General features: G+C 61.6%; 45 protein-coding genes (2 of these 45 only partly in view). 18 read left to right on the forward strand and 27 right to left on the reverse strand.

Annotation, left to right across the window (positions count from 1 at the left end; translation table 11 throughout):
- The 5 genes in view from AC57B6_RS37300 to tssJ are tightly spaced (at most 60 nt apart) and all read left to right on the forward strand, a layout consistent with a single transcriptional unit that may run on beyond the window.
- Positions 1-2,987, forward strand: partial view of an ImcF-related family protein gene (locus AC57B6_RS37300; RefSeq protein WP_496423217.1) — the 3' portion only. It extends 649 nt beyond the left edge of the window; only the last 2,987 of its 3,636 coding nucleotides appear in the window; its start codon lies beyond the left edge, outside the window; it ends in the stop codon at positions 2,985-2,987.
- Between the two features lie 60 nt (positions 2,988-3,047).
- Positions 3,048-4,580 carry a type VI secretion system protein TssA gene (gene tssA / locus AC57B6_RS37305; RefSeq protein WP_496423314.1) on the forward strand — a complete coding sequence of 511 codons (1,533 nt, stop codon included), beginning with the start codon at positions 3,048-3,050 and terminating at the stop codon, positions 4,578-4,580.
- 12 nt (positions 4,581-4,592) lie between these two features.
- On the forward strand, positions 4,593-6,410 hold the full coding sequence (tssF, locus tag AC57B6_RS37310; protein WP_496423218.1) for a type VI secretion system baseplate subunit TssF: 1,818 nt from the start codon (positions 4,593-4,595) through the stop codon (positions 6,408-6,410).
- Positions 6,407-7,522, forward strand: coding sequence for a type VI secretion system baseplate subunit TssG (gene tssG / locus AC57B6_RS37315; RefSeq protein ID WP_496423219.1), 1,116 nt, complete (start codon positions 6,407-6,409; stop codon positions 7,520-7,522). The genes tssF and tssG overlap by 4 nt, the downstream gene beginning before the upstream one ends.
- Positions 7,523-7,535: 13 nt before the next feature.
- Positions 7,536-8,075, forward strand: coding sequence for a type VI secretion system lipoprotein TssJ (gene tssJ, locus AC57B6_RS37320; protein ID WP_046572363.1), 540 nt, complete (start codon positions 7,536-7,538; stop codon positions 8,073-8,075).
- A gap of 182 nt (positions 8,076-8,257) precedes the next feature.
- Here tssJ and AC57B6_RS37325 read toward each other — a convergent pair whose 3' ends face one another.
- Positions 8,258-9,739 carry a hypothetical protein gene (locus AC57B6_RS37325; protein WP_496423220.1) on the reverse strand — a complete coding sequence of 494 codons (1,482 nt, stop codon included), beginning with the start codon at positions 9,737-9,739 and terminating at the stop codon, positions 8,258-8,260.
- A gap of 822 nt (positions 9,740-10,561) precedes the next feature.
- On the opposite strand from AC57B6_RS37325, the gene AC57B6_RS37330 reads away from it, so the two are divergent.
- Positions 10,562-11,344 (forward strand): ABC transporter substrate-binding protein, encoded by a 783-nt coding sequence (locus AC57B6_RS37330; RefSeq protein WP_496423221.1) that lies wholly within the window; start codon positions 10,562-10,564, stop codon positions 11,342-11,344.
- 97 nt (positions 11,345-11,441) lie between these two features.
- On the opposite strand, the gene AC57B6_RS37335 is transcribed toward AC57B6_RS37330, so the two are convergent.
- Both AC57B6_RS37335 and AC57B6_RS37340 read right to left on the reverse strand, forming a co-directional pair.
- A complete protein-coding gene (locus AC57B6_RS37335; RefSeq protein WP_496423222.1) occupies positions 11,442-12,551 on the reverse strand; it encodes a polyamine ABC transporter substrate-binding protein in 1,110 nt (369 codons plus the stop codon).
- 52 nt (positions 12,552-12,603) lie between these two features.
- Positions 12,604-13,731, reverse strand: coding sequence for a DmpA family aminopeptidase (locus AC57B6_RS37340; protein WP_028195243.1), 1,128 nt, complete (start codon positions 13,729-13,731; stop codon positions 12,604-12,606).
- A gap of 156 nt (positions 13,732-13,887) precedes the next feature.
- Here AC57B6_RS37340 and AC57B6_RS37345 point away from each other — a divergent pair, with 156 nt between their 5' ends.
- From AC57B6_RS37345 to AC57B6_RS37360, 4 genes are all read left to right on the forward strand, one after another.
- Entirely contained in the window at positions 13,888-14,691 is an 804-nt protein-coding gene (locus AC57B6_RS37345) for a helix-turn-helix transcriptional regulator (RefSeq protein ID WP_028195242.1), read from the forward strand.
- Positions 14,692-14,841: 150 nt separating this feature from the next.
- A complete protein-coding gene (locus AC57B6_RS37350; RefSeq protein ID WP_496423223.1) occupies positions 14,842-16,767 on the forward strand; it encodes a potassium transporter Kup in 1,926 nt (641 codons plus the stop codon).
- Between the two features lie 57 nt (positions 16,768-16,824).
- Positions 16,825-18,369 carry a T6SS phospholipase effector Tle1-like catalytic domain-containing protein gene (locus AC57B6_RS37355; RefSeq protein ID WP_496423224.1) on the forward strand — a complete coding sequence of 515 codons (1,545 nt, stop codon included), beginning with the start codon at positions 16,825-16,827 and terminating at the stop codon, positions 18,367-18,369.
- 182 nt (positions 18,370-18,551) lie between these two features.
- Positions 18,552-20,921 (forward strand): DNA-binding protein, encoded by a 2,370-nt coding sequence (locus AC57B6_RS37360; RefSeq protein WP_496423225.1) that lies wholly within the window; start codon positions 18,552-18,554, stop codon positions 20,919-20,921.
- 18 nt (positions 20,922-20,939) lie between these two features.
- Here the strand turns inward: AC57B6_RS37360 and AC57B6_RS37365 are convergent, their stop codons facing one another.
- Both AC57B6_RS37365 and AC57B6_RS37370 read right to left on the reverse strand, forming a co-directional pair.
- Positions 20,940-22,208 (reverse strand): RNA polymerase sigma factor, encoded by a 1,269-nt coding sequence (locus tag AC57B6_RS37365; protein WP_496423226.1) that lies wholly within the window; start codon positions 22,206-22,208, stop codon positions 20,940-20,942.
- A complete protein-coding gene (locus tag AC57B6_RS37370) occupies positions 22,205-22,576 on the reverse strand; it encodes a YciI family protein (protein ID WP_028195237.1) in 372 nt (123 codons plus the stop codon). The genes AC57B6_RS37365 and AC57B6_RS37370 overlap by 4 nt, the downstream gene beginning before the upstream one ends.
- A gap of 479 nt (positions 22,577-23,055) precedes the next feature.
- Here AC57B6_RS37370 and AC57B6_RS37375 point away from each other — a divergent pair, with 479 nt between their 5' ends.
- A complete protein-coding gene (locus tag AC57B6_RS37375; RefSeq protein ID WP_046572370.1) occupies positions 23,056-23,760 on the forward strand; it encodes a winged helix-turn-helix domain-containing protein in 705 nt (234 codons plus the stop codon).
- Between the two features lie 513 nt (positions 23,761-24,273).
- On the opposite strand, the gene AC57B6_RS37380 is transcribed toward AC57B6_RS37375, so the two are convergent.
- The 6 genes from AC57B6_RS37380 to AC57B6_RS37405 form a co-directional block, all read right to left on the reverse strand.
- Positions 24,274-25,044, reverse strand: coding sequence for an ATP-binding cassette domain-containing protein (locus AC57B6_RS37380; RefSeq protein WP_030099639.1), 771 nt, complete (start codon positions 25,042-25,044; stop codon positions 24,274-24,276).
- Positions 25,044-26,009, reverse strand: coding sequence for an ABC transporter permease (locus tag AC57B6_RS37385; protein ID WP_051743255.1), 966 nt, complete (start codon positions 26,007-26,009; stop codon positions 25,044-25,046). Before AC57B6_RS37385 ends, AC57B6_RS37380 begins: the two co-directional genes overlap by 1 nt.
- A 32-nt stretch (positions 26,010-26,041) precedes the next feature.
- Positions 26,042-27,139 carry a sugar ABC transporter substrate-binding protein gene (locus tag AC57B6_RS37390; protein ID WP_496423227.1) on the reverse strand — a complete coding sequence of 366 codons (1,098 nt, stop codon included), beginning with the start codon at positions 27,137-27,139 and terminating at the stop codon, positions 26,042-26,044.
- A gap of 414 nt (positions 27,140-27,553) precedes the next feature.
- A complete protein-coding gene (locus tag AC57B6_RS37395; protein WP_028195232.1) occupies positions 27,554-28,288 on the reverse strand; it encodes a FadR/GntR family transcriptional regulator in 735 nt (244 codons plus the stop codon).
- A gap of 242 nt (positions 28,289-28,530) precedes the next feature.
- On the reverse strand, positions 28,531-30,459 hold the full coding sequence (locus AC57B6_RS37400) for a sensor histidine kinase (protein ID WP_496423228.1): 1,929 nt from the start codon (positions 30,457-30,459) through the stop codon (positions 28,531-28,533).
- The gene (locus AC57B6_RS37405; protein ID WP_030099643.1) at positions 30,369-31,064 is read right to left on the reverse strand and encodes a response regulator transcription factor; all 696 of its coding nucleotides are present in this window, start codon (positions 31,062-31,064) and stop codon (positions 30,369-30,371) included. The genes AC57B6_RS37400 and AC57B6_RS37405 overlap by 91 nt, the downstream gene beginning before the upstream one ends.
- A gap of 299 nt (positions 31,065-31,363) precedes the next feature.
- On the opposite strand from AC57B6_RS37405, the gene AC57B6_RS37410 reads away from it, so the two are divergent.
- Positions 31,364-31,804 (forward strand): hypothetical protein, encoded by a 441-nt coding sequence (locus tag AC57B6_RS37410; protein WP_030099644.1) that lies wholly within the window; start codon positions 31,364-31,366, stop codon positions 31,802-31,804.
- 238 nt (positions 31,805-32,042) lie between these two features.
- The gene (locus AC57B6_RS37415) at positions 32,043-32,270 is read left to right on the forward strand and encodes a hypothetical protein (protein WP_051743256.1); all 228 of its coding nucleotides are present in this window, start codon (positions 32,043-32,045) and stop codon (positions 32,268-32,270) included.
- Positions 32,271-32,359: 89 nt separating this feature from the next.
- Here AC57B6_RS37415 and AC57B6_RS37420 read toward each other — a convergent pair whose 3' ends face one another.
- The 3 genes from AC57B6_RS37420 to AC57B6_RS37430 are packed head-to-tail and all read right to left on the reverse strand — an operon-like array spanning position 32,360 to position 38,243.
- On the reverse strand, positions 32,360-33,811 hold the full coding sequence (locus AC57B6_RS37420) for a short-chain fatty acid transporter (RefSeq protein WP_496423315.1): 1,452 nt from the start codon (positions 33,809-33,811) through the stop codon (positions 32,360-32,362).
- Between the two features lie 24 nt (positions 33,812-33,835).
- Entirely contained in the window at positions 33,836-34,771 is a 936-nt protein-coding gene (lhpI, locus tag AC57B6_RS37425; protein ID WP_496423229.1) for a bifunctional Delta(1)-pyrroline-2-carboxylate/Delta(1)-piperideine-2-carboxylate reductase, read from the reverse strand.
- Between the two features lie 25 nt (positions 34,772-34,796).
- The gene (locus tag AC57B6_RS37430; protein ID WP_496423316.1) at positions 34,797-38,243 is read right to left on the reverse strand and encodes a molybdopterin-dependent oxidoreductase; all 3,447 of its coding nucleotides are present in this window, start codon (positions 38,241-38,243) and stop codon (positions 34,797-34,799) included.
- 165 nt (positions 38,244-38,408) lie between these two features.
- Between AC57B6_RS37430 and AC57B6_RS37435 the strand changes: the two genes are divergently transcribed.
- Positions 38,409-39,320, forward strand: a complete 912-nt coding sequence (locus AC57B6_RS37435; RefSeq protein ID WP_028195225.1) for a LysR family transcriptional regulator — start codon at positions 38,409-38,411, stop codon at positions 39,318-39,320.
- A gap of 312 nt (positions 39,321-39,632) precedes the next feature.
- On the opposite strand, the gene AC57B6_RS37440 is transcribed toward AC57B6_RS37435, so the two are convergent.
- From AC57B6_RS37440 to AC57B6_RS37450, 3 genes are all read right to left on the reverse strand, one after another.
- A complete protein-coding gene (locus tag AC57B6_RS37440; RefSeq protein ID WP_496423230.1) occupies positions 39,633-40,799 on the reverse strand; it encodes a porin in 1,167 nt (388 codons plus the stop codon).
- A gap of 704 nt (positions 40,800-41,503) precedes the next feature.
- The gene (locus AC57B6_RS37445) at positions 41,504-41,851 is read right to left on the reverse strand and encodes a nuclear transport factor 2 family protein (protein WP_496423231.1); all 348 of its coding nucleotides are present in this window, start codon (positions 41,849-41,851) and stop codon (positions 41,504-41,506) included.
- Between the two features lie 218 nt (positions 41,852-42,069).
- Positions 42,070-42,813, reverse strand: a complete 744-nt coding sequence (locus AC57B6_RS37450; protein ID WP_496423232.1) for an SDR family NAD(P)-dependent oxidoreductase — start codon at positions 42,811-42,813, stop codon at positions 42,070-42,072.
- 133 nt (positions 42,814-42,946) lie between these two features.
- On the opposite strand from AC57B6_RS37450, the gene AC57B6_RS37455 reads away from it, so the two are divergent.
- Positions 42,947-43,843: an AraC family transcriptional regulator gene (locus AC57B6_RS37455; RefSeq protein ID WP_028195220.1), complete on the forward strand. Its 897-nt coding sequence runs from the start codon at positions 42,947-42,949 to the stop codon at positions 43,841-43,843.
- Between the two features lie 864 nt (positions 43,844-44,707).
- On the opposite strand, the gene AC57B6_RS37460 is transcribed toward AC57B6_RS37455, so the two are convergent.
- From AC57B6_RS37460 to AC57B6_RS37480, 5 genes are all read right to left on the reverse strand, one after another.
- Positions 44,708-45,883: a TIGR03118 family protein gene (locus AC57B6_RS37460; RefSeq protein ID WP_028195218.1), complete on the reverse strand. Its 1,176-nt coding sequence runs from the start codon at positions 45,881-45,883 to the stop codon at positions 44,708-44,710.
- 726 nt (positions 45,884-46,609) lie between these two features.
- Complete coding sequence (locus tag AC57B6_RS37465) at positions 46,610-47,491, reverse strand: NmrA family NAD(P)-binding protein (RefSeq protein ID WP_406869291.1); 882 nt, start codon at positions 47,489-47,491, stop codon at positions 46,610-46,612.
- Positions 47,492-47,559: 68 nt separating this feature from the next.
- A complete protein-coding gene (locus tag AC57B6_RS37470) occupies positions 47,560-48,570 on the reverse strand; it encodes an alpha/beta hydrolase (RefSeq protein WP_496423233.1) in 1,011 nt (336 codons plus the stop codon).
- A complete protein-coding gene (locus AC57B6_RS37475) occupies positions 48,567-49,472 on the reverse strand; it encodes an aldo/keto reductase (RefSeq protein ID WP_496423234.1) in 906 nt (301 codons plus the stop codon). The genes AC57B6_RS37470 and AC57B6_RS37475 overlap by 4 nt, the downstream gene beginning before the upstream one ends.
- Positions 49,473-49,565: 93 nt before the next feature.
- On the reverse strand, positions 49,566-50,666 hold the full coding sequence (locus AC57B6_RS37480) for an alpha/beta fold hydrolase (RefSeq protein ID WP_183797490.1): 1,101 nt from the start codon (positions 50,664-50,666) through the stop codon (positions 49,566-49,568).
- Positions 50,667-50,933: 267 nt separating this feature from the next.
- On the opposite strand from AC57B6_RS37480, the gene AC57B6_RS37485 reads away from it, so the two are divergent.
- On the forward strand, positions 50,934-51,881 hold the full coding sequence (locus AC57B6_RS37485) for a GlxA family transcriptional regulator (protein ID WP_028195214.1): 948 nt from the start codon (positions 50,934-50,936) through the stop codon (positions 51,879-51,881).
- 490 nt (positions 51,882-52,371) lie between these two features.
- Here AC57B6_RS37485 and AC57B6_RS37490 read toward each other — a convergent pair whose 3' ends face one another.
- On the reverse strand, positions 52,372-53,367 hold the full coding sequence (locus tag AC57B6_RS37490) for an alpha/beta hydrolase (RefSeq protein ID WP_028195213.1): 996 nt from the start codon (positions 53,365-53,367) through the stop codon (positions 52,372-52,374).
- A gap of 58 nt (positions 53,368-53,425) precedes the next feature.
- On the reverse strand, positions 53,426-53,740 hold the full coding sequence (locus tag AC57B6_RS37495; protein ID WP_028195212.1) for an EthD family reductase: 315 nt from the start codon (positions 53,738-53,740) through the stop codon (positions 53,426-53,428).
- A gap of 176 nt (positions 53,741-53,916) precedes the next feature.
- On the opposite strand from AC57B6_RS37495, the gene AC57B6_RS37500 reads away from it, so the two are divergent.
- Positions 53,917-54,768, forward strand: a complete 852-nt coding sequence (locus AC57B6_RS37500; RefSeq protein WP_144195027.1) for a LysR family transcriptional regulator — start codon at positions 53,917-53,919, stop codon at positions 54,766-54,768.
- A gap of 368 nt (positions 54,769-55,136) precedes the next feature.
- Positions 55,137-56,048, forward strand: coding sequence for an alpha/beta hydrolase (locus tag AC57B6_RS37505; RefSeq protein ID WP_052660642.1), 912 nt, complete (start codon positions 55,137-55,139; stop codon positions 56,046-56,048).
- Positions 56,049-56,160: 112 nt separating this feature from the next.
- Here the strand turns inward: AC57B6_RS37505 and AC57B6_RS37510 are convergent, their stop codons facing one another.
- From AC57B6_RS37510 to AC57B6_RS37520, 3 genes are all read right to left on the reverse strand, one after another.
- Positions 56,161-56,601: a hypothetical protein gene (locus AC57B6_RS37510; protein ID WP_496423235.1), complete on the reverse strand. Its 441-nt coding sequence runs from the start codon at positions 56,599-56,601 to the stop codon at positions 56,161-56,163.
- Positions 56,586-57,332 (reverse strand): SDR family oxidoreductase, encoded by a 747-nt coding sequence (locus tag AC57B6_RS37515; protein ID WP_496423236.1) that lies wholly within the window; start codon positions 57,330-57,332, stop codon positions 56,586-56,588. Before AC57B6_RS37515 ends, AC57B6_RS37510 begins: the two co-directional genes overlap by 16 nt.
- 162 nt (positions 57,333-57,494) lie before the next feature.
- On the reverse strand, positions 57,495-57,671 hold the final stretch of the coding sequence (locus tag AC57B6_RS37520) for an SDR family NAD(P)-dependent oxidoreductase (RefSeq protein WP_496423237.1). It continues 798 nt past the right edge of the window; the window shows 177 of its 975 coding nt (coding positions 799-975); the start codon falls outside the window, past its right edge — the gene reads right to left on this strand; it ends in the stop codon at positions 57,495-57,497.

Consider the following 57,671-nt stretch of genomic DNA (forward strand, 5'->3'; position numbering starts at 1 on the left):
TGCGCTGGGCGGCTCCGGCGTACCTGCTGAATGTGACCGACGCTGGCGACGAGACGTCCGGCCCGCACGAAGCGATCGGTTGCACATGGTCGAATGCCAGCGTACGTCGGGAAGAAATCGATGCCTCGCTGCGCGAGCTGTCCGGCGAGTTGGCCAACGCCGGCGTCATGCGTCTTGCGAAGCACCCTTCAGACCGATATGCAGCCGAGCTGTCGCAGCATATTGCCCGTTATGGCAATCTTCTATCGGACTTGGTCGTGCGGATTGGCCAATTCCGCATCTGGCGCAGCGTGATTCACGGCGTGCTTTTCACGCCGATCTTCACGGAGCGCGTCAGTGAAGCGTCGGACGTTCCGACGGAGGATGCTGAAGGCGATCCCATCCGGCAACAGCTCGTCTGGCAGACCGTTGCCGACCATAGCCGCCGCATCCACGGCCGCCGCGTTGGTTTCTCTCTCCCGACGACCGCCGCGTGGATTGCGACCACACTGATCGGACTCTGGATCGCGGGCGCCATGCTGTCGGGCTTCACGAACCGGTCGGCAATCCAGATGGCGACCAGCACGGCGACAAGGCTCGCGGCCACTCAAGACCCCACGGAAGCCACCCTGACCCTCGACAGTCTGCAAAAGCAGCTCGACACCCTCGAAATCCGCCAGCACGACGGCGCGCCGTGGCATACCCGTTTCGGCCTGAACCGCGACGCTGCACTCCTTACCACCCTGTGGCCCGTCTATGAAGGCGGAGCCGCCCGCCTGGTGGTCGCGCCTATCCGCGTCAGGCTGGAGGAACGGCTACAACAACTGGCCTCGCTCTCAGACGCGGACATTGCTAGCGGCGGGGACGCACAGATCAAGTCGGCATACGACACACTGAAGACGTACCTGATGCTCGCGAAACCCGAGCGCACTGACCCGAAATTCCTCACGCAGCAATTGTTCGCAACCGGAGCGCCTGCTCGTCCCGTCAACTCGTCTTTGAGCGAGGGTGCATGGCAGGATCTGCGTGAGCATCTGGCCACTTTCTACGCAAGTCACCTCATACGAGACCCGGCGGCCAGCGGCACGTCGCTCGCGATCGTTCCCGACGCATTGCTAGTCGGTGCGGCACGCGAGACGGTGATCGGCGTAAGAGGCATCCAGAACTCGACCGACACCGTCTACCAGCAGATCGTGGATGACGCAAAACCCAAGTATCCGCCGGTGTCCTTGTCGACCCTGCTGGGCGACACGAGCAGCCGCGGACTGTTCAGCACGACGGCGACCGTGCCAGGGGTTTTCACACGGGCCGCGTGGGATGAACGGATTTCTAAGGCGATCGATGACGCAAACGAACAGGGCAGCGTTGACGGCGACTGGGTACTGTCCGACAGCCGGACCCGTGCCGCGCCGACGGCATCGCTCAAGGCCGAGTTACGGCAACGCTATTTCGACGACTACGCTCGCGCGTGGCAGGCATTTCTGAACGGCATCCGCTGGCAGCCGACGGCAACGCTCTCCGGCACAGTCGACCAACTGACCCTGCTCGGCGATCCGCAACGCTCGCCGCTCGTCGCATTGATGAATGTCGTCGTGTACCAGGCTGAAACCGGCGCGACGGCGCAATCGCTTTCGGACACGCTGCTCAACAAGGCGCAGCAACTGGTCGGTGCCAACGAGAAGGACCCCTCGAAGATTGCCCAGCCGCAAAACGCTGCCCCGCTGGCGGCCGCATTCGGTCCCTTGGTGCGGCTGACAGGCAACGATCTGGCCGCGGGAGGCGCCGGTAGCAGCAAGGCGTCCGCGCGGATGGCCGCAGCAGGCGATCTGAGTCTGGCGCGCTTCCTGGAACGCGTCACCGCGATGCGGCTGAAGCTCCAGCAGATCATGATGAGCACCGATCCGGACGCGATGTCCCGCTCGGCAGCCCAGGCCGTGCTGCAAGGCAAGACTTCGGACATTGCCGACAGTCGCGACTACGCGAGCCGCGTGGCCGCAAGCCTCGGGCAGCAGTGGGCGGGCTTCGGCGAGCTGTTCCAGCAGCCGCTCGAGCAGACGTGGCAGGTCGTCCTGCAGCCTGCGGCATCGAGCCTGAACGACACTTGGCGCAGCGGGATTCTCGCCGACTGGAACCGGAACTTCGGTGGTCGCTACCCGTTCGCCGACTCCGACAACGACGCGTCGCTGCCGGAAATGGCCCGCTTCATGCGACCGGACAGTGGTGTGATTACCCAGTTCGTCAGCACGCAGTTGGCCGGCGTTGTCGAGCGGCAGGGTGATCGCTGGGTTAGCGCACACGGATCGGGTTATAACTTTCTGACGGTCGACCCGGCCTTTCTCGCCGCGTTGAACACGCTGATGCGTGTGTCGACCTCGTTCTTTCCATCGGGCGATGCGCGCGTGCGTTTCGAGCTGCGTGCAGTGTCCACGCCAGGCATCACCGACATGAAGGTCGTGCTCTCAGGCCGCGAGCTGCACTACTTCAATCAGAAGGAAGAGTGGACGCCGTTCATCTGGCCGGGCGATGCGCTGGAGAACATCTCGCGCATCGAATGGCAGACGCAGGAAGGCGGCCTGCGCTCGGCGCTCGATGCGCCGGGCCGCTTCGGACTGATTCGCCTCCTTGAACGCGCGAGGGTCACGCCGCAGGACAACGCACGCTATCTGCTTGCGTGGATGCCGGATCCGACTCAGGACATCCCGCTAAAAGTGCAGCTACGTAGCGAAGTCGGGGCGGGACCGCTCGACATGCTCGCGCTCCGGCATTTCTCGCTGCCGCAGCGCATTTTTTTGACGGGGTCGTCGCGTGGTACCCAGGAGAGGGCTCTCGGCGAACTTCCTCCACTGCCGGCATCGATGACGGCGGCAGCGCCTACTTCTACGGCCACGTCGATGAAATCCAGCGACGACGGCAAACCATCGTCCGATTCGAATCCACCCGTGGCAGGCCGCGTGAAAGCGGGAGTAACCCGCGCGAATCGGCTGCTAGCCGATGCATTTGTTTATTGAGGTCGACGTGTGCTAACTCATTTCGTCAAGAATCTGCTGGGCGCGAACGCGGTTGCTTCGTTGCCGCGTCCATGCGCCGACGTCTGGGCGTCATGGCTCGTGCCATTTCCCGGCGAACATCCCTGTGGCCGCGATCCTGGCTACGAGGATGCGTTCTTCGAACTGAAGGACGAAGCCGCGAAGCTCACGGGTATCGATGACGCCCTGATCGTGCGTTCCTGTGAGCAACTGATCACGGGAACCGGCAAGGATCTGCGCGTGGCCGGCCACTACACGTTTGCGCGATTGCGCCAGCACGGTCCGGCGGGTTTTGCGGACGGCCTGGAGCTGATCGCGACGCTGGTTGAGCGTTTCGATTCAGCGCTACTGCCCGCGCGTGCCGAAACAAAGAAAGGGGCGCTTGAAATACTCGCGACCACGCGCATGGTCGATCTGCTCGAAAGCCGCGGTGAGTTCGCACCTGCGGATCTTGAACGCGCGATGGCGGCACTCAACCTGCTTGTCACGCGTACCGGTGAGTGGCCCGAAGCGGCGCGCCCCAACCTGCAACCGCTCGTCGCCTGCCTGGAACGCAACCGCGAGTCGACGCGCAGTGCGGATCAGGAGACAGACTCATCTCAGCAGGCACTGCAGGGCGCCACAGGCAAAGCAAGAGGCGCCGTGTCTTCCACGCGCGATCTGCTGGACCGGGCGCGCACGATGGCAACCTGGCTGCGCGCTCAGGAAAACGGCTACCTGCCATCGGTGCGGCTCGTGCGCAGCGTTCGCTGGGACACCCTGCACGAGGTGCCACCCGCCGACGCGCAGTTCCGCACGCGTCTCGTCCCGCCGCGCGCCGAACTGCGCCAGCAGATGACGCGCCTCGTATTGCAGAAGCACTGGCACGAACTGCTCGAACGCGTCGAAGGTGCATTCATGGAAGGCGTGAATCACCTATGGCTCGATCTACAGTACTTCCAGCATAGCGCGCTTGATCGCGTCGGCGCACCGTATAACGCGTGGCGCGAACTTCTGCGTGCGGACTTCGCACTCTTCCTCGAACGTCTGCCCGGAATCGAACGGCTCGCATTCAACGACGGCACGCCGTTCGCCGACGACACCACGCTCGAATGGATCGCCCGCCATGCCATTGTGCGCGATCTTGAAGCGGGCGAGAGGGTCGCGCCACTATCCGTTTCGGCCGAAAGCGAGGACGGTGTGGCTGGCGATTGGCCCGAGATCGAAGCGCAGGCGAGGGATCTCGCCGCAAGCCAAAGCCTAGAGGCCGCGTTCGCGTGGCTGGAATCGCTGCCCGGCGTCAGGACCGAGCGGCAGCGCTATCTGCAACGTTTCGTCATGGCACGCCTCGCCGATCACGCGGGCCATATCGATGTCGCCTTGCCCTTGCTCGTCGAACTGGATGCCGCGACGCAAACTGTGCCGCTCGTGCGCTGGGAGCCCTCGCTCGCCTTCGAGGTGAAGCAGCAACTGATCAAGGCGCTCAGATCGGTGAGCCTCCGCAAGGACGCCGACAAGCCCACGCTCGCCCACCGCATCGACCAACTCCAGGGAGAGCTGACCGTGCTCGACCCTACACGAGCCCTCACGCTATAACAACGAGTTTTCATGGACCAGGACGATTCGATCCTCCGCTACTACGAAGCCGAAATGCGTTACCTGCGCGAGGCAGGCAAGGAATTCGCGCGAGCGCATCCCGACCGCGCGCGCATGCTCAATCTCGATCGCGTGGGGGATCGCGATCCGTCCGTCGAACGGCTTTACGAAGGCTTCGCATTCCTGACGGCGCGCTTGCAGCAGAAACTCGACGACGAACTGCCGGAGCTGACGGAGGGACTGGTGAGCTTGCTGTGGCCGCACTATCTGCGCATGATTCCGTCGCTATCGATCGTGGAGTTCTTTCCGCTCGTCGAAAAGTTGCAGAAGACTGAAATAGTGTCCGCCGGCGTACCGGTGCGCTCGGCGCCGATCATAACCCCAGCGCCACCCGGCATGGAAGGCGCCGCGCCGAAAACCATGCAATGCGTCTATCGCACGACGCAGGCGGTGATGCTCCAGCCGATGCGCCTCACCCATGCGGGGCCGGATGTTCGTCACGATGGCCGATCGGTAATCCGGCTGCGCTTCGAGATCGATCGCTCGGCTCGGCGTGAGGCCACCGATCTGTCGAAACTGCGCCTGTACCTGAACGCGGATCTGCCCACTGCCTTCGCAATGCACCTCGCGCTGACCCGTCAGGTGGACTCTGTCTCGTTGCGGATTCCGGAGTCGCATCAAGGCAACCTGCAGTTGCTTGAGGGCGTGCGTATCGAGCCGGCTGGTTTTACGCTCGAAGAGCGCTTGTGGCCGAGGGCCGAGACGGAGTTTTCGGGCTTTCAACTGCTACTCGAGTATTTCGCGTTCCGGGAGAAGTTCCTGTTCGTCGACCTGTGCAATCTGGATATCGCGAAGTTGCCGGTGGATACCTGCAGCTTCGAACTGGAAATCCTGCTCAAGCACGCTTACCCGTCCGACCAGCGCTTCACGGTGGAAAACGTGCGGCTCTTCTGTACGCCGGTTATCAACCTGTTTCCGCTCGACGCCGAACCGATCGACGTCAATCACCACGAGACGGAATACCGGGTTGTCGCTGCCGGCCACCAGGGGGGGGCCAACATCGAAACGTACTCAGTCGACGCGGTCGAGTCGTTCGATCATGTCAATGCGCAGCGTTACGAGTATGTGCCGTTCGCGACGTTCCGGCACCGCGGCGGGATGTTGCGCCATGAGGCACCGGAGCGGTATTTCCACACCTGCGTACGGCGGGGCGTAAGCGGGTTGCATGACACGTGGGTCATCCTCGGCGGCCACGCGTGGGAGACGATGGAGGATCTGCCGGCAGAAAATCTGTCGCTACGGGTGACGGGCACGAACGGCATGCTGCCGGCAAAGGGGCTGCGCGAAGCGAACATCGACGAATTGGGCGAGAGCACGCCGAACGTGTCGGCGGTGCGCAATTGGGCAGCGCCAACGCTACCGCTCTATCCGCCCACCGGCGACCGTTTCCAGTGGCGAGTGCTATCTCACCTCGCGCCGAACTTCCTGTCGATGATGGACGCGGAAGTGTTGCGCGGTGCCTTGGCGCTTTACGACTGGACCAACGATGAGCTGAACCGCCGCCGTCTGGCGGGTATCCTGCACGTCTCGGAGGAACTGCTCGAGGAGGTGTCGGGCGGCTCGGTCGAACGGGGTGTGCTGATCGAGGTGACGCTCGACAGTCATGCGTTCGCAGGCGTCGGCGACGTGATGCTATTCGGCGAACTGCTGCACCGTTTCTTCGCGCTTTACGCCGAAATCAACCTGTTCACCAAGCTTGCGATTGTGAGCCTGCCGTCGCGGCAACGCAATGAATGGCCGCGCAGCAAAGCGCTACGCTCATCGCTATGAAGTTAAAACCGCAAGCGCCGCCCAGCAACCTGGAGCCTCTGGTTGCGTCGCTGCTCGCGCGTGCACCGACGATGAACTTCATGCAGTTGTGTCAACTGCTCGAAGTGTGTGTGCCGGAGCGTCCCGGCTTCGGGACGCGCGACACGCCGGAACATGAACCCGTGCGATTTCGCCCCCTCGCGCGCGTCGGTTTTCCGGCTGGCGAAATTGCCTCGGTCGAGTTTGACGAGGAGGGTTGTACCTACGGACCGAACACGCCGCCGACCGTGCGCACGACGTTCATGGGGCTGTACGGGGTGGACGCAGCCATACCCTCGCACATGATCGACGATATCGTGCTGCGAACGGAAGGGCACGAAGCGCTCGAAGCTTTTCTCGACCAGTTCAATCACCGGTTCGTCACGCTGCTGTATCGCGCCTGGAAAAAGTATCGTTACCCGATCGGCTTCCGTCCGGGCGGCACCGATGCGCATTCACGCAGACTATTGTCGCTGGCAGGTTTCGGCTGGGGTGACAAGCCCGCACGCGCCGGCCTACCCGACTCGCGAGTACTCGCGCTGCTGGGACTGCTGATCCAGCGCACGCGCACGCCTGAAGGTCTTGCCGGCGTCGTGGCACTTGCCGTACCCGGTGTCGATGTACGTGTCGACGAGTTCTTCCCGGTTCTCAGGAGCGCGGGCAAGCCTCAACCGCTCACGTCCGTGAGCGGAGCCGGCGGTGCAGGGAGCGAGGGCAAGCGTTGTGGCCTCGGTGGGGCTTACGTGCTGGGCACGCGTCTGGTGTATCGGAGCCGCGCCGCCCGCGTGACGTTACGGCCGGCGAGCGTGGAACAGGCCCACGACCTGTTGCCCGGTGCGTGGCTGCACCGCGAACTGTTGGCCTTTATCCGTCTGTATGCGGGGACAAAGGCCGACGTGTTCCTGCGCATGGAAGTATCGTCGCGCGTTGCGCCCGCGCCAAGAATCGGCGCGGCGTTTGAACGTCACACGCCCCGGCTTGCGTGGACCACGATTCTGCCTTCAGACGAAGAACGTTTGATAACCATTGCGCTTGGCGCTTACGAAGCATTTCCGGCACCGGGGCCGAATCCGTTCCTCGTGCCGTCTGCCTGAATCTGGAGTGCTTATGACTTTCCGCCGGATTACTTCGATCGCCGCCCTCCTTGCCGCAAGTCTGGTGCTCAGCGGATGTGGTGCATGGCAGACGGTGTCGGATTCGACCTCGAGTGCGTACCACGCTGTCTTCTACAAACAGGTCAAGGTGCTGAACGTCGACCTCACCGCGCGCGCGTCGATCAATCCCGACGAAGCCATGCGCTCGACGTCAGTCGCCGTGCGCGTGTATCAACTCAAGGATCGACAGCGTATCGACCAGGCCTCATATGACGATCTGCTGAAAAATGACAAGGCAGTCCTTGCCCAGGATCTGCGGGACAATATGGCGACGATAGTCAGCCCCGGTGCTTCTGTCAGCATTTCGCAGCCGATGCAGCCTGATACGCAATATGTAGGCGTGGTCGCGTTCTACCGGAACCCTGATTCGCGTGGAAGCTGGCGTCGTGTGATTGCCAGGAAGAGACTGTCGGCGGATGCGCCCCTGAAGCTTGAACTGATCGGGTGCGATCTCGTGATGCCTGATGACCGGGCGAAGGTGAGGCCGGAATAGCGACGCGCGCGCCATCTCCGAACGTGTTGCCGCGGTTCTTTGCGTTGAGTCATGTCGGCGCACCGGCATGTGCCGGGCCTGACGTCGCAAGATTGTGATGCCAGTCAGGTCCGGCGGGTTGCTTGCTATTGCACCCAGGAGGTCTCACGCGTGGTGCCCTTGGAGGCACCACGCGCGGCGGGTTAATGCCTGGGTGTGGTCGACGTCTGCGGGATGCTGCCGCCGAGTCCACCTGTGAGGCCACCGAGCAGGTTCGTCAACGGAGCGAGCGGAGACGACCCGCCACTTGTGCCACCGAGTACGCCGGTGATGGTGCCGACGAGGTTGGTCAGTGGTGCAACCGGGCTGGCCGAGGAGCCAGTCGACGAGCCGTGCGGGGTACCGCCTCCCAGGCCGCCGGTTAGTCCGCCGAGCAAGGTGGTCACCGGCGCGAGGGGACCGCTGCTGCCTTGCGAGCCGCCGCCGCCTAGGCCGCCGGTCAGTCCGCCGAGCAAGGTGGTCACCGGTGCGAGCGGGCCGCTGCTGCTTTGCGAGCCGCCGCTCACCGAACCTGCCGACAGTCCGCCGAGCAACGCGGTCACAGGCGCCAGCAGGCCGCCGTTGCTATGTCCGCTCGAGCCGCCTGTCATGCCCTTTGAACCATCGATTGCGCCGTTGCCTACACCATTGCCGTTTCCGCTGCCACTGTTGTTGCCTACGGTGATCGGCAAGATAGGCACGCTAACCGCGCCGACACTGACGACCAGATTCACGATCGGGTCCAGAAGGCCGCTGGTGGCCTGGTTGCCATTGCCGGAGCCGGCTCCTGTGGAACCGCCGGAGCCGCTGGAGCCACCGTGACCACCGGTTCCAGTGCCGCCACCGTTTCCACCGTTCCCACCGGAGCCGCCGTTCCCACCGGAGCCGCCGGAGCCACCCGACCCACCGTGGCCGCCGTCTCCGGAACCGCCGCCGTTCCCACCGCCCCAGCCGCCATGGCCTCCGTTTCCAGAGCCACCTGAGCCACCTGAGCCTCCTGAGCCACCCGAGCCACCCGAGCCACCCGAGCCACCCGAGCCACCCGAGCCACCCGAGCCACCCGAGCCACCCGAGCCACCCGAGCCACCCGAACCACCCGAACCACCCGAACCACCCGAACCACCCGAACCACCCGAACCACCCGAGCCACCCGAGCCACCCGAGCCACCCGAACCACCCGAACCAGCCGAACCACCCGAACCACCCGAACCACCCGAACCACCCGAACCACCGTGGCCGCCATCCCCAGAACCGCCACCGTTCCCACCACCCGAACCGCCGGATCCGCCGTCTCCAGAACCGCCACCGTACCCGCCGCCGTACCCGCCATAACCACCCATTCCGCCACCTGCAAAACCGCCGCCGTACCCCGAGCCGGAAACCGTCACGCCGCCCCAGGTCGTGCTGCCGTTAAAACCGGAGCCACTACTCACGCCCGAACCGCTGCCGGTCCATCCGCTGGGCGCGCCGCTGCCTCCTGTCCACGAGAATCCCGATCCCGGTTGCCCGGGGGTTGTCCATCCGCCGCCTTGCGTCATCGAGGGAGGAGTGGGGGCGGTCACATCTCCGGCGTGAACCGGGGTCGCTAGCGACCACCATAGGAGTGCGCTTGCCGACGCAACGAGAGTGCGTTTGAAGGGAGCCATGATTAGTCCTTTCGCGATGAAATCGCGTCCTGATTGGTCAAAGGTGTAATCAGTGCCCCCGGAAAACCGCTGATCGGTCTTGCCTGAACGCTTGCTTTGAGCCCGACACCGCGCGTGTGTGCGCGTCGCCTTCGTATCGTTTTTCTGGAGCCGGCTGCGGTAGCGCCATGCTCGGATATGGCTTGCTCGGGCATTTGGCCGCTGCAAGTTCCGAGCCAATGCATTGTTAGCGCAAAGCGGTACGCTCCGTGTATGGTCCGTGTCGGAATTGAGTGGTGCGTGGCGCAGCGGGGCCTTGCTGGACGAGCTGCACGAGATGGAGTGCGAAACACCGTGACGGCACAGCGCGGCGCGTGTTACGCCCTGGACGTTACGTGTTCCCACCACGTCGAACGTAACTTGCCGTTACGCTATCCGGCTGCGCGGATAGTTCAGACAAAAATTGCTGTCGTTATGATACGGACTCCGATCTATCAAGCCAGATGTTGGAAACACGCGTTTAGATTTACGCCGACTCCGTGATTCTCTAAAGCTGCAGCGGGACCGGCTGTACCCGGCTGCAGCCGCCGCACTTGAACTGTGTTCGCAGCCGGTTCTCATGGTGCATGGGTAGCGGGTATCGGCCGCTTCATCTTGTCACTGGCGGCCGTGTGATATGCGTTGCATGCATGAAGTGATTTGTTTAATGCATTTGTAAGGATGGGCGGATTAAGGTCGAATGTCGGGCGCTGCGCGCCGGATGCGTGGCGGCGTGCTCACCGCACGTTTGCGCTTGTTCACTCACGGCGCGCATTTCTTCAAAAGAATGACGAAAGGAAAAACATGAAATACCTGCTTGCAACCCTGACGATTGCGCTGCTCGCCGTATCGTCCGGCAGCGCCATCGCGAAGGATTGGTCGACCGTGCGGTTTGGTGTCGACGCGAGCTATCCGCCGTTCGAATCGAAATCCGCCGACGGCAAGCTGGTCGGCTTCGACATCGATCTCGGCAATGAGATTTGCCGCCGCCTGAACGCGCAATGCGTGTGGGTCGAGAATGCGTTCGACGGGATGATTCCCGCACTGAAGGGGCGCAAGTTCGACGGCGTGCTATCGACAATGTCGATGACGCCGGCGCGCCAGACACAGATCGCCTTCTCGTCGAAGGTATTCCGTATCCCGACACGCCTTGTCGCGAAGAAGGGCTCGACGCTCCTGCCGACGCCGCAAGCGCTGGTCGGCAAGCGAATCGGCGTCGAGCAGGGTTCGATCCAGGAAACGTACGCGAAAACCTACTGGGAGCCGGCGGGCGCGGTGATCGCGTCTTACCAGGATCAGGATCTCGTTTACTCGGACCTGATTGCCGGGCGCATCGACGGATCGCTGCAAAACGCCGTGCAGGCCGAGGTCGGATTCTTGCACACGCCGCGAGGCAAGGACTTCGCATTTGCCGGTAATCCGCTTTACGACGCGAAGACGCTGGGAAGCGGGACCGCGATCGGTTTGCGCAAAGAAGATACCGACCTGAAGGCGAAGATCGACAAGGCGATCGCCGACATTCGCGCGGACGGCACGTACGACAGAATCGCGAAAAAATATTTCGACTTCGACGTCTACGGTCAGTGACAACAGACAGCCCGACGCACGCGCGCGATCGAGCGGTGAGTCGGGTTGTCGTGATTCGCTCGCAGCGGCAGTTTGCGCGGCCCGAACAGCGGCGAAGTTATCGCCCGGACTTGAGTTGCGTCCACAGCCGGTTCTGAAGTCGCAGGATGTCGGCCGGCAACGGCAATGACAGTGTGAGCGATTTCATCTTGTCGCCGCGAGGATAGACCGCTTCGTTATCGAGAATATCCGGCTTCACGTAGGCACGGGCAGCCGCGTTGGCGTTGGGGTAGAAAACCTGATTGGTGATCGCCGCGCTAACCTTGGGCTGAAGGATGTAGTTGATCCATTGCATGGCGGCTTCGGGGTGAGGCGCATCTTTGGGAACCGCCATCAAATCGAACCACAGCACGCCATCGCCTTTGGGAATGACGTAGCGAATCTCGTAGGCGCGATGGGCCTCTTGCGCACGCCGCTTCGCGATCCCGACGTCGCCCGACCACGCCAGCGCAATGCAGACATCGTTATTGGCCAGATCGTTGATGTAGCCGGACGAATTGAATTGCGTGATGTACGGGCGAATCGTTTTGAGCAGCTTGTACACGGCCTGATAATCCGCGGGGTTGGTGCTGTTGGGATCCTTATGGAGGTAGATCAGGCCCACCGAAAACGCATCCTCCGCCGAGTCGAGCACGGAAACGCCGCAGGTCTTCAACTTCGATACGTATTGCGGATCGAACAGCAGGTCCCAGCTATCGTAAGGGGCGTCCTTGCCCAATATCTGCGTCACTTTCGTGACGTTGTAACCGATGCCGTCCGTTCCCCATGACCACGGCACGGTGTACTGATTGCCAGGGTCGGCTGACGCAAGCATCTTCATGAGCGTGGGATCGAGATTGGCCAGATTGGGAATCTTGCTCTTGTCGAGCTTGCGGTACACCCCCGCTTCAATCTGCTTGCCGGCATAGCTGGACGACGGCACCACGATGTCATAACCCGACGAACCGCTGAGCAACTTTGCCTGCAAGGTATCGTCGCCGTCATAGACGTCGTAGCGCGTGTGAATTCCGGTTTCCTTTTCGAACCCCGCTACGGTGTCGTCGGCGATATTGTCCGACCAGTTGTAGACATTCAGTTCTTCGGCTTTGGCATGATTGGCCGTCGCGGCCAGCAGCCCCGATGCTGCGAGGATTCCAGTGAGGACAGTGAGGAGCGGGCGGGATGTCATAGTGACCTTTCGGTTTTAATGAAGGAGTTCAGGCAACGGGAAGAAGCGTCAGTCAGTCAGCGAACGGGCGGATTGCATGATCGGCGTCGCGGCGCCAGCCAACCTGTTGCAGTGCTTTCAGTAGCCGGTCGACGCCGAGCGCGGGAACATGAACGCCTCGTCCGTGCATATCTTCAGCAGCAACAAGTGCGTTGAGGATGGCCTCTTCGACCGCTTCCGCAGCCGCGACGAATAGCGCAGAGATGAAATCGTGGCTGACGCTGCGCAGGTTGATGACAGGTTCGCCCGGCTTGCCGTAATCCGCCGGCGGTATGCCGTGGTTGCCGACCGAGAACGCGATGAAAATGTCGCCACTGGAGTATTCCGTGCCGCCGCCCACCCGGGCTAATCCAATGCTTGCCCGCCGGGCAAGCTGCGTGCACTGATGGGGAAGCAGCGGCGCGTCGGTCGCAAGCGTCACGACGATCGACCCCATGCCGGGCACGCCCGCCTGACGTTTGTCGAATGGCGACGGCAGATCCCGCAACACCTCCCCAACCGGATAGCCGGCCACACGCAATGCGTCGCGGCGTCCGTAGTTCGCCTGGACCAGCGCCCCGACCGTCCAGCCGCCATCTTCTTGAGCGAGCTTGCGCGAGGCGGTTCCGATACCGCCTTTGAACTCATGACAGATCATGCCGGTGCCGCCACCGACTGACCCCTCGGCCACGGGACCGCTGCGGGCCTTGGACTGCGCCTCGTGGACATGCGCCGCGGTGACGTGCTGGCCCCAGATGTCGTTCAGTACGCCGTCGAAGGTTTCCAGCACCACCGGCATGCACCAGTACTGGCTATCGCCAACCGACGCGCGTTCGGCGGCGACCAGTGCATCGCGAACCACGCCGACGCTGTGCGTATTGGTGTACGCAATGGGCGTGGTCAGCAGGCCGGATTCGCGTATCCACTCGAGACCGGTGGCATCGCCGTTTCCATTGAGCACATGACAGCCGGCAAAACATGGCTCGAACCGGGCGATGCCAGGGCGCGGTTCGATGATCGTCACGCCGGTTCGAATCGACGCTTCTGCGCGATTTTCGACCAGGGTACGATGGCCGACTCTTACGCCTTGCACGTCGGTGATGCCGTTAAACGGACCGGGCGTGCCGTGGCCAACTCGAACGCCAATGTCTCTGATACCCATACTTTTCTCCTGTGTTGCTCGTTGCGAGCAAGCTTGTCGACGCGCATGCGGCGGGGTATGGAGATGGTAGGGTGGCGGGCAACGAGTGAAAATCCGGCCGAAGGGCTAGAACGATAATGCGGCCTACCCTTTAAGGGGTAGTTGGCGGAGACCGGCATGCAGCTTGAAGTATCGGACGTTGCGTTTCATCAGCGGCTTGGACGTCTGGTCGAGAAACTCGACGACAAACAGTTCTGGCAAGCGCTGATCGACCTGTTGCGCAAGGTGGTCCACGTCGACAACTGGGTGGTGATGATTTTCTGGCCCAACGGAACGCCCCAGTTGATCGCGGAAATCCCGGCGCGCGCGCCCCACGACGAACTGTTCAAAGGGTATTTGAATAGCGTCTATTTGCTGGACCCTTTCTATCAATTCAGCCTCGGCGCGATCAGCCCGGGTGTGTATTGTCTCGACGAAGTGGCGCCCGATCATTTCCGCGAAACCGAATACTTTCGCCGTTATTTTTCGGTGAACGTGCTGGAAGACGAGGTGCAGCTTCTGGCGCCACTGCCGGCGGGCGGCACGCTGTCCGTATCGCTGGGTAGCGAACGCCGCTTCAACGCGACTGAAATCGGCACGCTCTGCCTGTACGGCGCATGGTTGCTGCCGTTGATGTGCCATGCGCTGTCGGCGCAGACAGCGCTACTCCCGCCGCCGGTCAGTTCATCCGCGCAAAGCGACCGGCGTCTTCACTTCGAACAGGCGTTGCACAAGCGCTCCAATGCTTCGTTGACCCAGCGTGAGATTGAAGTCGCGCTGATGATTCTGGCCGGTCATTCGACCAAAAATATGGCAAAACTGCTTGGCGTGTCGCCGGCCACCGCCAAGGTGCATCGGCGCAATCTTTACAGGAAGCTGAACATCTCGTCGCAGTCGACGCTATTTCTACTCATCATGGACGGGGAATCGGAGGCAAGCTGAAGCGGATGCTTTGAAACGCGCCCTTTTTTTTATACGCTGTTATCGACAGGCAGGCCGCAGCTCAGCCATGGCAGGAGACGGGCCGCCTGGCGCTCGGGACGGCGCATCGTTCGTTGGCGGGGGTCCTCACTCATAGAGAAGGAGCCATTCATGAAATCGTCTGCGGATCCGCAAACGGGCGTCCAGGCCGGCCACATCGGAGAACGTGGCCACGGGCCCATGGCCAGACTGGCGCTGGCCGCCATCGGCATTGTGTTCGGCGACATCGGCACCAGTCCGCTCTACACCATGAGCACGGTATTCGACTCGAGCCACGGGCTGGTGCTCAACCGCTTCAATGTGCTGGGCGTGGTGTCGCTCATCATCTGGTCGCTAATCATCGTGGTGACGCTCAAGTATGTGACGCTGATCATGCGCGCTCACAACCACGGCGAGGGCGGCATCATGGCGCTGCTGGCGCTGGCTTCCAGTTCGGTGATGGACCGCCCGCGGCTGCGTAACGGCCTGCTGCTTGCCGGTGTGTTCGGCGCGGCGCTGTTCTATGGCGACGGCGTCATCACGCCGGCGATCTCGGTGCTGAGCGCGGTGGAAGGTCTGCAAGTGGCGGAGCCGCAGCTCAAACCCTACGTGGTGTCGATCGCGCTGGTCGTGCTGGTCGCCCTGTTTCTGATGCAGCGGCATGGCACGGCCGGGATCGGCGCGGTGTTCGGGCCGGTGATGGTGCTGTGGTTCGGCGTGATCGCGGTGGTGGGACTGCTCAACATCGGTCGCGCGCCGGCCATCCTGGACGCGTTCAACCCGTTCATCGGCCTCGAATTTCTGCTGCGCAACGGCTGGCGGGCCTTTATCTCGCTTGGCGCGGTGGTGCTGGCGCTGACCGGCGCCGAGGCGCTATATGCCGACATGGGTCACTTCGGCGCGCCGCCGATCCGCCTGTCCTGGTTCGCTCTCGTGCTGCCCGCGCTGGCGCTCAACTACCTGGGTCAGGGCGCGCTGCTGTTGTCGGACCCCAAGACCGTGGATAACCCTTTCTTCCACCTGTTCCCGTCGGCGACGCTCTTTCCGATGGTGGTGCTGGCCACCGTGGCGACCGTGATCGCGTCGCAGGCGGTGATCAGCGGCGCGTTTTCCATGACGAGGCAGGCCATGCAACTGGGCTTCATGCCGCGGATGGGCATCATCTATACGTCGGAACGCGAAGTTGGCCAGATCTACGTGCCCGCCATCAACTGGCTGCTGCTGATCGCGGTGGTGGCCGCCGTGCTGGGCTTCGGCTCCTCGACGGCGCTGGGTTCGGCCTACGGCATCGCCGTAACGGGCACCATGATGATTACCACCTTCCTTACCTTCTACGTGGTGCGCTACGCATGGCACTACAACTGGATATTGTGCGTGTTGGCCACCGGCTTTTTCTTCGTCATCGACCTGGCGTTCTTCTCGTCCAATCTGCTGAAGTTCGTGGATGGCGGGTGGTTCCCGCTGCTGCTGGGCGCGATCATGTTCACCATCATGTCCACCTGGCACCGCGGCCGTGGACTGATGGTCGAAGAGGCCGGCGTCCATGCCGGCGCGCTGCCGCTGGCCAGATACCTCGACAGCCTGTTCGCAAAGGCGGCGACCCGCGTGCCCGGCACCGCGGTGTTCCTGACCATCGACCCCAACACCGTGCCGCACGCACTGGTCAATAACCTGGCGCACAACCACGTGGTGCACGAGCGTGTGCTGTTCGTGCATGTGATCAACCTGGACGTGCCCTATGTGCCGCGTGAGCAACGCGTGACGATCACGTCGCTTGGCCACGACTGCTACACGATTATCGTGGCCTACGGTTTCAAGGACGAGGTCGATCTTCCGCAAGCGCTGCGCGACTGCGAGCCGAAGGGTCTCGCGGTCGATCCGGCACAGGTGTCCTATTTCCTCAGTCATGCCACCGTGGTGGCAACCGGAGGCAAGGGGATGCCGGTGTGGCGCGAACGACTTTTCGGTGTGATGGCGCACAATATCGGCAACCCGGCGGCTTATTTCAAGCTGACCACGAACCGGGTGATCGAACTGGGCTCGCGAGTCGAAATATGAGGTGACGGTTGTTGCACTGCGTGATGAACGTCTCGCAGGACGAGAAGGACCACAAACATGAAAAGACTTTTCGTTTGCTGTGACGGCACCTGGAACTCGGACAGCGACGAGTTTCAGGGGGTGCCTGTTCCAACGAACGTTGTCCGCTTTTTCAACGCGCTGAGCGAGCGCGGCGGCGATGGCATCGAACAGCTTCGGTACTATCACGTCGGCATTGGTGCCAACGAAGGCAGGGTGCGCCGCGTCATCGACGGCGCGCTTGGACTAGGACTCTCCCGGGACATTCGAACCGCCTACAAGTGGCTGTCCGACCACTACGAAGAAGGTTCTGAAATCTTCGTGATCGGTTTCTCCCGTGGCGCGTTCACCGCGCGAAGCCTGGTGGGCATGCTGCATCACTGCGGGTTGCCGCACAGGGCAAGCTGGGCGCTGGTCAAAAAGGCATGGAACCTGTACCGGCTCGACCCAAGAATACCGGCAAACGTCAGCCGGCAGGAACGCTTCCGTGCCGCGCATGGCAAACCGCCGCCCATTCGCTTCCTGGGCGTATGGGAGACGGTGGGCGCGCTCGGCATCCCTGAAATTGCGCAGTTGTTCGGCCTCGGCAGGCAGCGTTTCGAATTTCATGACACGACGCTGTCGCCAGAAGTTGAACGCGCGGTACAAGCCCTCGCGATCGACGAGCAGCGCAACAACTTCTTGCCAACCTTGTGGACGGATGCGGATGGTTGCGACCCGGTGCGCGTGACCCAGTTGTGGTTCCCTGGGGTGCACGCTGACGTCGGCGGCGGCTACAAGGAAACCGGGCTTTCCGACGCCACGCTCAAATGGATGATGGCCGAGGCCGCGCGCTGCGGCGCGGTGTTCGCGCCCGCCATGCTGGAGCAGTTAGCCGATGCGGATCAGTCGTCGCCAGCCGCGGTGCATGGCGTACTGCATAACTCGCTGACGGGCTTCTACAGGAGAATCGGCTTTCGTCCGCGATCCTTCCCGTATCTGGCGAAGGATTCGCGGATATGCGCCGAATCGATCTCGGCGCTGGCCTTGGCGCGGCAGGCCGATCCGCCCATCTTTCAGGCTCCCTATCGACCCAACGTCAACCCCGCGGTCCCGGTTCAGGTACGGGTTTTCGCCAGCTCGTTGTGGAACTGGACAGGTATTTTCATGAAGCAAGGCGTGCGCTACCGGTTCAAGGTGCCTGACGGTCAAACATGGCTGGATGGGGACAGCGCGTCGGGCGCGGAGGGTACGCGGGGTACGTGGCTGCTACGCCTGCTGGCCTGGTCCAAACGGGTCAAGGGGGCGAACTGGTTCGAACTCTGCGGTGCGATTTCATACCCGGGGGAGGCGGGCGTGCCGCCGGAACCCTTCTACTTCAGAATCGGTCGAGAGGTGGAGGTCGAGGCACCCCACTCAGGTTATCTATATTGCTTTGCCAACGACGCCAGCTGGGCGTACTGGAATAATCAAGGCAGTCTGCGGGTTGAAATTGTCGAATCGAGCGGTGTGCAGGCCGGCAAGACGGCACATCCCGCTTCAGACGAAGATCTGACCGCGCCTGCAACCGCGCCCGGAGGTTATGGAGCAGGCCAGCCGTCGTGACGCGTCAGGCGTTTGTCGGGCGTCGGCGACTTTGCGGGTGTGATCGCCATCACTGAACCCGCGACGCTGCTTGCCCATGCGATATGGGCAAACCCACGTCCTTTCATCGGCAATACGCTCGAATGCGGTAACGTATTGGGTACTCTATTTTCTGGCAAGCCATATTGAGCTTTGAGGCACTTATGTTCACGGACGCAGACACCATCACGGACGAACGGGTCGCGGAAATCGCGGATCGCATGGTCGAGGAAGGCCGGAAAGTTTCCCCGGTGACCATTTGGCCGGAGCTTCCCGGCGGGTCGATTGTTGCCATTGCAGCGGCTTTGCAACGCTGGCGCGAAGTGCGGCAGCCCGTTACGCCGCCTATGCAGGTGCAGGCTGCATTGCCGGGGCATATTGCCGAAACCATGATGAACGCCGCGGATCGGCTCTGGATGGCGGCTCAAGGCGAAGCCGACAAAGCGGTCAGTCAGCACCTGAGCGCCGTGAACCAGCAACTCGACGCTCTCCGTGCGGAACGCGATGAGGTGCTAGTCGAGTACCAGAAGTCGGCCGAAGAAGTTGCAGCAGAGCGCGAGCGCCATATTGCGCTGACGAATGCATTAGGTGCTTCCGAGGCCATGTCCGCTCGCCTCACAGCGGAACTCGCGGCTGCGACGGGCCGGGCCGAAGCGGGCGAGGCTCGCGCGGCAGAACTGGCGCAGCGAGTGTCGACGGAACAGGCCGCGCTGGAGCACACCAGGGCGGAACTCGACGAGGAGCGCAAGGCGCGCGAAGAGCTGGCCACCGCCGTGTCGACCCAGAACGACGAAATCGCGCGGATGAAGCAGGAGCTCGACGAGGCGCGGCAGGAGATTTCCTCGCTGGGCTTCGATTGTCAGGCGAAGTCGGCCGAAGCGGATAAAGCGTTGCAGGAGGCAACTGCGGCGTCGGATCGCGCGGAAGCGGCCACGGCGCAGGCGAGCGAGAGTCTCGCGCGGGTCGCCGGACTGGAAGCCGAAAGGGATGAGGCGCGTCACGCACTTGAAGCAGAGCGCCAGACAAGCGCAGCGCGTCGTGAGGAAGCCGCGATTCAGTTCGACGAATTGCAGCGTGTGAGCCGGGAATTCGAAGCGGCGCGGGAGCAGGTTGGTGCGATGACCGAAGCGAAAGCGGCGGCGGATGCCGAGCTCGCCCGGATTTCGCACGAGGCGTCTGCTGCGAAGGAGCGCGCAGAATCGGCGGAACAGCATGCCGCGACGTTAGCGCAGCGACTTGCGGACGTAGAACAGGCGAAGACGGTTGAAGCGGAGCGCTGGGCTCAGGAATCGAGCGCGGCCTCATCGCGTGCGGACGCCGCCGCGGCGCAGGCGAGCGAGAGCCTGGCGCGGGTCGCCGCATTGGACGCCGAACTGACCGAGGCGCGCAACGCGCTTGCGGCAGAGCAGCAGACGAGCGCAGCGCGGCGCGAGGAAGCGTCGGTTCAGCTTGGCGAACTACAGCGCGTGACGAGCGAACTCGATGCGGTGCGGCAACAGCTTGACGCCATCACGGAGGCGAAATCCGCTGCGGATGCCGAACTGGCTCAGCTTGCACAGAATGCCTCGGCGACGAGCGCCGAACTGGCGAGGGTCTCACAAGACGCCTCGGCCGCCAAGGAACGGGCGGAGGCTGCCGAACAGCATGCCGCGGCGTTGCAGCAGCAGCTTGCCGACGTCGAGCAGGCGAAATCGGCCGATGCGCAACGATGGGCGCAGGAGGCCGGCGCGGCGTTGTCGCGCGTAGAAGCGGCCACGGCGCAGGCACATGAGAGCCTGGCGCGGATCGCTGCGCTTGAGGCTGAGTTGGGCGAAGCGCGCAGCGCGCTCGCGGCGGAGCGCGACGCAGGCGCAGCGCGGCACGATGAAGCGTCGCTTCAACTGGGCGAACTGCAGCGTGTGACGAGCGAACTCGAGGCGGCGCGGCAACAGATTAGCGCCATCACCGAGGCGAAAACGGTGGCGGAAGCTGAGTTGGCTCGGGTATCGCAGAACGCGTCGGCAACGAGCGAGGAACTGGCCCGGGTTGCACAAGACGGTACCAGCGCAAAGCAACGGGCCGAGGCCGCCGAGCAGCATGCGGCGACGTTGGCGCAACGTCTCGCGGAAGTCGAAAAAATTCGCGCGGAAGAAGCGCGACGCCATCTTCAGCTTGCCAATCAAGCGTCCGAATCAGCGTCGGCGGAAGAAGTCGCCGAGTTGCAACGCCAGATTTCGGCTCAGGCCAAAGCGCATGAGAAGGCTTTTAACGATCTTAGGGCAATCGCGGAACAGTGGGTCGCGCACGCGAAGGATCTCAAGGAACGACTCGCTGCGGCAAACGAGAAGCTTCTGTTTATCGACTCGCGCAGTACAGGAGAAGTGGCGCTCATTCGCAAGCTCTCGTCCGAACTTGAGCGCATCAAGCCGGATAGCGATCTGATATCCCGGGACACGCAGCAAAAGCTGATCGGCGCGACGATGGCCGAGCGGCTTTCGCAGAAGGGTTACCGGTATGACCCGACGACGGCGGTGATGTCGAAAGTCGAGCGTTGATTGGCGGACTGCACCGATCTAACTTCCCGCCGATAACACCTCAGTGCGTTTGCGCTGCAGAAACCGGCGCGCGGCCGGATCGCGTTCGAGTCCGATCGCGAGGTCGTACGCGCCAAGCGCTTCGGCCGTCGCACCGGCACGTGCGAGCAGATCGGCACGCGCGGCCCAGTACGGCTGGTAGTCGCTCAGCCGCGGATCGTCCGCGTACGGCTCGAGCGCGTCGAGCGCCGCCCGCGGGCCGTCCCGTTCCGCCTGCGCGAGCGCTCGGTTCACGGCGACCACCGGCGAAGCCGAGAGCGCGAGCAGCGCATCGTAGAGTTGCACGATCTCATCCCAGTTCGGGCGATGCGTCCAGCAGCGGTGGACGTGCGCGGACTGCAGCGCGGCCTCGAGCTGAAAGCGCCCGATGGCGTTGAACGCGCTTGCGCGTCTTAACAACGCGCTGGCGGCGTCGATCATCGGTGCGTTCCATGTCGCCGGATCCTGCGCCGACAGCGGCACGTACTCGCCGGCTGCGTCGCGTCGCGAATCGCGCCGCGCCTGCGCGTACAGCATCAGCGAGAGCAGACCAAGCGTCTCCGGTTCCTCGGGCAGCAGCTCGACGAGCAGTTGTGCAAGAAACAGCGCCTCGCCGGCGAGATCGCGCCGCTCGGTATCGCTGCCGACCGGATCGGTCCATCCTTCCGCATACGCCGCATAGACCGCTTCCAGTACCGCAGCGAGCCGCTCGGGCAGCTCCTCGCGCTCCGGTACGCTGAACGGAATGCCGGCTTCGCGGATCTTGTTCTTCGCTCGCACGAGACGCTTGGTCATCGCGGCGGGCGACATCAGGAACGCGGACGCAATCGTCTTCGCTTCGAGCCCCAGCACCACCTGCAGCATGAGCGGCGTGCGAATCGCGGCGTCGAGCGCCGGGTGCGTGCAAGCGAACAGCAGCGCAAGCCGCCGGTCGGGCAACAGGCCGGCTTCGCGTTCGTCGATCTCGTCGGCGAGGATCGCGAGCTGATTCACCACTTCATCGCCGACCCGGCGATGTCGCGCGCCGTCGAGCGCCCGGCGGCGCGCCACCGTCATCAGCCACGCTTCGGGATTCGCGGGGCAGCCGCGCTTCGGCCAGTCCGCGAGCGCGGCCGCAAACGCGTCGGCGAGCGCGTCCTCGGCCGCGGCGACGTCGCGGGTACGCATCGCCAGCAGCGCGACGAGCTTGCCGTAACTGCGGCGAGCGACCGCCTCCGCAATCGAATGTGTGGCACCGTCAGCGTCACGGTCGCCGCCGGACGGGTTCATGCAACAGACGGCGCGTCGTAGGGGGCAGTCCAGACCGGGCGCACTTCCATCAGGCCGTGCGCCGCGCCGGGACAACGCGACGCCCACGCGATTGCCGCGTCCAGATTGGGCACGTCGATCAGGTAGTAGCCGGCGAGCTGCTCCTTCGAATCGGAAAACGGTCCGTCAAGCACCTGCGGCTTGCCGTCGACAAGCCGTACCGTGGTGGCCGTGCTCGTGTGCTGCAAGCGGTTGGAGCCCAGCAGCACCTCCGCTTTTTTCAACGACTCGGTGTACGCCTGATAGGCGGCAACGCCTTGCTGCCGCTCGCTGGCGGTCATTTTGTTCCAGCCGTTCTCTTCCGAGTAGATCATCAATAGATATTGCATATGAGCCTCCGTCATGGGGTTAGGGCGGGCGAATTGCATTGAGCCGCCACTACAATGACGCGCGGGCCGCATGCTGACGGACAGGTGGCGTCGAAAAAATCGCGAACGGCAGTGGTGTGCCAGGGGAGTGCAGCAGTACCCGGCCAACTCAGGCTACTGGAGGTCGCCATGGGAATTATCGGCCCACAAGCTCAAGCGCGTCACGAACTCTTCCGACAAACAATGCGGCGGCCACGCATTGCGCCAGCCTTTCGTTGCGGCAGGTCTTCCCGCTACCGATCAGGCCGATGGATTGTGTGCGCTCATGTCGAATTGCTTGTGCATTTGTGGAGATTTGTATAGGGGTGCGCAAGATGTCCAACGCATAAGCTATGCTGCGCGTCGAGCAGGCTGGCGCGGCGTTGTTGCGTGTTGACCGTGCATCGCGCCATGCCTTTGCCTGCCGCTATTCAAACAACTCGTCGTGAACGATTCGTCCCATGTCATTCCGGATCCTGTTTGTCGAAGACGATGACCGCCTGTCAGCGTTGGTCAGCGACTATTTGCGCAAACGCGAATACGACGTCGAGGCGGTGCTGCACGGCAACAACGCCGTGCCGGCCATTCTCGAGCGTCGTCCGGACCTGGCGATTCTCGAAGCGAACCTGTCAGGCAAGGACGGTTTGCAGATTTACCGCGACGCGTGCGAACAGTTCGACGGGATGATCATCATGGTGCCCGAGCGCAACAAACAGTTCGCCGAAATACTGGGCCGCGAATTCGGCGCGGACGCCCCCATACATCAATCCGTCGAACCGCGCGTGCTGCTGGCGCGCATCAAGGCGCAATCGCGCCCCGTGACTACGCGTGCGGCGGAGGCTGCTCAACCCGAGCGCTATACCTTCGGCAAGTTCGAGATCTGCCGGGCAAGCCGTACGGTCAAGCTCCCGGATGGCAGCCAGCCCGATCTGACATCGGCCGAGTTCGACTTGTTGTGGGCGTTGGTGAGTTGCGCGGGCGAGGTGGTAAGCCGTGACGAGTTGATGAGGCAACTGCGCGGCATCGAATTCGATGGGCTCGACCGCACGATCGACGGCGGCATTTCCAAATTGCGTCGCAAGCTGCACGACCACGCCGGTACGTCGCAGCGCATCAAGACGGTCCGCGGCAAGGGCTATCAGTTCAGCAAGCTGGCCTGGGATTGAAACCGTGTGCCGCGAATGCGGTGTCGAACGCGGTGTTGTTTCAGCAGACAGTCTGCTGCGGACCTGTAGGCGCCACAGGTCCGCTCCTGAGATCGACAGACAGGGTGCGAGGATGCGCTTCAGTAGGCACAGTAATCGAGGTTCAACCGTGGAAGCAAGCAGATGGTTTGCCCCAGGCGATCACCCGCGAGTAGAACGCCAGGGGCAGTTGTGGGCCGTTGCCACACCGGAGGGTTGGCGCAAGGTGCACCCGGGCGACTGGATCTTGACGGATAGCACGGGAAACTCGTGGCCGATGGGGGATCGCGAGTTTCGCTATTGCTACGAGCCGGTTGAAGACCGATTGCCGAATCTTTGAACATGGCCGGTTGTACACCGGTTGTACACCAGTTGCACACGGTTCCGGCACTGGCCCTCGGAGTGGGCCGGAACCCATTTGGCCGGCCCTCATAGGGCCGGCTTTTTTTTAGGCATTTTGCGCAAGGCAGTACGCGTTGCGCGCAGCTTGTGGGATCAGTTCGCCGCTGTTCGCATTGCGCGATATTCGCGCCGCACGATATCCATCAATTCTTCAACCGACGTACTCGCGGCTTCGCGCTGGTACGTGACACGCCCGCGCTGCATCAGCATCACCCGGTCCGCGATATCGAGCGTCTGCGCGTAGTTGTGCATGATCATGATGATCGACAGGCCGCCTTTGTTCTTCAGCCGCAGGATCAGGTCGATGATCAGGCCAGCCTCGCGGGCGCCCATGGCGGCGAGCGGCTCGTCGAGCAGCAGAATTTTCGCATTCGAATTGACCGCGCGGGCCACCGCGATAGCCTGCCGCTGTCCGCCGGACAACTGCTCGACCGGCAGATCGACCGACGGCACATGCACGCCGATTTCTTCCAGACACTCGGCGGCGCGCTCACGCATGGCGCGATTGTTCAACAGCCGGAACGGCCCGCGCCGGATGATCTCGCGATTGAGAAACATGTTGTGATAGATACTCAGCGAATTGGCCAGCGCCAGATCCTGGTAGACGCATTCAATGCCGAGCGAACGGGCATGGTCGACCGAGCGAAGCAAGGTTTCCTCGCCGCCGACAAAAAGCTTGCCGCCGGTCTGCTGATGAAAGCCCGTCAGGATCTTGATCAAGGTCGATTTGCCGGCGCCGTTGTCGCCCAGCACGCCAAGGATCTCGCCCTGTCGGAGTGTTAGCGACACCCCATCGAGCGCGGTGACCGCACCGAAACGCTTGACGATATCTTCGCCGCGCAGCGCCTCCGGCACCTCGGACATCACAGCTCTCCCTTGCGTGCGAGACGAACCACGTGGATGTTGAAGATCATGGCCCCGAGGATCGCCGCGCCGAGAATCATGTTGAAGGTGAAGGCGTTGATACCGATCAGCGTGAAGCCGTCGTTGAGAATGCCGAGCACCGCCGCGCCGATCAGCCCGCCGATGATCGTGCCCGAGCCGCCGGCGAGCGGCGTGCCGCCAATCACGGCCGCGGCAACCGCAAGAAACATGATCTGGTTACCGCCCGCTTGCGGATCGATCGACGTGATACGAAAACCTTCGAGTATCCCGGTCAAGCCGGCGAGCACCGCGGCAAGAATGAAGTTGCCGAGTTTCAGGCGTCTGACCTGGATCCCCGCTTCGCTCGCACCCAGTTGATTCGCTCCCGACGCGATCGTATGCAAACCCCAGCGTGTATGACGCAGCAACACGTGCATGAAGGCGGCAATGGCAAGCGTCCAGATGATTTCGCTGTAACCCCATTCCCCCATGAACGCAGCCAACGCGGAGTTCTCCGGCGGCGAAACCGGCGTACCTCGCGAGATCGTCAGGGTGAGGCCGTTCACGAAGAACAACGTACCCAGCGTGGTCACGAAAGAGGGGATGCGCAGGTACACCGTCACCGCGCCGTTAATCAGGCCGACCAGGCCCGCTGCGATCACGCCGATAATGATCGCGAGCCACGCGGGCATGCCGGCCTCGATGGCGAAGTACATGATGAAAGGCGCGAACGCAAAGACCATCCCGGCGGAAAGATCGATTTCCCCGCCGATCATCAGCATGATTTCGCCAAAGGCGATGATCGCCACCGGGGCGATGAACTGCGAAAGATTCTGAAGACTCGCGCTGGTCAGCAGGAAGTCATGGTTGACGCTCTCGAAGTAGATGCTGAGGATCAGCGCGACCGCCAAGATGCGAATTTCGCTGGAGCGTCCGAGCGCGCCTGACCAGCGCCTCGGACGCATTGCGGATTTTTGAACGTCCGTCACGGGAGCGCTCACCCTTTGATCGCACCCGTGCGTGGCACGATCTGGGCTTTCGTGCTCTTGCCTTCATAGCGCGTCGATGTGTTCAGGTACGGATCGACCGTGCCCTTGGTGACGAACTTCAGGCCCGTGTTGACATTGGCGGGCCCTACCAGACCACCGGAGGCGAGAAAGATGAACGCCTCCACGACCGTATAGAAACCCTGCACGTAGGGCTGCTGATCGATCGTGAAATCGAGGAAGCCATCGTGAATCAGATCGACCGTGCGCGGCAACAGATCGAAGCCGCCGCCGTGGACACCTTTGGACGGCAGGTTGGATTCTTTCATCACCTCGGCCACGCCTTGGGTGCTGCCCGCATCCACGGCAAACATGCCTTTGAGATCCTGGTGGCCGAGATAGAAGGACTTGATCTTCGATAGCTCTTCGTTGACGGTCGCGCCGGTTGCGATGGTCTGCACGTCGATCTTCTTGCCCGATTTCTTGATTGCGGCGGCGGCGCCGTCAAGCCGCGGCTGAATATTGAGCTGCCCTGGCGTGGCGATAAAGAGTGCGACGAGGCCGCTGTCGATCAGGTTCGAGATTCGCTCGCCCATCTGGTAGCCGGAAAGATAGAGATCCTGACCGATATACGCAAGACGCGGATTCGTCGAGCCGGACGGCGCGTCGGCGTTATAGGCGAACACGGGAATGCCTGCGTCGAGCGCGGCCTGGATGGGTTTGTCGAATGCTTTCGGGTCGACGATCGGTACGGCAATCGCGTCGGCTTTCGCAGCGATCGCCGCGTTCACTGCGTTGACCATTTCGCCGATGTCGGCATTGGCCGAGCCGGTCCATTGGTAGTCCATCCCCAGCATGGCCGTCGCATCCTGAATGCCGTATTGCGTGGGAACGAAGAACGGATTTGTCGTGACGTGATTGACGAAGACGATTTTCCACCGCTTGTGGCCGGGGAACGAACCGCCTTCCGCCGCCTGGGCCTGCGTGATCAGGCCACCCATGCCGCCCATCCCACCCATTAACGCGAGTGCCGCGGAGAGTCCCGCGCCTTGTAACAAGCCCCGACGCGTGCCTTGCACTTCGTCTTCGTCTTCCTTCGCTTGCGCCATTTCTATCTCCCGTCTCTCAATTATTGAACACTTCACGGTCCATGACGGCGCAAGCAGGAAAAGCCCCGGCAAGAGCAACACCGGAGCCGGGCATCATTTCGTTCATGAAGCCCACGTGCACGCGCGTACGCATGACTACCCACCAGAAAATGCTATATCACGCTCTTTCGCCTACTAATCGATGTATACCCTTAACTAGTCGGACTAATTAAATTTTTGCGCTGCAGCGCGGCCTTCGATATTGGGTTGAAGCAGTGCGGCGCAACACGATGATGGAGTAGCCCCGCCTCGCTCAGTGCGGATCTCGCGGAGCCGAATTGCTGTGCGTTATAGGGTGCCTGAATAGTATGACTATCGGGTGGCTGCACGAAAGAAGCGCAACGCGCGGGACGTCAGGCGTTCGCTGCGTGCGGATCAGGGGTGCGTCTGAAACTGGCCGCCGGTTTCCAGCACGCTTACGGCGTCTGCACGCGCATTGTCGAGCTGAACGAGGCTTGCCTGCCGGGCACCCAGCGGATCGCGGCTCTGGATCGCGGTGAGAATCGCCTTGTGACGAGGCAGCGACAACGCATGCGTGTCCGGATGGCGACTCGTCAGCTTGATCGATTCGGACAGGGCAAGCGACAGCATGTTGCCGATATAGGCCAGCAGGTCGTTGTGAGTGGCCGCCATGATGGCGCGGTGAAACTCGAGGTCGGGGTCCAGTAGCGCGCTTGCGGTTTCCGCACGTTCCATCTGATCGTAAGCCGATGCGATGCGCGCGAGATCCTCGCTGGTCGCCGCCGTGGCGGCGAGTGCCGCCGCCGCGGGTTCGATCACGCGGCGCACGGTCAGCAGCGAACCGAAGAACTCGCCCTCCGGCACACTGTTGATCGTCCAGAACAGGACGTCGGGGTCCAGCATGTGCCAGTCCGCGCGAGGTTTCACCACACTGCCCACACGCGGTTTCGACACCACCAGACCTTTTGCCACCAGTACGCGAGTCGCCTCGCGCAGCACGGGGCGGCTCACGCCATAGCGCTCGCACAGCACAGTCTCGGCAGGCAGGCGCTGGCCCGGCTGTACTTTCCCGCCGACGATATCCATGCCGAGCTCCTGCACAATGCGGCCGTGCAAGCTCTTGCGCTGTTGCAGATGACGGTAGTCCATGGTCGGCGGTCGCGATCGTGTCCGGCTCAGTCTTGTGCCGACCCGTGCAGCGTTCTGGACGACGCTTACCGTGTTGTCGGCACGGATACGGGTTGGTTTCTTGCAAAAAGGTTACCGATCCAAGCATAGCACGCAGTATCTGGCGTGCCCCCTGGTGCCGATGCCGATGCCGGTCCCGCACACGACCGGCGATACAGTGGCGTCGCCTGGCTGTGGCGTGTGGGTGAGCGTCCGCTCACGGCCTAACGAAGCATGGGTTCAGGTTCGGCTCGCGCCACCTGCATATCCAGTGCCGTGAGGCCGGCAGCGGATCGAATCCGCAGCGTTCCGCCGAGCCGCTGCGCACGCGCCTGCATACTGCGCATGCCGGTTCCCGCATGCTGCTGGAGCGCGGCGGGATCGAAACCGATTCCGTTGTCGCGAACAGCGAGTGCGAGTTCGCGCTCGTCGCTGTGCAGCTCGATCTCCACCTGGCTGGCGCGGCTGTGCTTGAAGACGTTGGTGAGGGCTTCCTGAAGAATCCGCATGACGTCGATGCTTTTCGAGGGCGGCAGGTAGCACCGGTCAAGTCCGGCGATCGACCAGCGGCATTCGATGCCGTGGCTTTCCAGCAGGCTCGTGAGCCGGTGCCGTAGCGGACCGATCTGATCGGCCAGCGGAGATTCGCCGGGCCGCTGGGTCGAGGCCGTATCGATGATGATGCGCAGATCGTCGCGCAGCTCTTTCAGAATCGACAGGAAGCGTCCGGACGGGATACCGTGCGGTGCGTGCTCGAGCGTGGCAATGCTGCTGACAAGCGTGCCGCCCAGCCCGTCATGAAGGTCGTGGGCGAGATTGAGCCGTTCGTTGAGCCTGACGTTGGCGACTTCGAGTTCGTGCTCGCGGTGCAGTGTGTTCGCCAGTTCGACCCTGGCCGCGTCGACGGTGATGTTCAACTCCTCGTTGAAGCGCTCGATACGGCGCAGACTGGCGACGAAATTCCAGGCGAGCACCAGCGCCATGCCGATCATCTGCAATTGCGACGTGAGTGCGGAGTAGTAGCGATTGTCGTTGAGGATACCGAGGAACGTCAGCAGGTCATGCACGCCGGCGATCAGGAAAATGGCAATGCAGATCGACAGAATGCGATGATCGGTGCGACCGTGACGCAATGCGACGTAGAGAAAGGCAAAGCAGGTCGCGAAGAAACTGCAGGCCTGCGCCACGGTCAGGACGGCGCGCGTCATGCCCATATCGCTGTGCGGTGTCGCGAGCATGACGATCGTGCCGACGGCCACGAGTAGCCAGAGTACAGTTTCGATACGTGGCAAACGCCGTTCGCAAAAGCGTATGGAGAACATCGTGAACGCCGCGCTGTAGATAATCAACGCGATCGAGTTGGCACTTTCCCACCCGTCGGTACTGGCAAACGGCCATGGGCTCGTCGCCACCTGGTTGAGCGCCACCCACCACCAGGCGAGCGACATCAAACTGAACCAGCCATAGACGGCTTCCTGCCGACGCATGAGCCATAACGCGAAAAAGAAGCAGCCGAGCGTGGCCGTCACGGCAAGGCTGGAGAGTTGCAGATCGTGGCGCAGCCAGTATTCGGCTTCGTAGCTGCGCTGGAGCGTGTCGGGATCGCCGATCGATACGTTGCCAAGTCCGGGCTGGTATTGCGACAACCCCGACACGCGTATCAGCAGCGTATTGGTGCCCTCGCGCAGCAAGGGCGGACTCAGGACCTGATAGCGTGGCGCGTTCCAGGCGCGCGTCAACGGTTCAAGCAGATGCCGGTCGCGCATGAGCAAGCTGCCGTTGAGATAAATCGCACCGGCCATGTTCAGATAGTCGAGCATCAGCGCGGCAGGATGCGCTACGTCTGCCTGTTGCCATGAGAGCCGATACCAGACGACGCCGTCGAATTCCGGCCAGCGTGAAGACCAGTCGTCGGGTAGCGATACTGAAATCCAGCCTGCCGATGGCGGGCTGTCAGACTGCCAGTCCGCGCGGGCCGCTTCGATGTGGGGATGCGTGAGGGTGTCGGCGTGCGCCGGCACGGCGGCCGCGGTGCTGGCGTGCAGTGCGGCGAGGGCGCAGATCAGGGCAACAAGCCATGCGTGCGCGCTTCGAACACGGCCTGAGTGCGAGAGTTGACCGCCAGTTTCTTGTAGATGTTCTTGACGTGACATTCGACCGTTAGCCTGGACAGGGATAGCACATCGGAAATCTCGCGATTGGTGAGCCCTTTGTTGACCAGCACCAGGATTTCGATTTCTCTCGGACTGAGCGGCGAGCGCGTTGGCGGCTTCGCGCTGGTTGCGCTGGCGCGCCTCGCGAGGCCGGTCAGATCGAGAATGCGTCTGGCAACGAATGGGTCGATGGGCGCGCCGCCGCGCAGTGCGCTGCGGATCGACATCGCGATTTCAACGTCGTCCCGCTCCTTGAGCAGGTAGCCGGTTGCGCCCGCCTGGAGCGCGGTCACGATCACCTGCTCGGTGCTCCAGGCGGAGATTACCAGAAGCGGCAATGCCTCATCCTGCCCATGCAACGCACGTATGAGATCGATGCCGTTGCCGTCAGGCAGGCCGACGTCGATCAGCGCGAGCGCGAACGGCTGGTTGGCCAGCAGCGCGTTGGCTTCGGCAATGCTGCCAGCGAATGACAGGATGTCGTCCGTGTAGCCGAGGGTCGCGAGAATCGCGCGCAGCCGGGCCTGCATCGGTGGCTCGTCCTCGACGATCAGGAGCGGGCCGGGCAGCACGGATTCGAAAGTATCGGACGATGGTTGCGCCATAGGGCCGCGTAGAGGGGAAGAACCGGTGGGGGGATTGCCGGAACGGCCGGCAACGCTCGACCGGCGGCAGCGGCAATAGTGGCATGGATTCACGACGGTATTCCAGTCGCCGGGTGCTGGCTATACCTGGAATCAAGTATCCGCGGCCGCGCGCTAACGGGACGTTGCGCTCGCCATCGCGTGGATTGTGCGCGCTCATCATTTTGTTACACCTCTTACCGGGACCCTAACCGCCGGGTTACAAAAACCTTTCGCGGGGCGGTTATACTCGGCGCCGTCCCAAAAACCAAAGACCTTTTATGTCGAAGAAAATCCTCCAGATTGTTGCCATTGCGGCGCTTACCACTGCCGTGTCGTTACCGGCGGTAGCCGGCGATATGAACAATGCCCTTGGCGGCGCGCTCGGCGGCGTAGCCGGCGCTGCACTGGGCGGCGCAATAGGCGGCAGCACGGGTTCCGTCATTGGCGGAGCAGTGGGCGGCGGCGCCGGCGGCGCAGTCACGTCAAACCGCAGGGAACGCACGGGCGCCATCATCGGCGGCGCGCTCGGGGGCGGTGCCGGCACAGCGGCGGGCAATGCGATGGGCGGCCGCACCGGCGGCCTCGTCGGCGCGGCCGTGGGTGGCGGCGCGGGCTCGGCGCTCGGCGGGAACATGTCGCGGTCCAATTCGTACGCGGACGACTATTCCCGTGGCTACCGTTCGGGCAAGCGCCATCACAAACATCGCCGCTACGACTGAACGTTAAGCAAAAAACGGCGTGGTTCATTCAAGGGTTAAGCCCGAAACACGAAGCGCCGGCTACCTTTCGCAGCGCTGCTCGGGCGATTCTCATGTGAGCCAGAGCCGGCGCTCGATCGACCACGTCGCGCGAGGTTTATGCAAACTACCCCTGACGCCGCTGCAGCGCCTTGACGAGCCTGGTCCACAGGAACTCGGCAGCGGGTGACAGACGCCTGCCAACCCGGCGTATTCCCTGATGCCCGAGAATTTCCCGAAACATGTCCGCGCCGGTTATCTGGCGAGCGCCTATGCGGTTGCGGTGTCGGTCTTCGGCGGGACCTCGCAACTGGTCGTCGCATGGCTCATCAAGGCGACCGGCAACACGATGGCGCCGGCGTGGTACATGATCGGCTGCGTGATCGTTTCGTTGATTGCCGTGTCGATGCTTGAAGAAACCGGGGGACGTGATCTGGACGCGGGCTGAGCAAGCTGTGTCGGAAGCGGCAGGTTGGGGCGTGCGGTAGCTATCCGCCGGCTTTTAACCTGCTGCACCAGGCTGGCGTCACAGGCGGATCAAGGCATGACGGGGGGATGGAAGGTCAGCGTCCCCGCAAGAATCCACAGCAAGAAGATCACGAGCGGGAGATGCACGATGAACTGGGTGAACGTGAAGCCCACCACGTCACGAGCCCGCAATCCCAGCACGCCGAGCAACGGCAGCATCCAGAAAGGGTTGATCAGATTCGGCAATGCCTCCGCCGCGTTGTAGACGGTGACCGCCCAGCCCAGATGAACCTGGAGTTCCTTCGCGGCCGCGATCACGTACGGTGCTTCGATGATCCATTTCCCGCCGCCCGACGGCACGAAGAATCCAAGGACGGCAGAGTAGATGCCCATCAGCGCCGGAAACGACGCATGCGACGACACGGTGACGAAGAAATGAGAAATATGATCGGCCAACGGTAGTCCCGACGGCGCGGAGGCTTTCGTCAGCATGTACGCAATGCCCCCATAGAGAGGAAACTGGATCAACACGCCGGCCACAGACGGCACCGATTTCGCCACCGCGTTCAGGAAGCGGCGGGGGCGCCAGTTCAACAACATCCCGGCCAGCAGGAACACGAAGTTGTAGGTATTGAGGTTGGAGATGGCCAACACCGGATTTTTCGTGGTGAATTCGTGCCATGCCCAAACCGAGCCGAGTGCGACGATCAGGATTGTGATCAATGGGCTGTACTCGAGCCAGTCGCCGGGGCGTGAAGGCGCGGCGACTTCGAGTTCCGCCTCATCCAGCGAGATGCCCAGAGACTGCGCGGTTTTGGCGCGCTCCGCGCCGGGCGCGGAGAGATACGCGATCAAAAGCGATACCACGGTCAGAGCGGCGACGATCAGTAACGACTGGGGCAGAAAAATCGTCTCGGAGAACGGAATGACACCGGTGATCGCCAGCAGCGCCTTCGGCAAACTGTCCGGATTCGCCTGCAATTGCGATGCCGACGAGCTCAATCCCAGCGCCCAGGTCGCGCCCATGCCGAGATAGGCGGCGGCACCCGCTGCCCGGTAGTCCATACGGAGCCCGGTGCGACGAGCGAGCGCGCGAACCAGCAGGCCGCTGAAGATCAGGCTGATCGCCCAGTTGAAAAGCGACGCCGAAATGCTGACCAGCGCGACGAATGCCACCGCGGACTTGCCGTTCGACGGCAGGCGGGCAAGCCATGCGATCAATTTCGCGGCAGGCGGAGAGACCGCGACCACGTAGCCTGAGATGGCCACGATCGCCATCTGCATCGTAAAGGGAATCAGGCTCCAGAATCCGTCTCCGAAGGCAATGCCCACATGTTGTACAGGCGCGCCCGCCGCCAGGGCGCCGACGGCGACGACGACAACCGCGATCGCCGCGAATAGGTATGCGTCGGGAAACCACTTTTCCGACCAACGGGTCACGGCTGCGGCCATACGCTCGAGCCCGACGGCAGCGTCGGCTGTCGAGGCTGGCAGGTCTTGCTGACGGTTCAATTCCTTCATCATGGTCTCCGACGCTTCGAGTGATTAAACATACTTTTCATAAACCTGCGTTGCCGCAGCCAGGTCTTCGAGTGCGGTCCCCACCGCTTTAAATACCGTGCGCTCGCTGCCGTCTGATCGCCCGCCGACGTCGCCCCGGCACAAGGCGGCGAGCGTACCGTTCAGGTCCGCCGGCGAAATCACGTTGCGCGACAGCGGCCCAATGAGGTCGCCGGACTTCCGCAGTGCCTCGTCCGTATCCACAAACACGCGTGCGTTGCGGAAACTATCGTCGTCAGCCTCGCGCATCTGCGGCGTGAAGCTTCCGATAAGATCGAGATGCGTTCCCGGTTTCAGCCATGAGCCGCGTACGATCGGCTCGGTGGCGAGCGTCGCGCAGCTCACGACATCCGCGCGCGCCACGCTGTCCGGCAGACTGGAGACCACTGCCGCATTGAAACCTTCGTCTCGCAGTTGCTGTACGAGTCGCGCGGCTGACTCCGGATAGATATCCCAGACCTCGACATGCGTGATTGGCAGCTGGCTTCGATACGCAGCCGGCACGAGGCTTGCCACGCGTCCGGCGCCCAACAGCACCATGTGCGAGGAGTCGTCGCGCGCCAGAAGGGTGGCCGCGAGTGCCGACGCGGCGGCGGTCCGGCGTGAGGTGATTTCATTGCCGTCCATCTGCGCGAGAGGCTCACCCGTGCCGGCGTCGTACAGCACGTAGGTCGAGTGCAAGCCGGGCATTCCGCGGCCCTGATTAGCCGGGAAAATGTTCACGGTCTTGATGCCGAGATATCGGTCCGCTTCCCATGCCGGCATGATCAATACGGTGCCGGTGTTGCCGTCGCCGCAATTGATCGTGTGCGAGTGTCGGAGTGGAACCTCGCACCCCTTGATGAACGCCTCTTTCAGCGACGGAATCAGCGTGGCGAAGTCCAGCGCCTCGCGAGTCGCCGGCGTGTCGAAAAATTTCATGCTCGATTTGCTCCTCGTGAGTCGTTCACGCTTCAATGGAAATATCGGTGGCCGGGATCGCCTGGCAGGCGAGACACATATCGGCTTCGTCCGGCCCGTGCCCTGTCATATGCGACACCTTGCCCGCGAGGACCTTGACGGTACAGCTCTCACATTGCCCGACCCGGCAGCCGCTGGGCATGCTGATGCCGAGGCTCTCGCCGAAGCTGAGCAGGCTTCCCCGTTCGGGTGCCCATTCGGCCTTGATCCGCGATCGCCGGAATTCGACGGCAAAGCGCTGTGACGGATCGAGGGCCGGTTTTGAAGGAGACCGAAAGGCCTCGCTGAAGATATCGAACGGCGGCACGCCCCGCTCGACGAGGCCCGCCGTGATGGCGTTCATCATCGGCTCCGGGCCGCATAAATAGAATCGCGCGCGGCGCTGTATCAATGCGTCGTCCACGACGTCCGCAGTGAGGTAGCCCTGCATCTCGAAGTCGCGTCCGGGTACTTCGTCGCGCGGCTGGTTATAGCAATTTACGACTTTGAGCGTTGGCAACGCGCGCTGCAATTGCGCAATTCGATTCCGGAATGCATGAGTCGAGCTATTGAGATTCGCGTAAAAAAGTTGAGATTCGGGCGCTTGTGTGCCCAACTGTCCGATCGTTTCCAGCCACGAAATGAAGGGCGTTATTCCGATCCCACCCGCGAATATGACGACCGGTCGCTTCGATGTCGGCGGTACGATGAAGGTGCCGCTGGGGGCTTGCAGCAAGACCCTGTGTCCGACTGCCAACTCGCGATGAATATACGAGGACATGACGCCCTCGAACTGCTCGCCATCGGCACTTCGGCCCCGCTGATGACGCACGGAGATCGAGTAGGTCCGGCGATCGTTTTCAATCGCATGGCCAGTGAGCGAATAGGCACGCGTCGTTCCCCCTTCGCACAATTCCGGAATGTGGATCGTTACATGCTGTCCGGGCAGATAGTCGGGGAGCGGTCCACCGTCGGCTGCGCTGAACGTAACCGTGCGAACGCCTTCCGCTTCTCCGTGTACGGCCGACACGACAAAGTCCCGGAATCCTTGCCATGCCCGTCGCGCGGGATCGAACGACGGGTCGAGCGTGACGTCGCACGGCACGGCACGAAGCGGCGACGAACCGCTCAGCGGATCGACGCTGGCGCCGGACACGATGCTGTTGTAGTTACTGTTTGTGCTCCCCAGGGCCGCCGACGATTCCATGCCGATCTCGTCGCACGCCTGCCACCAGCCGTACTCCGCAACTACGACATCCGGCGCGAGTTCGGGGACCACTCGCGCACGAAATCGCGCGGTGCCGCTGGTACTGGCGACACGTATCCAATCACCCTCGACAATGCCCTTGGTGGCCGCCAGATCGGCGCTCAGTTCCGCGACGGGATACGGCGCGCGGCGACGAAGGCTTGGCAGGCCACGATGCTGGCTGTGGCAGTAGTAGCCGTTCTTGACGGAAGTGAGCGTATACGGAAAGCGTCGACGGTCGGCTGCGCGTGGTCCTTCTCCGCGGCTCGGCGGTACATACTGCGGGACGGCCGGATAGCCGTACCGACGCAGCTTCTCCGAATAGAACTCGACGCGGCGCGTTTCGGTCGCAAAGCCTCGCGGGCCATTCGGCGTCGTGCAGGCGTATTGCTTTTCCTGCTGCCTGAGCGGGCGGTAAATGCCCTCGGGATGTGAACGCAGGGTCGCGACGTCCAGGCCCAGCGGTTCGAGAACATGGTTCCATCCTTTCTCGACGTCGCCACCGAAGAATTGATCCCCCATCCCGAGCCTGACCGCCAGATCCAGCACGATGTCGTAGTCTGCCCGACTCTCCCCGCGGGGCGTCACCATCCGCTGCCGCAACTGGACCAATTCGACGGCCCGCTCATTGATCTCGAAGCCGAGACGCAGTCCTTCCCGTTCCCACGGCGTGTTGACCGGAAGGAGGATGTCCGCATAGCGGGCGGAAGGCGTTTCGAACAGGTCGCAATGAACATGAAAATCCAGCGCGCACAGCGCGTCGTGCGCCAATGCACTGTCTGCTTGCGACATCACCATGTTGGTGCCGAACGCGACAAGCGCGCGCACCCGGTACGGCTTCGCCTCGAGAATCGCCCGATAAACATCGCGTGCGGTCACCCATCCCTGGGCGGGCGGGCCGAGCGGTCGCTCGTCAAGTCCGAGTGCCTTTGTTCGTTGCTGAGGACTCAGCATGGCGTAGTTGCTGAGGGGGGTTGCCGGCTGTTTCGGCAACTCGCGATTTGAACCCCGCGTATCGAATGCGCCTGTCAGTGCGTACAGCGTAGCGATCGCCCGCTCTGTTTGCGTCGCGTTCGTGTGTTGTCCCACGCCGGACCACGCGTGATAGGCGATGCGCTGGCGTGGGCTGAGCATCGCCGCCGCGACTTCGATTGCCGAGGCGTCGACACCCGTGAGTTCGCTCACGTTTTCGGGCGTGTACTCAGACAGCGCGCTGCTGTACAACTCGAAAGCGGGCGTACACGCGACCTCTATTACGCGCCCCGTCAGATCGAATACGGAAACCTGATACGAGCCTGAAATCGAAAGATCGGACGGCGACGTGCGCGCCTCTTCTCCGACGAGTTCGAGTCGATTGAGCGCGCCATTCCAGACCGCGTATCGATTGTTCGACGACTCCGGATCGATGTCGCGTTCACGCAAAAAATGTCCGCTGTCACGACGAACCAGGAACGCGCCATTCGTCCACGCGCGGACAAATGTATCGTCGATATTTCCCGTCGCGATCATTTGCCGGGCAATGCCCATGGCAAGCGCGCCGTCCGTGCCTGGCTGCACGCGCAGCCAGACATCCGCTTCGCGCGCGAGCGCCGTGGGTCTCGGGTCCACGACAATCAGCCTGGCGCCGTTGCGACGACCCGCTGCAATGCTGTCCGCCTGGGCCAGCCACGTGTTGGCTGGATTCGTACCCCACAGCACGATGACGTCGGAATTCCGGTAATCGGCCATTGGCATGCCGCAGCCGAACGTAAACACGTGCGCGAAATCCTTGTGCCAGTTGCAGATCTCGGTTGCGTAGCAGATATTCGGACTTCCGAACGACCAGACGAATCGCTCCACCCAGTCGATACTGTCGCTCATCGGCGTACCGCTCGGGGTGGTCACGCCGAACACCACCGATTCGGCGCCGTTTTCCCGCTTGACGTGCGCGAGCGTGGTCGCGATCTCGTCAAGCGCCTCGTCCCAACTGATCCGTTTCCAGTGCGGGTCGGCCGCGCCTTTTGGGGCAGTGCGGCGCATCGGATACAACACCCGGTCGGGGCTGTGTACGAGTTCCGGCGCGGCCTTGCCTTTCATGCACATCGCGTTGCCGGTCGGGTGTGTAGTGTCGGGGCGCACCTTCAGCAACATGTCGCCGCGGACCGTGTTGATCGTGCCGCATCTTGACCGGCATAACGTGCAGTACCCCTTCTTCTCCTGCGTCTCCATCATCGTTCCACGGTTTTCTTTCATGACGGGATGCTATGCAGCCGAAATTGCCCTGCCTAATTCATATTTCAGGCCTCGCGATATATAATTTTTCAATACCTCGGATTGGTCGCCGGTTCGCACCGCCCGATTGCATGGCGCCACCTCTCAGCGGAGTACGCCAACGTGGCCACACACATCACGCTTCGCCAGATCGAGTACTTCATCTCGGTGGCCGATACCGGGCAGATTTCCCGATCCGCCAATCTCTGCGCCGTTTCGCAGTCGTCGATGACGATCGCGCTGAAGAATCTCGAAGACACCGTGGGGGTGCCGCTGCTGCAGCGCCACGCGAGGGGCGTCCGGCTGACCCGGGCCGGCGAGCGATTTCTTCGGCATGTGCAGAGCGCGAATGTGTCCATCGGGCGCGCTGTAGTCGCGGCGCAGGAGGAGCCTGAACAGATTTCGGGCCACGTTCGGGTCGGCGTCACGGAAACCGTCTCGGCTTACCTGATGCCGTCAATGCTGGCTACCGTCGCGCAACGCTTCGAGCACCTGAGCGTCGAGGTGATCGAAGACGCGCGCGAGGTTATCGAACAACGCCTCGTCGATAATCAGCTGGATATCGGTCTAATGCTTGTGTCCAATACGGCCGACGTGGACGAGCTGAAATATGAAACGATTCTGCGCTCCGTGCGCCGGCTTTGGACGCATCCGGATCACCCGTTGCAAGATGCACAGCAGGTCACGCTAGAGGATATTGCACAGGAGGACTACCTTTTGCTCGATATGGACGAGCATGTCCGCACTGTTCGGAAGTATTGGGGAAAGTACGGCCTCGAACCGCAGGTGCGTATACAGAGCAAGTCGATCGAAGCCGTGCGAAGCATGGTCGCGCTCGGGTTGGGCGTCACGATTCTTTCGGATCTCGTCTATCGTCCGTGGTCGCTCGAAGGGAACCGGATTATGAGGCGCGACCTCAGCATTCCGATCCCTACCATGGACGTCGGCGCCGTCTGGCACCGAAAGGGCATCCTGCCGACGCCAGCGAGGGTGCTATTAGATCTCTTCCGATCCTGGAAGAAGGCAATCCAATAGTCGACTCCGCCTGACGGGCACGGCGGACGTTCGTAATCACCTTCGCAGCCGTGGCTGCTGAGCGACCGTTCCGGCGGAAGAGCGGCATGCGACATCGGTACGCGAGCGGCCATACGGCTGTGGCCAAAAGTGCGCTTCTGTTCATGACCTGTCCCAATACGGCTAATTCGAATCGGGACAATGCAGCGTTCGTTGCCCATGAAAAAAACACCCCAAAGGTCGGACCAATGTCCAACTTTTGGGGTGCAATTCACTACCGGGACTTCTTGTCTGGGATAGTGCGTTCACTATCCCAGGCTTCTGCACCGGCGATTAGAACCGGTGGTAGATGCCAACGTTGGCTTGAACCTGGTTGCCGCCCGATGCGGTATTGCCGAAGTCCGCGGCCGAAGCCTGAGCACCCTGAGCATGAACGTAGGCACCCATCGCGTATACCGAGGTGAGCTTCGACAGTGCGTACGTAGTACCCAGCGACGCCTGGTTGATCGAAGCCATCGTGCGGCCCTTGGCGGCTTGCGCCTGCGTGGCTGCCGACCCGTAGACGTACGTGTACCCAGCAGCGAGCGACAGCGCCGGGGTTGCCTGGTACTGCAGAAGGGCGCCCACTACGTTGAAGTGGATCGACTGTTGGCCATCGTTACCCTGGTATTGCGCGTTCGAGTAGCGCAGGCCGGCCGTGTACGGACCAAACTCGTATTGGCCGGCGATTTGAGCGATGCCCGCGCTCTTGAACGCATTGCCACCGTAGTAACCCGAGCTCGGATAGCCCAGCGCACCACCGAACGACGGTTGTGCCGTTGCGTTCTGCCAGCCGTTCGCACCCTGGTTTGCCGCATGGAAGTAGCCGCCGGCGACCGTCAGACCGCCTTGAGCGTAGTCCGTAGCCACCGACCATGATTGACCCGAACCCGTAGCACCGGCAACGCCGCCGAACGAGTACGCGCCTTCAGCCTGGAAGCCGTAGAAAACCGGCGAAATGTACTTGATGGCGTTGTTCTGGTTCGTCGTGTTGTCGTTGTTGTCCACGTCGCCCGGGGTCGAGAACGTCGAAGCCGAAATGGCGTCGCCCGTCAGGCCTTGAACCATTTCCGTCACGGCATCGATCTGGCGACCGAGGCGGAGGGTACCGTACTGGTTCGAAGCGAGGCCTACGTAGGCCTGGCGATTGAACAGCGAACGCGAGGAGCCAATGGGGCCCTGGCCGCCGATGCCGCCGGTCGCAATGTTGAAACCATTTTCGAGCTTGAAGACCGCCTTGAGGCCGCCGCCGAGGTCTTCCTGACCCAGGAGGCCCCACTTGTTCGAACCTGAGGCACCGCCAACGAGGGCGTAGTCCGAGTGGCCGTTAACGTTCGAGGTGTAGCTGAGACCTGCGTCTAGCATGCCGTACAGGGTGACCGACGACTGTGCCATTGCTGCCGGGGATGCGGCGAGGGCGGCAACAGCGGTAACCGTTGCCTTGAAGGTGATGTTCTTCATCTTTAATTCAGTGTCCCTGAGTATCTTTTGGATGGTTTATTTATTACTGCGCGCCGGAGGATAAAGCATCTCCTGCAACCTTATGAAAGGAAAAAAGAGACTGTCGCGAAAACGTAACAAAGGGAGCAATGCATTGCGCGGCGGGCGGCCGCTTTCCGGTTGCCGCTGACGGTTGAATGTGCGGCCGAATCATTCTGCGATAGACGCTTGATGGCCGCGTCGGGCTCATGCGATTGGCATAGCGGGGCCCGGAGCCGTCATTTGAAAACCTGGATAGTGGGCATTCAAAGATGCGCCACAAACGTCACTTAAGCGCTCGCCGATTCGATATCCGTGCGACGCCTTGTTAGAGTAAGGGCGTGTGACGCCGCTAAGGTTGACTCGTCCAACAATCACTTCTTTTTGCTTGACGAGAAACTGATACGCCGCTGTCAGCGGATGCGTCGCGTTGCGCTGTCGCAATCGCTTGCCGCAGGGAGCTTAGATTGTCGTAGCTGATATCTCTTCCAAGGTCCAGATCGATGGGCGTGGCACTGCATAGTCGCAATAATTTTCTGTGATCTGAGTCGCAGTGTCGACCGACAATTCCTGTCCGAAGTGGGGCCGGCGACGGTCGGCTCAGTTCGACCCATCTCGGTCCTTCAGCACATCGTCCAACATGTGATTGCTTTCGATTGTGCCGCGGTCGTTAGTCCACGCTTCGCTCATTCGAGATCGGCGTCAATGCGTTCGATCAACCCGTAGGAGTTGACGGATATTTCCAGAAGGCCGATCTCGTGGCCAAAGTCCCCAGTAAAATCGACGCGAACGCGAGCACGGCTGTTGCCGAGGCGCTCGATGGACAGCAAGCGGGTCACGGTGTGATAGCCGATAAAGTATTGCTCGATATAGCGCCGAATGCCGGCATGCCCGTCGAAACGATGGCCTGTGGACGAATCGTCAATTACCGCATCCGGGGCAAAAAGGGGAAGCGCGCTTTCAACGTCGAACGCATTGGTTGCCGCGATCAAGGTGTCCGCAGCCTTGCACAGCTTGTCTGTCTGCTCGCTCATCGCATCAATCTCCGTGCTGTCAGCTTTTGTAGACGAATTCCAGGGTGCAGCCATCCATGTCCCTGATCTGAGCGGCGTAGTAGCGCGGAGCGGCGTGAAGCTGCGGCCCGGGGGGGCATGGATCTCTGCCGCGCCGATCTCCAATGCCTCGTAGAAGCCTTCGCGCGGTCGGTGTTGCAGACAGTGAGGAAGACGTGATCATTCATCGGTTTGCCCTTTCAAATGACGTAACCGCCGGCGACTTCGATGTTCTGGGCATTGATCCAGCCGCCATCCTCAGTCAGCAGCGAAGCAATCGCGCGTGCGACGTCTTCCGGTTCGCCTACGCGCCCGAGGGCGGTCTGCGAGCTAAGCAGCGCTTCGAACTCAGCGTTCAGACCTCCGCCGAGTTCCGTCCGAATGGGGCCAGGCGATACTGAGTTGACCCGGATGCCGCGTTCGCCGAACTCCTTGGCCATATAACGCGTCAGGACTTCCAGACCCCCCTTGAAAGTCGCATAGGGCGCAACGCCCGCAGTGGCCACCCGAGTGGTCGCGCTGGTCAGGTTGACGATGCTCGCTCCATTGCGCAGCAACGGCAGCAACGTTTGGGTAAGGAAGAAAGGGCCTTTCAGATGCACATTCATGAGCCCGTTGAACTCGGACTCAGTGACGGTTTCAATGGGGTTGTAAAGCCCGTAGCCGGCGTTGTTGACCAGGCCAGCCAGTCGAGTCGCCCCCCAAGTGGATGCCAGCACCTGCTCCACAGCGTTACGGAAAGCAGGAAAGCTGCTGACGTCGGCGACGTCCAGCGGCAGGGCGACGGCCTTGCCGCTTGCATCTTCGATCTTGCGAACCACGCCCTGCGCGGCATCCGGGTTGCGGTTGTAGGTGAGGATGGTCCCCAGTCCGCGCTGTGCGCATTCGAGGGCGGTACTGGCGCCTATGCCGCGACTGCCTCCCGTGATAACGACGATGTCCATGTGTGGCTCCATTGAAGTTCAATGGCGATACGATAGGTCTCTGCCGCTTTCGCGGCTCGCCTGATCCTCCCTCAATCCTGCCTATTTCTGCTTTTTGCTTGTCCCAAGGCAAGATTCGAAGTCCAATGGAGGTATGGAAGAACAATTAAGCGAACTTCGGAAGTTGGCCGCCCACGCGCAGAACCGTCGGACCGAGACAGGCATCCCCCGCGTGGCGATGGTGCGGGGGGCCGTGCCGGAGCACGAGCTGGCAGCTGTCTATGAACCCATGGTCAACCTGATCCTTCAAGGCTGCAAATCCATGACAGTCGGAGGTCAAACCCTGCACTACGATCCCGCCACGTATTTCGTCATGTCCGTCGATCTTCCTGCCGCCGGCATCGTGCGCAGCAGCGAATCGGGTGCCCCATATCTGGCGGTGAGCCTGACCCTCAACCCGGCACTGATTGCCGGCTTGCTCTCGGACCTGCCAAACGCTGCCGGGCCGGTTCGCGGAAACGCGGGGTTTTCGGTCGCCGCAGTGACAGCGGACCTCCTGGATGCATGGGTCCGCATGCTACGTTTGATGACGCATCCTGCCGATATTCCCGCGCTGGCACCGGCCTATGAACGCGAGATTCTCTACCGTGTACTGCAGGGGCCGATGGGCTGGATGTTGCATGACATTGCCACGCCGGATACCGCACTGTCGCGAATCAATCGAATCATCCAGCGTATCCGCCGGGATTACGCGCTCCCCCTGCGGATGCACGAACTCGCCGAAGAGGCGGCGATGAGCGTGTCGGCGTTTCACCGTCATTTCAAAGCTGTGACCGCGCTCAGCCCACTGCAGTATCAGAAACAGATTCGCCTGCTTCAGGCGCGCACACGCCTCATCACCGCCGGCCACAGTGTCACTACAGCGGCGCATGAAGTCGGCTACGAGAGTCCCACCCAGTTCAGTCGCGAATATGCTCGGGCGTTCGGATTGCCGCCTGCGAAGGACGCTGCTCGGATCATTGCAGGCTTGAGGTCCGGACTGCGACGCTAACCGGTTATTGCTACTGCAGCCAGCGGCACTCACCGAATACGGAGGATGCAATGCCTCTGGTCCAGAGAGCGGTCCGTTGACTGACAGCCCCCCTGCATCCCGATCTCCCTCGCGCACCGTCGCGGCGAGCTGCTGCTCGAGGCGTTGCTCGATCAGGGGCCACGGCAAACGGCATAACCGCCGTGCTGTCATCGAGCATCGCATAGCGCTCGCTGGCAAGTGCCACGTTGCGCCAGTAGATGCCCGGCATTGCAGCGGCGGGCGTCGCCATATTTCGATGCTCGTGGCCGTGGCCGTTGCCGGCGGCAATATCCTTGGCGACTTTCGGTACCCCATGCCTTGGCCACTGCACCACTGATATGCAGGCTGATCAAATGCTCGCCATCGTCACTCGCTACATGGACCAGCACCCTGCCGAATGGGACAGTGCCATGAACACTATCGTCTTCCGGGCCTTCGTTGAGGCCTGCAGATCCCTAGGCTATCCGCTATTTGTTCAATGATTCGCGGGTGGCTTCGGCGATCGGCACGTCGCGACCCAGAGGGGACTGCCGGCGCCTCGACGCATCTGCGGCTCTTCGCAAAGTAAAGCGGACGTTCGTCGCGAGTAGATTACAGGCGGGTCAACGGCCGTAGCGAACGCTCGCCGTTCGGACGCCGTCCAGCTCCACGGCATGAGCCAGTGAGCCGAATGGCTGGTCGATGCGAAAGCATCCCACACTGGAATATCAACCCGTTAGCGATCGAACCGCCAGTCGCGTCGCGCCTGCCCCGTAGCGTAGCCAGGTCTCAGGCGCGTCCCCTCGCAAAAAGTTGGGATCGCTCCCGCATCGAGAACGGCCACTGTCTATTGCGCGGTCAGTGCTACATCCCGACGCTCGTTCCTCCGCTCGTGCTTGTGCCAGTGCTCGCACCCGAGCCCGCATTCGTTCCAGAGCTCGACGTCGTATTCAAATCAATTCGTCCGTAGACGCCATTGGCTTCGTCGTTCGGCCCCGCCGCCAGGAACAGCGTATTGGAAGGCTGATTGTTGAGGTCGTTACCGAACGCGATGCCCCACACGCCATGTTCGACGATCGGACCACCGTTCGGTCCATTAAGCGGCCCCATCGACTGGCCGCTCGATGCATTGAACGCGTTGATCGTGCCGTCGCCGAAATTGCCGATCAGTATCGCGCCGCTCATCGAACCGAAGCTACCGGGTGCTTGCGCTATACCCCACGGCGCGTTCAGCGGTCCGCCCGTCGCGAAGCGCTGCTTCAAGTTGCCCGCCGTGTCGTACACATCGACCATGCCGAGTCCCGCACCCGCGACATCGTCGTGCCTCGCCGCATCCTGCATCGCGTAAGTGACGAAAAGATTCGAGCCGATCGCCTGAATTCCGAACGGCGCGAAGCCGGCCGGAATCGCCGGGTCCGTGAAGGCACCCGGCATCGCGACCTTGGTGAAGCTCGTATCGAAGATATCGATCTTGTTGTTATGGAAGTCCGTCGCGTAAAGGAAGTTGTTACCGTTCACCGTGGCGAGCGCGAGACCCTTGTACACGGCGCCGCCCGTTCCGTCGTCGTACATCACGAACGCATTGGTCGGTCCGACGGTGGGCGCCCAGGCAGTGATGGTGCCGCCTTCGCCCGCGAAGATGAAGGCAGCGACACCGGACTTGCCGTTTTCCGTGACGGTGAAGCTTTGTGTGCTGTTGAAGACGATGCCCGTGGGCGAAGCTGAACCGTTCTTGCCATCGGGTATCGTGACGACCAGCGATTGCGGCAGGCCGTTGCCGTCATAGAGCGTCGCAACATTGGTGCCGTTGTCCGCCACCCAAACAAAGCCTTTCGGATTGAAGGCGACGCCCCATGGGTTTTTCAGGTTAGCGTCAGTGTGCGCGCTAGACACCACGCCATCCGATACAAGGGGCGTCACAGTGAACGACGACCGCATAGGTGGGGTTGAATTATTGGAACCGGCGCCGCCGCATGATACGAGAGTGGCAATGGCCGCTCCGCATGCCAGGAGGCAGAACGTTTCGATAAGAGATTTCATGACCATACCCCTTGTTCGATTCAAAGACCGTAACGGTCATAGAACGAGGAGGACCCGGCGTTTATTCCCGCGACGAAGGGGTTATTTCGTGCGCGACTCCGTGCAATTGCAATGACTGAACTGGCTAGATAAAAGCGAATGGTGTGCAACGAACAACACGCGCGACTATTCCATTCGTCCGGTCGAAAAAGTTGTGAACGCGCGTGACGTGCTGCACGCCATCGACAAATAGCCGCAATGACGTTGCAGGATCGCCTTGCCGAGAGGACCCGCGATGCCGTCTGCGATGCATGCGGACGGAAAAGTTTCTGCATGACGGAGGCGGACTATCTCTTGTCGGCGGGGTTGTTGGTGTTGATATGGTGCTGGCACCAGTCCTGCCTCTATCTGCAGCATCGCCCACGGCGTCCGGAAACCGACGGGTTGACAGGTTCCCTGCGCCAAGGTGCGCTACCTCGTGCGGTGCCGACGCTCGAGCGTCCCCTGAGCCCGTGGGCGAATGGCCGGAGATGGCCGAACCGAGCCCGACCACGACCACGACCGGCTCAGGTCGACCCACAGGGGACAATTACGGCGCATGCCTTGACCGTCCGCTTCATGCGGGACTGCTGACAATGGATCAGCAACGATTGATGCCCGGCGGACCATCCGCCCAGACCAGATGTGCCCCGCCATTGTGAAACTGCGAATGTGTACCGCTCCTTCCACTCCAGTCGGTCGGTTTAGTTAGTTAAACAGAGACGCGTGCCGTCGAATAAAAGCCTCCACCGTCATAGGAGCCGTTCCAGTGAGGTCCACAACAAACGTATTCGTTCCTGCGAACACGCCATTCTGATAATCGACTGCGACAGACATCAGGTGCTGCGAGAACGTGTCGCTGAACTTTGCATCGCTGTCCAAGCGCTTCTTGAACAGTTCGAGGTCGATCGGCCGATATGTCACTTCGCGCCCCAGAGCTTTGCTCATTTCCGCAGCAATCTCGTGGTGATTCATCTCTACGGGGCCATGCAGCGGATATATCTTTCCTGAATGCGGGACAGGGTCTCTGAGGATAGCGGCAATAACACGACCTTGGTCTTCCGCCGCAATAGGCGCGTGTCGCCCCTCACCAAAGGGAAGTTGCAGCACACCATCCTTCCTGATGCTCGCCACCTGTCCGGGATAGGTCAGCCATTGCGCGAAGAAGGTAGGGCGAACATGTGTGACCGGCGTGCCAGACCAGTCAAAGATCCTCTCGGAAATCCAGTGGTCGCGTGCGGCGTGGCTCTTCGCCTCGCGACGCGCGGAAATCTGTGACATGTTGACGATTGCACGGATTCCCGTCTCGCGCGCAGCCTGCGCAAAGTAGGCGGTGGCCGAGACGCCACCTGCCTCGATAGGGAACACAAAATAGGCCGAATAGATTCCTTCAAGCGCAACGCAGACGTCGTCGATATCCGAAAGATTTCCAACGACTACCTCGACACCCCGCGCCTTTAGCCGCTCGGACCGGTGATCTTCCTTCCGGACCAATGTTCGCACTTGCTCACCCGCATCTAGTAGCGCATCTGTAGCCGCTCCGCCGGTATCGCCTGTCGCCCCGGCTACAAAGATTGTCCGATCAGTCATGCAACGTCTCCCAAAAAATCCTTCGAATTGGTGAGCATCCCTCTCGCAAATTTCCCCGACAGCTCGCGCTATAGCGCCTTCGCCTCTAGCCACGCACGGATCGACTCGACAAGCTCGGTTTTGCGCTCGAGTGGGAGCCAATGTCCAGCCGGAAGGTTCGCGACGGAAAGGTCCGTACAACTGCCACGCATGGGCTCTCCAAGCCGGCTGCGGTTGATGTCGCAGATCGCATCCCAATCGCCGTTCACGAACAGCACGGGTTGATGCAGACGCCCGTTGTCGGGTGCAGTTGAAGCGTAGGCGATGTTGGCTGAGTCGTTCAGGTACCACGCATTGGCTGGGTGGAATCCACTGCCGCGAAACGTCTGGACCAAAACATCGAAGTCAGCAAGTGGCCACATTGTCGGGTCAGGAGGCGTGGCCGGGGCGCGACGAGCCGAGCCATAGCGGCCTCCGTTATTTGTGATCAAGGCTGACGGAGAGACCATGCCGGCAGACGCAGGATTTCCTGGCCGGTAAAGTGACGCCAGCGCCGCTGGGATGTCTGCCTCGAAGTCGCTTACCGTCTGTTCAAAGTGGGTCAGGTAAAAGCGATAGTAATCCCACTGTCCATCGGGATGAAGGTGGAATGGGTATAGTTGTCGATCGACTAGCGGCAAAAGATTTGGCAGCGCGAAGCCTTCTGGGAAATATGGCACCGAAATCAGCACCTGGCCGCGACTGCGGCCGCTTTGCTGTGCGGCCAATGCCCCGACCACCGGGCTTCCCCAGTCATGCCCAATCCAGATTGCCGGACGCCCTCCCAGATGATCGTGGAGCTCGACCATGTCCTGAACGATCTCGCTCAGGGCGTAGGCTTCGGAAGCGGTCGGGCTCGATGAACCACCGTAGCCGCGCATGTCTGGCGCGACGCAACGCCAGCCTTCGGCCGAAAACGCCTCGAGCTGGGCGCGCCACATCAGGCCTATTTCCGGCCAGCCATGAATGAAAAGCATAAGCGGCCCATCGGCCGGGCCGCACTCCCAGTAATGTGTCGTGTGACGCGGCGATGTGAAGGTGCGCGCTCTCAGTTCAGTCATGGGTGGGTGGTCACCGGAAAGGTTTGAGGACTTACAAGTTCCGGGTCCGGGCCGCCACGTTCTCCGGTGTCGAGCGCGCTGATTGCCTGGACCTCGTTGGCCGCAAGCGCAAAGTTGAAAATATCGATGTTTTCGGCGATTCGTTCCGGACGCACGGATTTCGGAATCGGACAGGTGCCTAGCTGGATCTGCCAGCGCAAGACGATCTGTGCGGGACTCTTGCCGTACTTCGAGGCGAGTTGAACCACGCTCGGATGGGACAGCGGATCGAGCACATTCCCCGAAGTCTTTGCTTTCTCCCCGTCACGTTTGATACCGCCTATCGGAGACCAGGCCTGCGTGATGATTCCTAGCGCCTCGTCGGCTTCGCGAAGATCACTTTGAATGAAGAACGGGTGTACCTCTATCTGATTCACAGCCGGAATATGACCGGTTTGCTCGATGAGATTGCGCATATGACTGGCGCTGAAGTTGCACACGCCAATCGCCCGGACGCGCCCGTCCGCCAGAAGCTTCATCGAGGCTTTGTAGGAAGCTACCGTTTCATCAAAGGCCGAAGGGACAGGCCAATGAGTCAGATACAGATCCAGATAGTCGAGTTCAAGCTTGCGCAGACTTCTATCGAAGGCACGGAGCGTCTGGTCGTAACCGTAATCTGTCATCCACACCTTGGTCGTAACGAAAACGTCCTCGCGAGGTACGCCGGATGCGCGGATGCCCTCGCCCACTTGCTGCTCATTCATGTAGGCCGCAGCCGTATCGATAAGACGGTACCCGTGAGCAAGTGCGGACTGCACGGCAGCAACGGTCTTTTCCGGTTCACTGCGAAACACCCCGAGTCCAAAGCCAGGCATCTCGATTCCATTGTTCAACTTGATAGCAGGGCCTTTAAATGTCGCCATCGTCGATTCCAATTCAATTGAATGTCGTGTGCGCCGCTGTGTCTATTTGAACGAACGTAATTTGAATGGTCGCAGCAAGAGCGCAGGTTGATGTCACGCGGGGCTGACGGTCCGCAAAAACTTGACGAGCTGGTCATTGACCACGTCCGTGGCTTCGTGTTGTACCCAATGGCCCACGTTGTCGAGATCAAGGCTCCCCATGAGACCAGGAAGACCGGCACGCATCTGGGTCGCCGTAATCGGATAAAGCTCGTGCAATCCATCCGCTTTCCCCCAGATGAGAAATGAGGGTTGGCTGATCCTTGCGCCCTTCCATGGAGCGGACAGATAGAAATACGGTTCAGCGGCCCGGTAGTAATTCAAGCCGCCATGGAAGCCAGTGCGCTGAAATTCAGCGATGTTGTAAGCGACATAATCAGGCTCCGCCCACGACGGTATCGGTGTGGGCGCAGCGCGGTGGAGACTTCGGGCAGGATCCATGGGACTCCAACGCTTGTCGGCCGGAGCGGAACCTGAGGCCCAATACAGAATTCCGGGAATGGTGACCGAGGCGTCAGCCCAGATTTGATCAGCGTCAGGCCGGATCTGTTCGAACATATAAAAGCTGTTCTGGTGGTCCGATTTCCGCATGCGCTCAAATACGCTCACATCCCCACGCGGAACGTAGGGTACGCTCAGGCAGAACACCGCTGCAAATCGATCGGGACGCAGCAGCGCGGCGTTCCATGCATGGGTCGCCCCCCAGTCATGGCCCACCAGTACTGCACTGGAGATATTCAGCGAGTCGAGCAGCCCAATCAGGTCGCCTGTCGTGTGCAGCGGCGTGTACAACGCAGCGTCCGTGGGAGCCGAGCTGCGGCCATAGCCGCGCATGTCCGGAGCAATTGCCCGGTATCCGGCTGCCGATATCGCCTCCATCTGTCGGCGCCACGTATAGGACGTATCCGGGAATCCGTGAACAAAGAGAACGACCGGTCCATCACCTTGCTCGGTTACGTGCAAGGTGATGCCATTAGTGCTGATGTCATACTCCTTGAACGTATGACCTCCGCCGGTCGGGGGATTTTGCGCGTGCGCCCTGCGATCCAGTAGCAGACTTGCGCCCAATGCCGTCCCACTGGCGAGAAACGTGCGACGGTTAATAGAGGGTGGCGGTGTTGAAGCAGATGCAGGTGCGGTGATATTGCTATCCATAGAATAGTCTCGATTAGTCACGCGTCAGTTCGGAGGGACCCGCAAATAGTAGAAGCCCGGACCCGGTACGACGCGTCGTATATCCGACAATTCTGGCCATACTTGCGCAGGGACCTGCATGACGTCAGTATCGGCAGTTAGAATCGCAGGCCGTGTCAAACTGAGCCGCAAAGGCAGATACAGGCAGGACAATGGTTGGAACATCCGCGCACCTCGCCCGCATGTAGAAGCATGTTCGGCTACCGAACTTTCCCAAGAGGACCTGCCATGCTACGTATTGGCTATATCGTCGTCCCGAATTTCCAGGTGATGATCTTTGGTGGCCTGACAGTGTTTGAGATGGCAAACCGTCTGACGAAAGAACCGCAGTACGAAATACATCTGATATCCGAAAGCGGTGGGCCGGTCCAAAGCTCTCTCGGCTACTCCGTCATGACGGACCGTTTCGATGAGGGCAGCTTTGATACGGTGATCATTGGCGGCGTTATCGACGGCGTGTATGAGCCGAGCCCAGCATTGGTCGACTTTCTGAAGAGCGCGGTGAAAAACACTCGTCGCGTAGCCTCGATGTGCACGGGAGCATTCTTCCTGGCAGAAGCCGGCGTTCTTGACGATCGGCGCGCCACGACCCATTGGGCGCACGCACGCGCGTTGCAGACTGGTTACCCGAGAATCAATGTTGAAGAAGATCGCATCTTCATTGTCGATGGCCCCGTATGGACATCCGCGGGCATGACAGCGGGGACCGATCTGGCGATTTCCATGGTAGAACGCGACCTCGGCGTAAAGGTAGCCAGCACCATCGCCAAGCGGATGGTCATGTTCCACCGACGTGCCGGCGGACAGCTTCAACACTCGACATTGCTGGATCTCGATGCCAAAAGTGATCGAATCCAGACCGCGTTGGTATTCGCAAAGAGTAATTTGCACACTCAATTGACGGTCGACCGACTTGCCGAAGCCGCCAATTTGAGCGTGCGACAGTTCACCCGGGCGTTCCGTGAGGAGACAGGACAATCGCCCGCGAAGGCTGTGCAAAATTTGCGGCTGGAAGCAGCGCGACTCATGGTTGAGCAAGGCCGTTTGCCTATCGACGTTATTGCGCGAGAGACCGGTTTTGCTGATCCAGACAGGATGCGTCGTGCGTTTTTGCGGGCGTTCGGTCAGCCGCCTCAAGCTGTTCGGCGTGCTGCGCGGAGTCAGGCGAACGGCTAAGGCGTAACCGGGTGTCGTCGTCGCCTCAGCCGAGTTTCAGCATCGGGTCAAGCGAGGTCGTCGCCCGATATATGCGAACTCCGGTTTGGGAAAATGTGCTGATGTTTCCTGTCTCTGCACTGTGACGCACGTTTGGTTCGAATCAAGCAAAAGCGGGCCGTATTTCGAACCGTCGCGCCCCCTTTCTCGGCGCTGAGAAAGCGACCATGAACACCGTCGAACAAATGCGGCACCTTTGGTGTCGTTATCGGCCATTCGTATCCGACTGCGTGACTGTCGCTTGTTGGCCGGGTGCCGACTCATGCGCATCGCATATGGTGGCGCACATCGAGTTGAGGCGAGAGTCCGCGTGCGACCCAATGCAGTCTCTCAGACCACGCCGGCAAACGTCCGCGCCATGCGTTAATGTCCTCGCGGAGAGCGAGATGTTGACTGAGGCCGTTAGAGGAACTGGTTATGAACCAGGTCGTTGTTATGTTGAGCCTCTTGTTCAGTTGGGTTTTTCCGTGTTCTCGACCAGCCACCTCAACACCGGCACCAGTGCATCATCCGAGTTCTTTTCGTAGATGAGCCCGTGGCCGTTTCCGAACACACCGTGGTCGGGAAGATGCAACACTTCCGCCCGGCTGCCAGCCGCCTTCAGTTGCTCAATAGCGGGTCGACTGGCCGCGGCGAAGGCTGACGCTTCCGCGGTGACGGCGACGATCGGCAAACCGGCGAGCGCAGGCAGCCGGTGTGTGCCAGGAAGAGCCGCCCGCAGCTCTTCAGGCGTCGCGACGGGCGGCTCCCAGCTAAGCGGGGCCGCCGCGAGGCCCCACGCGAGCGACCCGATATTGGGAATATGTGCGAATGGCGGGCCCATCGGCTCAACGGCGACGATCCCTTTAACCAGCCCGGGCCGGCGGTCTGCTACAAGCCAACCAACTGGTCCCGACGCTGAGTGCGTCAGGAGGATCGCCGGACCGATCCTGTCCAGCAGCTTTGCGATCCTGTCCGCCTCCATGTCCTCGGAAAACGCGAGGTCTGCAGGAAGCGGCCCATAGCCGGCAATGAACTCGTCCATCGCTGCCTCGTCGTCCCGGGCAAATGGCCATTGGGTGTGTTGAGATTCATATTTTGTCGGGAAGTAGATGTCGCGGCCGTGCTCATAGGAGAACCCGGGCCCCATTGGCCCCATCGTCTCGACGTGGTACGGCGATCGTCCTTGTCCAGGACGATCGACCACCAGCACCGCGTAGCCCGCTTCCACCAGACGTTGTGCCCAGCCCGGACGGCCATCCGGCGTGTCAAACCACTCGGTTCCCTGGTAGCCACCGCCATGCACGAGCACAATCGGCCAAGGGCGCGTGACCTCCTCCGGCGCCTCCCACTCAACGAAAAGCGGTCCGCATTGGTGGGTCTGTCCGTCTCGTTCGATGCGGTCGCCCGAAATCCACATATGTCCGCGACGCACGGTGCGGAGGGCAGAATTTTTCCAGAAGGCCAAGTTGTTTCTCCAGTGTTTGCAAGTGAGAGGCGTGTAGCGCCAATATGGAATTGCCTCCTCAGAGCGAAGTGAGGCGCAAGCGTGTGGGTGCGAGGTCCGTAAAACTCGGCACGTCGGCCATGACCTCCTGGGTTTCCGGAGATCCGAAGGCGGTTGCAATAGCCGCCTCGTCCCGAAAGCGGCATTCGCAGATCACAAGCGTGCCGACATGCGTCAACGGCGGAAAGAAAGCCGCGATGCTCTCAAGGCCGTAGCGCTGCCACGCCTGCGTCACCAGCGGCAGGTGACGCTCGATGTAATAGCTCCGATCAAAACGGTCGTCTGGCGCACCTTGGTAGGTGACGTACACAGTCGGCGATTCAGGTTGCGACATGAAAATCTCCCTTTTGCCAATGTTTCCCGAGCTGTCCCGGCCCGGCATCTGGAACCCCAATCAGGCTAGCCACGAGGGCGTTTTGACGTAGGACGGAGCGAAGTTTCGCGCATTCACCATTGTTCGGCAATCCAATATAATGAACAATCGTCGTTCATTTTTGTGGGTGGTGGATATTGGAGTGGAGCGACGTCCGGATTTTCCTTGCCGTAGCGCGCACTGGAACATTGGGCGCGGCTGCACGGCTGTTGCACCTTAGCCATCCAACCATTGGACGACGGCTTCGCGCGCTGGAAGATGCCACCGGACAAGTGCTGTTTCAGCGAACAACTGAGGGTTTTGTGCTGACGGAGGAGGGCACCGCGATCCTGCCTCTCGCCGAGCAGATGGAAGACAGCGCGCTAACCATGGAGCGGCGGCTAGCCGGTGAACAGCAACAACTGGAAGGAACGCTCAGGGTGTCATCGGCCGACTGGTTTGGCGCCTATGTCCTGCCACCCGTGATCGTTGAATACTCGCGCGAGTATCCGCATGTTGAGATCGAGGTCCTTACGGGAACACGCCTGTTCAACCTCGCGCAGCGTGAAGCGGACGTTGCCTTCCGTATTGTTCCGTTCGAAGGGCCGGACATCGTGCAGAGACGGTTGACCCAGATGCGATATGGCGTCTACGTGGATCACGCGAGCGCCGATCCGACGGAAGGTGACGGCACGGGGAACCGTTTAATTGCAATGGATACGTCGACGGGCAGCTTTCCTGATATCGAATGGCTAAAAAACCGGTTTCCAAACGCTGGCGTCGTATTGCAGTCGAACAACCGTAATGTGCAAGCTCAGATGTGTGGGATAGGTTTGGGCATTGCTGTACTGCCGCGGCCTGTTGGAGATCAGATCGGTACAATTCGCAGGCTCGAGCTTAGCGAAGAGCCACCGCATCGCGAGATGTGGATGGGCTATCACCGCGATCTAAGGCGGTTACACCGCCTGCGCGCATTCGTGGATATTGTCATCGAACACCTGGCCAATTAGGTACACCCACGTTCTCGGTCATGTCAGCATCGTCGTGAATCGCGGCGTTGACCGCGGGTTTTGCAAGAGGCTCGAACGGCGCCAATGACCCAAGGTCTCCCTGATCGCGCCGGTCTGGTTCACGGGGCGCGCCGATCCGATGGGGGCATACCGCAATCGCCCGTTGACGAATCTCGCTGCCATCGCTGGAATGGCGGCTGTACTGGCATTGAATGTCTTGCTGTTGCTGCAGACGGCGGGGATGTCGTTATGACCTGGGGCTAAGACGAAATCGCAACGAGCGGGACATTCCCCCCTGTTTCTGCATCCGTCGGCAAGCGACGCACGTAGATAGCCCTGGACACATCACCGGACCAATCCGATCGCTTATGCCTCGACGCCTGCTCACGTTGGCCGCCACGCTGGCGTTCACCGCCCTCGGCGGCTGCAGCGGAACCGCCGCGCTCAACGCCGCGGTACCGCATCACACGTTCCGCGCCAGCACCGCCATTTCCTACGGCGACGCCCCCCGGCAAAAACTCGACGTGTACCAACCCGACGACACAAGCGCCACGGCGGCTTCTCGCGGACGGCCCGTGGTGGTGTTCTTCTATGGCGGGAGCTGGCAGAACGGCGCGCGCAGCGACTATCTGTTCGTCGGTCAGGCGCTGACTTCGCGTGGCTTCGTTGCCGTGCTGCCCGACTATCGAACCTATCCGGACACCCGGTTCCCCGGCTTCATGGAAGACGCCGCTGCTGCAGTGCGCTGGGCACGCGACCACGCCGCTGAATACGGCGGCGATCCGTCGCGGATTTTCCTGATGGGACATTCGGCGGGCGCGCATATCGTCGCTTTGCTGGCCACCGACGGTCATTACCTCGCCGCGCAACATATGAGCAAACGCGACATCAGCGGCGTGATCGGTCTCGCGGGACCCTACGACTTCCTGCCGCTTACCGATCCGGTCTTGAAGGACGTGTTTCCGGCCTCGCTGCGTGCGGCGAGCCAGCCGATCAACTTCGTGAGCGGCGACGAGCCGCCGATGTTCCTCGCCGCCGGCAAGCGCGATAGCACGGTAGACCCCGGCAATACCGACCGGCTGGCCGCGAAACTGCGGGCAGCGGGCGATAACGTCGAAGTGAAGCACTATCCGTTTATCGGGCATGTGCTGCTGGTGGCGTCCCTCGCTGCCCCGCTGCGAGTATTCGCGCCTGTACTGGCAGACAGCGCTAAATTTATCGATGCCCAAGTGGGCAGGCAGCAAACCGTATCACGTGAGGACGCCGTCGAATCGCCTTAGGCAGGGGCGTCTGCCCGCGATCCCTATCTGCTGCCCCCGCCAGCGTGAGCGTGCTCCAGACGATGCCCGGCAATCGCATCGATACGGGCAACGTTGCAACGCGCCAGACGCCTCAAAAGCGTGTGACGTTGATGAACTCATTCAACACCTCATGCCGGCTGCGCTCAATCCGCTTCACAGGGCAGATGTCTGCGCAAAGACGGCGGGCGCGTCGACGGATCGCGCCAGATACTAACGAACGCACGGACGAAAGCGGATCGTCGAACTCTGCAGTCCCACCTTCTCCTGAATAAAGTCGCTTGATGATTGTTGACCGTTGTTTTGCGAATGGTCGGTGCGTCAACCGCAGGCAAGCAGACAGTTGCAACAAAGCAATCCGTGTGGTCTGCGAGAGCGCCGGTCTTCGACCCGAAGCTGCCATCGGCTTGGCCGGACCGAGCGCCTGGAAGCGGACGCTCATCCGGTCGAGCAGCGGATGGCTTCCAACCGATTCATCGTGAAAGTCTCGTCTGGCGACGCGTGCGGCCTGTACCCCGCTCAGAATTGCGACCAACCGCCGTCGACCGGTAGTTCAGCGCCGGTCGTGAAGGTCGCATCGAACGCGAGGAAGAGGACGGCCCTGGCGATTTCCTCCGACGTCCCGAAGCGCTTCATGGGAATAATGCCGACGGTGTGTTCCTTCACCTGTGTACGCATCTCTTCCGTAGGGAACACCTTTTCGAGGATGCCCGTGTCGATGGGACCGGGCGACACCGCGTTTACGCGAATCTCCTGAGGAAGCAGCTCGGTGGCGAGCACCCGGGCGAATGACCGCAGCGCAGCCTTGGCGGCGCCGTATGTGGCTTGGCCCGGCAGTCCCTTGACGTTGGCGACAGAGGTCGTGAGGACGACAGAGCCTCCCCGATTGATCAGCGGCGCGAACTTCTGGACCGCGAAAAAGGGACCCTTGGCGTTCAGATTGAACATCTCGTCATAGATGGCTTCGGTCACGCTGCCGAGAGGCGTTGGAATGCTGAACCCGGCGTTGACGAAAAGCAGGTCGATGGTGTCGAACTCGGTCTTAACCTGAGCGGCGAGGGCGTCGATGTCGGTTAGCGACCGCGCGTCGCTCGAAACTACGATCGCGCCGTCCCCAAGCTCTTGCTGCGCCGACTCCAAGCCCGCCTGCGAGCGACCGGTCACCAAAACGCGCGCGCCTCCGTCGAGGAGCATCTTGGCTGTCGCGAGCCCCATGCCGCTCGTGCCGCCGATAATCACCACCTTTTTATCCTGGTACCGGTTCATAGGTATGCTCCTCGAGAGAGTTAGGGTTGCTTTGCCGATATTTAACTACTTGGTACTACTATTAATTTAAAAAACATCGTACGCCCTGTGGGCGATCGTGTAACTCCGCAATCGCCTGCCGATTCTGATCACGCGACCGATTTCGCCGCGACGGCCGCTCCTTCAGGACACCGCGCGCAAGGATTCCGCGTACGACCAGTTGACGCCAGAGACGTTGACGACGGCCTGCCACGCGGCTTCCTGATTAGCGCCATCGAGCAGGTGTGGCTGGAGTTGCGCCTCAATTGGACCTGAGAACTTCCCTTGAGCGGAGGCAAAGAATTGCCCTGAGACCTCTGT

It is taken from the genome of Paraburkholderia sp. BGA-UO-ETr-F12, assembly GCF_059567945.1.

Coding starts and splice junctions, on each gene's coding strand:
- AC57B6_RS37325 (WP_496423220.1), bottom strand. CDS start 9,739: ATGGCTCCCTTCAAACGCACTCTCGTTGCGTCGGCAAGCGCACTCCTA.
- AC57B6_RS37330 (WP_496423221.1), top strand. CDS start 10,562: ATGAAATACCTGCTTGCAACCCTGACGATTGCGCTGCTCGCCGTATCG.
- lhpI (WP_496423229.1), bottom strand. CDS start 34,771: ATGAAATTTTTCGACACGCCGGCGACTCGCGAGGCGCTGGACTTCGCC.
- AC57B6_RS37395 (WP_028195232.1), bottom strand. CDS start 28,288: ATGGACTACCGTCATCTGCAACAGCGCAAGAGCTTGCACGGCCGCATT.
- AC57B6_RS37430 (WP_496423316.1), bottom strand. CDS start 38,243: ATGGAGACGCAGGAGAAGAAGGGGTACTGCACGTTATGCCGGTCAAGA.
- AC57B6_RS37365 (WP_496423226.1), bottom strand. CDS start 22,208: ATGAACCCGTCCGGCGGCGACCGTGACGCTGACGGTGCCACACATTCG.
- AC57B6_RS37445 (WP_496423231.1), bottom strand. CDS start 41,851: ATGAGCGAGCAGACAGACAAGCTGTGCAAGGCTGCGGACACCTTGATC.
- AC57B6_RS37480 (WP_183797490.1), bottom strand. CDS start 50,666: ATGGATAGCAATATCACCGCACCTGCATCTGCTTCAACACCGCCACCC.
- AC57B6_RS37410 (WP_030099644.1), top strand. CDS start 31,364: ATGTCGAAGAAAATCCTCCAGATTGTTGCCATTGCGGCGCTTACCACT.
- AC57B6_RS37465 (WP_406869291.1), bottom strand. CDS start 47,491: ATGACTGATCGGACAATCTTTGTAGCCGGGGCGACAGGCGATACCGGC.
- AC57B6_RS37515 (WP_496423236.1), bottom strand. CDS start 57,332: ATGAACCGGTACCAGGATAAAAAGGTGGTGATTATCGGCGGCACGAGC.
- tssF (WP_496423218.1), top strand. CDS start 4,593: ATGGACCAGGACGATTCGATCCTCCGCTACTACGAAGCCGAAATGCGT.
- AC57B6_RS37385 (WP_051743255.1), bottom strand. CDS start 26,009: ATGCGTCCGAGGCGCTGGTCAGGCGCGCTCGGACGCTCCAGCGAAATT.
- AC57B6_RS37390 (WP_496423227.1), bottom strand. CDS start 27,139: ATGGCGCAAGCGAAGGAAGACGAAGACGAAGTGCAAGGCACGCGTCGG.
- AC57B6_RS37345 (WP_028195242.1), top strand. CDS start 13,888: ATGCAGCTTGAAGTATCGGACGTTGCGTTTCATCAGCGGCTTGGACGT.
- AC57B6_RS37400 (WP_496423228.1), bottom strand. CDS start 30,459: ATGTCACGTCAAGAACATCTACAAGAAACTGGCGGTCAACTCTCGCAC.
- tssJ (WP_046572363.1), top strand. CDS start 7,536: ATGACTTTCCGCCGGATTACTTCGATCGCCGCCCTCCTTGCCGCAAGT.
- AC57B6_RS37350 (WP_496423223.1), top strand. CDS start 14,842: ATGAAATCGTCTGCGGATCCGCAAACGGGCGTCCAGGCCGGCCACATC.
- AC57B6_RS37440 (WP_496423230.1), bottom strand. CDS start 40,799: ATGAAGAACATCACCTTCAAGGCAACGGTTACCGCTGTTGCCGCCCTC.
- AC57B6_RS37360 (WP_496423225.1), top strand. CDS start 18,552: ATGTTCACGGACGCAGACACCATCACGGACGAACGGGTCGCGGAAATC.
- AC57B6_RS37380 (WP_030099639.1), bottom strand. CDS start 25,044: ATGTCCGAGGTGCCGGAGGCGCTGCGCGGCGAAGATATCGTCAAGCGT.
- AC57B6_RS37455 (WP_028195220.1), top strand. CDS start 42,947: ATGGAAGAACAATTAAGCGAACTTCGGAAGTTGGCCGCCCACGCGCAG.
- AC57B6_RS37370 (WP_028195237.1), bottom strand. CDS start 22,576: ATGCAATATCTATTGATGATCTACTCGGAAGAGAACGGCTGGAACAAA.
- AC57B6_RS37375 (WP_046572370.1), top strand. CDS start 23,056: ATGTCATTCCGGATCCTGTTTGTCGAAGACGATGACCGCCTGTCAGCG.
- AC57B6_RS37470 (WP_496423233.1), bottom strand. CDS start 48,570: ATGACTGAACTGAGAGCGCGCACCTTCACATCGCCGCGTCACACGACA.
- tssG (WP_496423219.1), top strand. CDS start 6,407: ATGAAGTTAAAACCGCAAGCGCCGCCCAGCAACCTGGAGCCTCTGGTT.
- AC57B6_RS37335 (WP_496423222.1), bottom strand. CDS start 12,551: ATGACATCCCGCCCGCTCCTCACTGTCCTCACTGGAATCCTCGCAGCA.
- AC57B6_RS37475 (WP_496423234.1), bottom strand. CDS start 49,472: ATGGCGACATTTAAAGGCCCTGCTATCAAGTTGAACAATGGAATCGAG.
- AC57B6_RS37495 (WP_028195212.1), bottom strand. CDS start 53,740: ATGTCGCAACCTGAATCGCCGACTGTGTACGTCACCTACCAAGGTGCG.
- AC57B6_RS37355 (WP_496423224.1), top strand. CDS start 16,825: ATGAAAAGACTTTTCGTTTGCTGTGACGGCACCTGGAACTCGGACAGC.
- AC57B6_RS37485 (WP_028195214.1), top strand. CDS start 50,934: ATGCTACGTATTGGCTATATCGTCGTCCCGAATTTCCAGGTGATGATC.
- AC57B6_RS37450 (WP_496423232.1), bottom strand. CDS start 42,813: ATGGACATCGTCGTTATCACGGGAGGCAGTCGCGGCATAGGCGCCAGT.
- AC57B6_RS37340 (WP_028195243.1), bottom strand. CDS start 13,731: ATGGGTATCAGAGACATTGGCGTTCGAGTTGGCCACGGCACGCCCGGT.
- AC57B6_RS37405 (WP_030099643.1), bottom strand. CDS start 31,064: ATGGCGCAACCATCGTCCGATACTTTCGAATCCGTGCTGCCCGGCCCG.
- AC57B6_RS37420 (WP_496423315.1), bottom strand. CDS start 33,811: ATGAAGGAATTGAACCGTCAGCAAGACCTGCCAGCCTCGACAGCCGAC.
- AC57B6_RS37505 (WP_052660642.1), top strand. CDS start 55,137: ATGCCTCGACGCCTGCTCACGTTGGCCGCCACGCTGGCGTTCACCGCC.
- AC57B6_RS37415 (WP_051743256.1), top strand. CDS start 32,043: ATGCCCGAGAATTTCCCGAAACATGTCCGCGCCGGTTATCTGGCGAGC.
- AC57B6_RS37460 (WP_028195218.1), bottom strand. CDS start 45,883: ATGAAATCTCTTATCGAAACGTTCTGCCTCCTGGCATGCGGAGCGGCC.